Below are 57,671 nucleotides of genomic sequence, written 5' to 3'. Positions count from 1 at the left end.
CGTCAGGTTTAAAGGCTCCAACTCGCGATCTGCAACCATTTTCCACAAACGGGCAACACGAGATAACTTTTCAGCCAGAGAAAGGTCGCGCAAACTGTTGATGTCTTGAATCATAAGATCTACTCAATTACTTAGCTTGCTAAGTAATATAAAATAGTTAGCACGCTAAGTAAATAAGTTTTTGTGATTTAAATCACATAGAATATGCCATTGGGGAACAAGTTTGCGTAACGCAACGTAGTACTTGGGTTGAATAGTAGTGATATACGACACTGAAGGTGATATCAGCACTCCTGGCTTATCAACAAGTGAAGCATTGAGATACAAAAAAAGCACAACCCTAAGTTATGGCGTTGTGCTTTTCGGTTTAGTGAGCGATTGAATTATCAATTAAGGCTCATAGCGAATGAGTTCATCACGTTCGTTCAATTAAGAATCGCTGCTTGAAGTCAACAAAGGCTTCATGCAGCGCATTTTCTTTAATCGGTTTGAGCAATACGTAATTCGCGCCCGCCTCCATAAAAGCATCACTGGTTTCTTTCGCCGTATCGGCAGTACAAGCATAAATTGGCGTGCCTAACTTCAGCTTCTGTCGGATCTCTTTGGTTGTTTCAATTCCTCCAAGATGCGGCAGTTGGTTGTCCATCAAAATCAAATCGTAAGTATGATCTTTTAAGAACTCCATCGCTTCCAATCCATCTTTTGCCCAATCAACCTGCATTTTGTACTTGTTACAAAATGCTTTGAGAATGAAAGCATTGGTATGGTTATCTTCTACCAACAGTACTTTTAGACTCTCTGCGAATAACTCACCAGGTTTAACTCTCAAGCTTGAATCAAGAGGGGTGAGCACTCGCTCACGATCTTTCACTGGCATTGTAATAACAAAGGTCGTACCCAAACCTTTTTGACTACGTACTTGAACGTCACCTTCCAGCATATCGACGAGGCTTTTCACAATGGTCAGTCCCAAGCCACTGCCACCGTATTCTCGAGTGGTCGTTGCTTCCTCTTGAACGAAAGGTTCGAACATTTGGTCAAGCTTATCGGGCTCTATGCCGATGCCCGTATCCGTAATTTCCACTACCAACACACTATTTTCGGCGCCGTAGAACTGCTCCAGTTCAGCATGCAAGCGTACGCTGCCCGAGGGGGTAAACTTGACTGAGTTACTGACTAAGTTAAATAAAATTTGGTTCAGACGAACTTGGTCAGTAAAGATTTCAACATTGGGATCAATCTTGTTTTCAATGACAAGGTTAACGCCTTTATTTTCGCAAATTGGACGATAAATGTTTTCTAACGTTCGAATCGTGTCAGTGAACGAAAACGGGTGCTTTTGAATATTAAACTTACCCTGCTCAATCTTCGAAAAATCCAAAATATCATTCAAAACAGCAAGTAAGTGCTCACCACTATGTCGGAGTACATCAATTTGGTTATTCTGCTCTTCCGTTTCGACCGAGTCTTTTAATAATTGAGCAACTCCTAGAATGCCATTGATTGGCGTTCGGATTTCATGGCTCATTTTAGCCAGAAAATCGGCACGTGCTTGGGCGGATTTTTCTGCCTCTTTACGTGCCAAGTTACTTTGTTTTTCCGCTTCAATAAGCGTCGTAATATCCTGACCTTGAACAATGATACCGCTGATATCACCATCCACTCGAATCGGCGATAAGTTCCAGCGATATACCTTGTCTCCAATTGGTACATTGACGCCAGTTAACGTGGCTCCTTGAGCTGCCATTCGCAGGTGCGGCATCAACTTTTCTTTGAAGCCTTTAAACACTGGGTGCATGGTTTCAATGTCGTTTTCCATGACCAATTCTTTGCGGGCTGCCGGATTGATTTGGATGAGTACGCCAGACTCTGACCAAACCATAATCGGCGATAACGCAAAGTTAAACAGATCGCGGAATGAACGCTTTTGCGCTTCCAGCTCTTCAAAGGTGTTTTCTAGTGTCGAACCAATATGATCGAACTCCTCGATATCCGATCCGCCAAATCGTTCGAACCCTTTTTCTTCACGAGCCGAACGAGTGTATGCCATCAACGAGCCAAGCTCTTCGACAACTCGATTCTCAATCCACTCTTTGGTCATCAACGCAATCATCACCATCCCGATAACCGAAGCCAGCATCGCTAAAAGGTGCTGGATTTGCAGCGTCACAACACTCTGATTGTCCTGCACGGTTAGTAAACACAAATCCGTCGTGGCAGCATTGACTTCGATAGGGGTTTTAATGATCAACAACTGGTCAAGCTTTTGCTGAGACTCTCGCCGCTTCAGAACATCAAATATCTTGTACGCTTCATCTCCGACTAGTGAGCTAGCTAGTGGCGTATCGTTGGCCACCAAAACAACATTATCAACGTTCCCTTCGTTTTTTAGTCTTTCCATCAACCCGAAGTTGTTATCTAGAACAACAACATTGTAAGAATACCCCATCACTTCACCGGTTTTAGGTTGTAAAACCGGTACACGACGCAGTAACAGATGGCGAGTTCCCATTGGGGTATGTGAAGGAAGGTAATACCAATTGTTGCTAAAAGTCACTTGGCTCGCGAGATCATTGAGAATCAAGTTATTGATGCCATAGAAATGCGCATTCCCATCGTCCCAAATAATGCCTTGATGATCGGTGAGAAAGCGAAACTCTGGCGTATGAGAAGGATCACTCTGGTCAATACTCATGAAAAAGTAATTGAGAGCTTCTTCATCCCGTTCTGTATAAAAATCTAAAACAACATCACTCTTCGAGTTACTGTTGTGATGAATCTGAATCGCAGCAAAATGGCTATCAAAAATATTAAGAATCAGCGCTGACGTCTGTTGCTTAGTTCTATCCACTTCTTGCCAAATAATTTGCTTCGAGAAGTAATAACTCTGAACGAAGATGCCTAAAATGATCGGAGCAAGTACGAGAATGATTATTTTCGTAATAAGCGTCGACAATGAGCGACGCTTTCTTGTTTTTGATGTAGTTGTCATCAATTGTCTGAGTATCTAAATGCGCGTTTTCTTAATGCTTCAATTCTTTCTGGAGAATCAGATTTCGTGACGACTTCAAAATCACCAGAATAAACGGTTGGAACGGGTTTCCCTTCAAGATCCCACTTAATCGCTTCTGCCATTGCAATGCCAGTATCATCGTTCATACGCATAACAGTAACGTCTAACTCCCCTTTCGAAAGCGCTTCTAATTCTGCAGAGCCGCCACCCCAGCCGTTGATCATGACATCTTCACGCCCTAATTCTTTCAGCGCATCAACAGCCCCTAGCGCCACATCTGTAGAACACGCATAAATAAAATCGACGTCAGGGTATTTTTCCAAACTCGCTTTTGCTGCTTCATACCCAGACTGCTTTGTCGCTTTGGTATAGTAAGCAGATTGTAGTTCAAAGTTGTTATCACGGTTGACTTGATTGATAAAGGTATTACCTCTGATATCGCTGATATATCCTTCTGAAAAGTAGAGCACACTATAATGGCTCTGTTTTGGAAAACGCTTACCAAACTCCACGGCAAGCTCACGGCTGCCTTCAGCATGATCAAAACCAACATAAAGGAACGGTTGGTGCTCCTCCCAATCTCTTACCGGTGTAGTGATATTTTGTAAGATCAACTTGGTTTTCTTTGAGTCTAAGACGTGTTCAACAAACTTACGATGCCTAGTGGTATCGAGAGTGAAAATCAGATAATCGGAGTTGCTCTTCAGCGCTTCCATTAAAGACAAACTTTGTTGCTTAATATCTGCGTTGGGACGGGTAAATACTTGATTAAGTTGATAGTCGATATCGAGTTTATCTAAACGCTGTTCAAATGCGTCGATATTTCGAATCCAATAATCCGAAATCTGTTGACCTGGATAAACCACAGAAATTTTTAACGGACGCTTTTTGTCTCTTTCAACCGGAACAGGAGTCTCTCGCACGGCGTCAGCCAACGCATTCGTTAACTGCTTCTGTTCTGGAAACTGGTCTAAAAATTCTTGATATGCCCAATACCCGTTGAGGACTTGAGTGGCTTGCGCTATCGGCGCGACAGTGGCCATTGACATCAGGGAGAATACTAACGCTTTTTTCATCTACTGCTCTTTTAGCTTTTTATGAGCCTAATTCAGCTCTATTCGTTACCTAGCCGAGTCATCCTTTACTCTTGTAATCTACCTTCCTCTGAGTGCCTGTTTCAATAATAAATTGGTTCTTAGTCTGAGTTGGAACGAATAAACGTTTATTGTGTACCTAATTGTAAGGTCACAAAATATCATTTCTCCTTTTCATACTCTGAGTGTTTAAACAGAACACCAACCCATTATGCGTCAGTTTGTTCTTACATGGTACTCCAAAACTAAAAAGAAACCGCCTCAGTGGACGGTTTCTTTGTTATTCGGCATGTCGCGAACGCTTATTTCGATAAAGCCATTTCTAACATCATCTGCTGATTTTCATCAACGACAATACTTGCTTTTGACATAACGAGCAGCTCTTTCTTAGCTTTTGTTAGTTGCTTAATATAATACTCAGCCCGCATGGCAAGCGTCTTTGAATCAAAATCCGAAGACCACTCCAATACCAAGGGACCTTTTCCTTTTAAAGCTTTCGCTCCTTTGCCCGTTTGGTGCTGATTGAATCTTCGCTCAACATTGTTTGTGACACCGCAATACAGCGCATTGCGGTTATTTCGTATCAAATAGACACTCCAACGCTGCGCTGTATTTTCAATCATGAAAGTAGTGACTCGACCTTAGCTTTGAGTTCATCGAGCTCTTCTTTAAGCTGAGCAACTTCGAGCTCTAGCTGGCTGACTCGATCAGAATTAGAGCCAGCCGCTGACACTGGCGCTGGCGCTGCAAGCTCAGAGACGTCAACGTCGCCACAGAACAAATGCATATAGCGTGACTCTCGCTTTCCGGCTTCACGCGGTAACTTGACCACTAATGGCCCTTTGTCTTCGCTTGCTAAGTGCTCCAGAACCGTTTCAACTTCTTTTACATCATGAAATGTCGCGAGACGATTGGTACGAGTGCGAATTTCCCCAGGCGTTTGAGCACCACGCAAAAGCATACAGCACACGATTCCCTTCTCTTGTTCTGTCAGTTTTAAATCACCAAACTCCGTATTACAGAAACGGTGCTGATACTTGCTAACACGGCTGTTAAACGCACTTTCGTCACTGACGAGCCTACGCTCAATTAGAGCGTCAACGGCATCGAGAACGTCTGACTCAGAGAGCGACATTACGGGATCACGGTTGCTTTTTTGATTACACGCGTTAGTTAATGCGTTTAGGCTGAGGGGGTAAAGATCTGGGGTGGTGACTTCTTTTTCGATCAAGCAACCAATGACTCGTGCTTCAATTGCCGTTAGCTCAACTTTCATAATGCATTTCCTTATTATTTTTGCATTTGACTTGGTACCTAAATCGCTTCGAAATCATGCATCATACATTGGCAAAGAGATGCAAGAAGCGTTAACGATTCAGGTGTCGGTGTCAGGCTAAAGCATAGCGCAAGACCTGGCACCCTTTGCGAATCGGGTCAGGTATCAATGCTCCGAGAGAATTGGCACTTTCGTCAAATTGCCATCTTGATCAACCATCATTATTTTTGAACGATTCAGCTCAACTTCGATGATTTCGAGTTGCTCGCGAGCGTTGATATACGCTGTTTTTAACTTTTCAGCCACAGAGCGAGTGGCTTGCTCATTATCTTGACTACTTACTTGCTCCGCAGTGTTCCCAGAGTCCATATCAAGTTCATCATTTTGCATTCAATGGTGTTGATAATATAGTGAAGGCCACGTTATGACAATGAATCGATGGATTCTACGATGTTGCCCAAAACTCGATTAAAGAAGCGTGATTATGTGGACACATCGCAATTGGTTGAGAAATGTTCAACTCTGCATTGTGATTGATCTAAAGACTGTTATGCCACTGGATGTTGTGCTTTAATCGAGGGAGATATTCATAAAATTAGGAAAGAGAACTATGAGTAGCGTATTTGAAATCGTTAACCAAGCTCGTCGTAAAAACAAACTAAAACGTGAGCTGCTTGATAACGAAAAGAAAGTTCGTGATAACCGCAAACGTGTTGACCTTCTAGAAAACCTTCTAGATTACATCAAACCAGAAATGACTCACGATGAAATCGTCGCAATCATCAAAAATATGAAAGCAGACTACGAAGATCGTGTTGATGACCACATCATCAAAAGTGCAGAAATCTCTAAAGCACGTCGTGACATCAGCCGTCGTATTCGTGAACTGACTGAAGAAGATAAGCAAACTAGCGGCAAAAAGTAAACACGTAAGCTAGATTTTCCAACCCCGAGTAAGGCTACCTTCCTCGGGGTTTATTTTTGTCTCTAAACTAAGCGCCGTGTACAATCAATCCAACTCTTATTCCTAACGCATTCAGCTTTCTATGTCCTCAACTACGACAAGTACACAACCAACACTTGCAAAACAATTATTTACGATGACTTGGCCAATGCTATTTGGCGTTCTATCTTTAATGAGCTTTCAGCTTGTAGATAGTGCGTTTATCGGTCAGCTCGGCGTTTTACCTTTGGCCGCTCAAGGTTTTACTCTTCCGTTGCAAATGGTCATTATCGGCATTCAAGTCGGTTTAGGTATCGCCACGACCGCTGTCATTTCTAAAGCGCTTGGTGCGAATGAAAGTCGTTATGCCAAACAGCTCGGTGGCTTAGTTTTGATGATTGGCTCAATCGGCGTAGCCGTTTTTGGAGGGCTAATTTGGCTTTTGCGCTACCCCATTTTATCTCTATTAAGTGCTCCAGAGTCTGTGATGCCGATTATCGACAGCTACTGGCCTTGGTGGCTGCTAAGTTCATGGACTGGCGCGGTTTTATATTTTTACTACAGTATTTGCCGGGCTAACGGCAACACCATGTTGCCTGGCACAATGATGATGGTGACCAGCGGCGTGAACCTTGTGCTCGATCCACTATTTATTTTCACGTTTGACTTGGGTATTAACGGAGCCGCAATAGCAACCATCGTTGCTTTTGGGTTTGGTATTTTAGTCGTCGCGCCTCGCGTAAAGAAGAATCATTGGGCAACAACGCAGTGGCAAGACCTCAACGTAGCTAAAAGTGTTGCGTCTATCGGTAACATCATGGGACCTGCGATGATCAGCCAACTGCTGCCTCCGTTGTCGTCCATGTTAGCAACAAAGTTGTTGGCAAGCTTCGGGACCGCCGCAGTCGCCGCTTGGGCGCTCGGTTCACGCTACGAATTCTTTGCTATCGTTTCGGTGTTAGCGCTGACAATGTCTATGCCCCCAATGGTCGGGCGCTTACTTGGCGCAAAAAACTACCAAGATATCCAATCGCTAGTCAGTATTGCCGTAAAATTCATTCTGGGCTTTCAACTTTTGATCGCAGCCATTACGTTTGCCGTCGCAAACCCACTTGCACTACTGATGACCAGTGATGTTCAAGTAGAGCAAGTATTAGAAATGCATTTGCTGATTGTTCCTATCAGCTTAGGTTCACTAGGTGTATGTATGTTAATGGTTTCTCTTTGCAATGCATTAGGTAAGTCTTACACCGCGCTCACCATTTCAGCGCTACGCTTGTTTGTCTTTTTCCTTCCTTGCTTATGGGTTGGCGCTCAAATGGGAGGAATCCGAGGTCTACTTTTAGGCGCTTGTATCGGCAACATTCTGGCGGGCATTTCCGCTTACCTAACCTATCGACAAACCATACGTAAACTCGCTGGCGCTCAAGCAAACGCATGACAATGCATGGTTAAAATAAAGCCCCTTTGATTGGGGCTTTATCGTCTTGAAATGTTATCGATTTAGGCGAGTTTTAATTCATTGAAGAGCTCAAATAGCTGATTCGATTTATAAGGCTTAGGTAAATAAGCATCCATACCTGCAGCAAAACAGTTGTGAATGTCTTCTTCCAAAACACTCGCGGTGAGCGCAATAATGGTCGTTTTCTCACGCCCGGCTTTCTTTTCCCAACGACGAATTTCTTTCGTCGCGGTCAGTCCATCCATCACCGGCATCATACAATCCATTAAAATTGCATCGAATTCTTCTCCCTTTGTGATGGCTTCCAACGCTTCTTGTCCATTGCTTGTTATCAAATAGTCATATCCTGCTTTATCCAGAAAGAAACTCGCGATTTTCTGATTCATCAAGTTATCCTCCGCAATTAAGATCCTCCTGTGAGAGCGCGACGTTCGATATTCAGACTTTGGAATACTATTAGTGACAGCGTCACTTGAAATGGTTTTTTCTACCTTCGCTAAATCGTCAATGACATGCTTAAATCGATTGCCAAGAAAAGGCAATGTGAGTACAGCATGTACTCTTTCTGCATTGTCGTAGGGAGTGGATAGATGATGCTGACAAATAATCACACGACGAAGATCATATTTGAGTGACAATTCATCTAAGGCTTCATCCGTATTGGAGTCGTCACTATGGCACAGAAATATGACATCAAAGTCATCGTTTATTGCTTTTACTTCATTAACATTATTCGCACCAAAGAGATTGATTTTTGCTAATCGACACTCTTTCAAAAGTTGATCAGCGTAATCGTAATTTGTGCAGATCAAGAGCCCTTTATTTATCACGTCCGAGCGCCAGCCAAACACCGGAATAACATCAACCTCAATAGAGAATTCAAAGCATGTGCCCACTCCTTTTGTGGATGTCGCTATAAGCTGCCCTCCCATCATGGATACCAGTTGACGACAAATTGCCAATCCCAGTCCCGTTCCGCCGAACTGCCTCGACACCCCTTCATCTTCCTGAGTAAAGGGTTCAAAAATCGTCGTTAACTTATCTTGTTCAATGCCTATCCCGGTATCTTCGACTTTAAACATCAGCGTTCCGCGCTCGTTCTCAGGTAACTCGTCATAACTGACATCAACACGTATATGACCGCTTTCGGTAAACTTGACCGCATTCGATACCAGATTCGTGATGACCTGCTTGATTCGATGATCATCAACCATCACTCGAGTTGGAATGTTTTCAGCTAAGTTAATCCCCAGCTCTAGCTGTTTAGATGTGGCTTTGGATTGAAATAAAACCATCGACTGGTACACCACCTCTCGGATATCGGCCTCGACTAACGACAACTCCAGTCGACCAGATTCGATTTTAGAAAGATCCAAAATATCGTTAAGCAAGGTAAGTAATGTTTGAGATGAAGAGTCAATGTCATCAACGACTTCTTGTTGATGGGAAGATAACTCGCTTTGAGAGAGTATCTCCGTCATGCCCATAATACCGTTTAGGGGGGTACGTATTTCATGCGACATGTTGGCAAGAAATACTGATTTAGCGCGATTAGCAGACACTGCTGACTCTTTAGCATGGAGTATTTCGTCTGTTTGTCTCTGCTTTTCTTCAACCACTCGATTCACTTGCTGAGCGAAAATCGTCAGTTCATCACTGCCATCGACTTTGACTTTCGTCTGTTTCTCTTCATCGTTGATCAGCGCCGTTAAGGTATGAATAATCGCATCTAGTTTGCTATTAACCCGAAACCAAGTGCCAAAGCCAAGCCAGCAAAGCATTACGATAACCAAAATAACGCCAGAGGTAATCATCGCAATATTGGTCTTTTGTTCATGAACTTGTGTTAGGAGCGACTGCTCTGTTTGTTTCGTGAACCCATCAATGAGTACTTGCAAGCGTTGCACACGGAAATCGAGTTCTCTCAAATACGCTTCATAGTCACTACGTGACATGTCCCCTGACATTAATCGCCCACGAGATGCCAAATTTCTCTGATATCTCGGCGACGTAAACAAGCCTAGCAATTTATCAACTTGATCGTATGACCCTCCTAAATTTAAAAACGCATCCAAATTTTGCTGCTGTCGATCAATAGCCTGAAAAAACAGACTCTGACTCAACCGACTCTTAGGATCTTGAACTAGGCGATGTGTCAACCAGGCTTCTTTCTGTGTCCAAAAAGACAGCTGAGCAAGGTAAGCAATAAAATTCTGCATTCGAATGCCATCCTCACTACCATACCACTGATGATTTTGTAGCAAAGAGCGCGACATATTTTGAAGCAGTTGAAATGCCCAATCGCCAAGGTCATCCATCTCGTCCAACCTACCTGATAATACCCCTAGCATGGCCTCTTTCAGCTCATCAGCATATTCAGCGGTATTGGGGTTACTGACGAATTTTTGATGCATGGAAGCAATAACACCGTTTTGTTCTTCTATATTAAGTGCGGCTGATGCTTTAAGCGTAGGCTGGCGGCGTGCTTTCTCTATGGAGTAAATAAAATGAGAGGCTTGGGATATCAACTGAAAACCTTGGATATTGATTACCGTTTGATTGAGACGGCTTACGCGCAACGCATTGTCAGAAAACTGCTGAACTGCAAAAACCACTATCACCACCGTGGGTAATAGTGCGAGGAGTGCTAAGCGTGTTTTTATTGATAATCTCAACATCCATCAGCCCAATGGTTGATCTCATCCGATTATTTAATACTAGACTAGTTTCTAGCATTGAAAGGCATATACGACATGGTTACTTTAAAACAACATTCACCTACCAAAACCATGGTCATTCCGCTTATTTCGCCATCGGTCAATGAAATGGTAATTGTGACTCGAATCATACTTTTTGATCTTCAAGCTGAGTACAAACAGTGAAGTTTCACTCATACCTAAGATGCACATCACTTTTCATAAAATTCCAAACCATATGTTCACCTATTTCGTTGCCTTATCGAGACAAATCACACAAAAATGCAAACGAATTAACAGTGACAACAAAACTAATTTGAAAACACACATTATCATCGCGAAAAAAGTGGATGATTTTTTAAATGTCAATACGTGAAAACCACCGCTTTAGTCACATTAATTCACCACTAACACGACCTTAACTAGTGTTTTACACTGGATTTAATTTTCCTAGCAGAATAAGGGCTCCGACCTTAGAATCCGCACACATAACTATTACAACCCGATTACATAACCCACCACACTCTTGCACGCTGCCGAAGAGGCAACAGCAGAGAGTATGGTTAGCCCCCAAAACGTGAAAGGTCTAATACAACAATGAGTCCAGAGAAATATCTCCAAGACTGGCAAACTAGCCAAACGATTGCTGAATCTATTTCCCCTCTAATTGGTAAGCTATATCGTCAAAAAGGAATCGAAGTGGTTCTGTTTGGTAAAACGCTTATCAATGCTACTACTATAGACATTCTCAAAACTCATCGCGTTGCAAGACGTTATACAGGAAGCCCACTCTCACTTGAGCACACGATGCCTATCATTCAAGCGCTATGTGAAATGAGCATTTCTTCGTGTCGTGTCGATGTTGGCCAATTGGCAACTAAGTACTGGAATGAACATGACGATACTGCCCCTCTAAATGATTTCCTTATCACTGCACTTGATGGCGCACGCGATGCAGACTCTTCATTGAAAGCGCGTGATGTAGTTCTTTACGGTTTTGGTCGCATTGGTCGACTGCTAACTCGCCTTCTGATCGAGAAAAGTGGCCCAGGTTACCCACTACGACTACGAGCGATTGTGGTTCGTGGCGGTAAAAAAGGCGATTTAGAGAAGCGTGCTAGCTTACTGCGTCGTGACTCAGTCCACGGTCAGTTCAACGGTAGCATCGTGATCGATGAGGAACGTAAAGCTCTGATCGTTAACGGTAACTACATCCAAATCATCTACGCAAACAATCCAAGCGAAGTGGACTACTCTGCTTACGGTATTAACAACGCGCTTGTTGTTGATAACACAGGTGTTTGGCGTGATTCTGAAGGTCTAAGCCAACACTTAGCGTGTCAAGGTGCAGAGAAAGTGCTGCTAACGGCACCAGGTAAAGGTGACATCAAAAACGTCGTATTCGGTGTAAATGAATCAGTTATTCGAGAAGATGACACCATCATCTCTGCAGCGAGCTGTACCACAAACGCAATCACGCCGGTTCTTAAAGCGCTGAATGATAAATATGGTGTCCTTTCTGGTCACATCGAAACCGTGCACTCATACACAAACGACCAAAACTTGATCGACAATTTCCACTCTGGTGACCGCCGTGGACGTAGTGCTTCTCTGAACATGGTTCTAACTTCAACTGGCGCAGCTAAAGCAGTAGCAAAAGCACTGCCAGAGCTAGCTGGTAAGCTAACAGGTAACGCAATTCGCGTACCGACACCAAACGTTTCGATGGCAGTCGCTAACCTAAACTTAGGTGAAGACGTAGACCGTGATTCACTGAACGATTACTTGCGTGAAATGGCGTTGAACTCTGAGCTTTCGGCACAGATTGACTACACCGATTCAACAGAAATTGTATCAACTGACTTAGTTGGTTCTCGCCATGCAGGCGTCGTGGATGGTCAAGCGACTATCGCACAAGACAAACGTTGCGTACTTTACATCTGGTACGACAACGAATTCGGTTACAGCTGCCAAGTTGTGCACTGTATGGAACAAATGATGGGTGTTCGTTACCAAACATTCCCTCGATAGGTGAACTTTGCTCCACAACGTTAACCACATAGCGTAACGGACAATATCTCATATTTGTTCTAAATAATAAGCGCGAAGCGCATTACTAATATTTTCCCCGTTTATACGCCTGATCACCCTCAGGCGTTTTTTCATTTCGCTCATTTGACACTCTCCGGACAAAGTGAAGACTATCATTCATGTTTTGTTCATGTTCACAGCATTAATCTGAACACATGAATTACAGAGAGGTCATGATTATGAATCGGATTATTGTTACCGCACTAGCACTGATTACGGGCTTTTTTACATTAGTATTTAGCTTGATCATTGCGATTCCGTTGACCATCGCAGCGTTAATTACAGGCAAGCGTATTGAGAAGCGCGTGAAGAAAATGCAGAAAGAAATGCATGAAGAGTATGAATTCAATACTGGTAAAGCCGATGCTATCGAAGGTGAGTTCGAAGAGGTTCGCCGATAAGTAAATAGAATTTATATAAGTTTCTCTCCCCCGACTGCTCCTGAGAAACTTCTTGCTTTCACCCTGTCTTTACAATGGCAGGGTGCTTTTTTTGAAAAGCACAACGTCAAATAAGCAACTAGCGGCTTATTGTTTTATCTTTGTGTTGTGAGAGGCGGTGTAGCCAACCTCCCACAAATCACCATCAACACCAGAGTATGGGTTAGATTCTTTCGGGGTCCCATTTTGGCAAGCTTCTCTGCCTTCTCTCTTTATTTCTTCTATGCGATTTAAAACGAAGTCAAAGTGCTGAGGATCAACCTTTTGTAGTAGCGCGTACAAAAGCCCAAAACCAAGCATCGTGAATACAAACAGTTCAAAAAACACCCATATGCTCTTTGTTGAAAGGAATATCCAAGCAACGCTGCAAACACTGGTCAAAATTACTACTAGAGCTAGATTTACTATTCTTTGCATATTGCTCTCTCACCTTCTAAACGGTCATGAAGTCTCTACCCCTTTCATAGGATAAGTAAGAGGAAAGTCCGTTTTACCCAATAAAGCATTCTCGACTTAATATGCGACACTGTTAGTATTAACGTTAAGTGGCTCTCGTTCTAATTATAACAGTGCGTTGGAAAGCTGTGCTTACTACAAATGATAATGTGAACCAAAGTAACACTATTGATAGTATTAACTTTAGCAGCACTTAGCGTCAAGATTACGTAAATTATATGAGGGTTTACTGAGAGCAGAAAAAGGCAGCCATCCGGGCTGCCTTTAATATTTTGTTGTCTTTGCAAATTTATACGGTTACGACCACTCGAAGTGCCAATAGCATGAGAACAATCCCTGACAAACGATCAATTAACACCGCTTTAGAACGAATTCTGTCCACTACTTTAGAGCTCGATAAAACTAGGGTGATAAAAGTATACCAAAGCCCGTCCACAACAAATGGTGTAGCCACAATGATCATTTGATTGCTCAAATCATTACCTAGCGCTACAAACTGACTAAATAGTGCGATAAAAAACAAGGCAATTTTGGGGCTTAAAATCGAGATAAAAAAACCTTCTCGAGCAGACTGGCTTACCGTTGTTTCCTCGCCTGACTCCAACTTCGCCGCTACACCGCCTTTCGAACGCAGCGCATTGAACCCTAAATATGCAAGATATGCCGCGCCTGCAAGGCTGATCGTCTTGAACAACATCGGGCTTTGCTGCAAAACAACAGCGAGGCCAATCAGCGTAATAAAGGCATAAATGCCAATTCCAAAGGCGTGTGCCCAAGCCGTTGCCAAACCATTGATGCGTCCACCAGCCAAGGCATGTTTTGCCACAATCGCTAGGCTAGGCCCAGGAGACATAGCACCGAGTAAACACACGGTAAAAAGTGATAACCAAACTGTTAGTGTCATAAATAACCTCTCTCCATTTGAACTCAATCTATCAATTGAAGAGCTATAATTTGAAATCAAAGTTTCGCATAAAAGTCATGATTTAAAATCATAACCTAATGAATGGAGTATTCCGATATTTTCATCACCGCGTGGATTTGCTCTCGCACCCACTGATGAGCTGGATCATTGTCGTATTTAGGATGCCACATCAGCCAATATTCATGGGTAGGTGTCTCAAAAGGAAGCGCTTTATGAACCAAAGGCCAGTGCTTGGCCAAATTATTTGCAATGTGCTCCGGAACTACCATCAAGTGCTCACTTGAGACCAAACGATTTACCGCCGCAGAGAAAAAAGGCACTTTAAAGGTAACATGACGCATCAGCCCCCTGTCTTTTAGTGCCATATCGGTACTTGAGTCTTTGTCTCCCCCACCCGTCACTTGAATATGCGAATGACTAATGAGGTCCTCTACAGAAATCGAAGCCTTACCAGCTAAAGGGTGAGACGCCTTCATCAAACAAACTGACTTATCAGAACCAATATTGATGCTAGATACACCTTCAGGCTGAGTGGGATACATAGAAGAAGCAAGGTGGATTCCTAACTCGTGAAGCTTATCGATAAAATCTAGCTGCCACAGTCGATACGCCAAATCCAATTGTGGTGCTTGTTCACCCAAGTGAGATGCAATATCGGGCAAAACGTATTGTGCCACGTAATCGCTTGAGGCAATAACCAGCTCGCCTTGCCACAGTTGCGGCTCAAAAGGTTTGTCATCGAGTAAATGGTCAAACTCAGCCAGTAACGCATCAAGCTTTGATTTTAATGCTATTGCTCGCGGGGTTGGTATCAGCTGATTACCTTGACGAATAAGCAGTGGGTCACCACACAGATCGCGCAATTGTGCAAGCTGTCGGCTAACCGCAGACTGAGTAATGTGCAAACGTTCTGCAGTTCGGCTGACATGACACTCTTCTAAAAGTACATGCAAGGACCTAAGTAGATTCAAATTGATGTTGTTTAACATACCGGCTCAAGAAGGTTTAATAAATAATGGCACCCATGATGCTTATTTCACAAACTGGTTGCCAGTCGTATTAAAGAACTCAGCTAAAACGGTATGAGTCATGAGGTGCCTTAGCTCTGGGTAACGTTGAATTTGATCTCTGATTTCGTTCAAACGAGTCATCGTAGGTACTTCGACAAAAACCATCATATCCGTTTCACCACTGATTGCATGGCACCATTTTACGCCATCGATTTTGTATAGTTCGTCGGCATATGATTCGCAATAATACGTGGATGTAGATTTATCGAACTTTAGAGCAAAATAAGCACAAATCGAGTCCCCGCCTGAAGAGGCAATTTCAGCGTGATACCCGAGAATCACTTTGTCATGTTCTAGCTTACGAATACGAGCAGTCACCGCAGAGCGAGAAAGGTTCACTTTATCCGCAATTTCAGTCACCGACAGCCGAGCGTTGTGTCGGAGAAGATCCACAATCTTGTGATCAAACTTGTCCATATACTTACCAAGCTTTCCTTATTTTTTTCATTCTATACCGATTCTAACTGCATAAGAAACCAACATTTTGTTGGAAATATTTAAAACAACCGTCATATTGACGGCTCAGTAAATCATTTTGTTATTAAGATTTTGGATATGCTATTTGGTAAGCATGAGATGAGCACCGTTATCCATTCAAATAAAAGAGCGATAACGCATTGAAATCAAATACGCTTCTTATGCACTCAGCGCACTAGCGGGCTCATTAAACTCCAATAAATGAGATAATTAGAAGCCACAAGCGTTTTCGTCATAAGCCCTACAACATTGGATGAATCAATTAGCATGGAACAGCTCAAAAAAGACATTTCACTCACATCCGGTATCGCCCAACTATCCACAACATTAATGGGAACGGGGCTTTTTATGATACCAGCTATTGCAGCAGGCATAGCGGGTCATTTTTCACTATGGGCCTGGATTTTATTATTCATCGCCATTTGTCCTATTGCGCTGACTTTTGCCCAGCTAGGCAAGCGATATCCCAACGCGGGCGGAACCGCATTTTTTGTGCGTAAAGCATTTAACGCCAAGCTGGAAAGTAGTGTAGCTTGGCTATTTGTTAGTGTCATTCCGGTAGGGGTTCCGGCCGCGATTGCACTCGCCGCAGGCTTTCTACAGCAAATATTGCCAGAGCCTATTAGCAATAATCTGTTTGCACAAATTCTAACGGTATTACTTCTTGTGTTCGTCAACTTGATGGGCACTAAGTCATCAGGTCATTTACAAACTCTTATTGCTTTGAGTGTCTTTGCGCTCGTTGGCACATTTTTATGGAAAGGCGACGTTAACAGCGCCGATCTCGTGATGCCAGCTATCACACAAGAGTCAATTTGGCCTATTACCGCAGCGCTTGGCGTGATGTTCTGGTGTTTTGTTGGCATAGAGGCTTTTGCTCATATGGGGGAAGAATTCAAAAACCCTCAAAGAGATTTCCCTATTGCCATTATTGTCGGTTGTTTTGTAGCGGGAGCTACGTACTGGGCTTGCTCTGTTGTTATTTTAAAGTTTGGTGCATATGGTAATGCTCAATTCGATAATGCATCGATTCCATGGTTGAGTGCTCAACTACTTGGCGATGGGGCCAAATGGATAATCAGTTTGATCGGATTCTCCGCTTGTTTCGCGAGCGTTAACTTATACACACAGAGCCTAGCGCGAATGGTCTGGGCTCAAGCTCGGGAACATCGTCCTTACAGCCCACTAGCCAAGATTTCGCGTCGTGGTGTCCCTTTCTCAGCCACCTTATTAGTTGGCGGCGTACTGCTAATATCTTGCGTGATAGGAACGCTATCGCAGCTCGATCTGGAGTTTTTCCTAAAACTAGCAAATAGTGTATTCGTTTTGGTTTACATGTTGGCGATGTTAGCCGCTTATAAATTACTCCGTGGGTTTGGTAAAGCGCTTGCGGGACTTTCTCTACTGCTTTGTACCGGTGTTTTTATATGTTTAGGCTGGTCAATGTTTTATGCACTTGGCATTTTCACTCTACTTTTACTGCCTTGGAAACAGTGGCGACATAAACGACAAACACGCGCAGTTGAATAGTCACTGCTTCCCATGTCGAAAAATTTGGGCTAAACGTTGGATGCCAGCGTCTATATTCTCTAACGCGATATTACCGTAACCAAGCACGGCACCATGCCAGTGACGTGCTTGGAAACCTGGATGCTCATAATAGCTCAAAGGTCGCAAGATGCTCCCTTCATGCTCTGCCAGTTTTGTAAAACGCAGCTCATCTATACCGTTTTGCCATTTCAACGTAATATGAAGCCCCGCCGCTTGGCTAACGACGCAAACACGGTCGCCAAAATGCTGTTGAATGGATAAATGCATCTGTTCATGCTTGGTTTTATATAGTCGGCGCATTTTTCGGATATGGCGTAACAACCCACCCTCGGTAATAAAATCCGCCAACGCTTCTTGAGTGTGCGTCGGTGAATCACCACTTAACGCATCTTTAACCACCAAACATTGCTCTACTAAACGTTCAGGAACCACAAGGTAGCCAAGCCGCAATCCGTTAAACATTACTTTACTGAAGGAACCCACATACAACACACGATCATCTCGACCCATTTGAGCTGCTAGCCCCTGTAAGCTGGTGTAGGGACGATGAGCAAACTGAAATTCGCTGTCATAATCGTCCTCGATGATCCAACTTGATTGCTCGACCGCCCAGTTGATGATCTTCCCTCTTTGCTCGGTATTGAGTGTGGTACCCATCGGATATTGATTACTTGGTGTGATATACAGCGCATCGGCATCGCTTGAGGTCACAGCTTCCACATCTAAACCTAATTTCTCTCTTACGAACAAAGGCTCAAATTGATAGTTTTGGAACTGAATCAACTTCCGCATTTGCGCGTAACCTGGTTGCTCCATCAGAACCTTATCACCTTGTTTGAGCACTACCATCGTCGCAATTGACAACGCTTGCTGCGCCCCAGAGGTAATAATAATGCGCTCTGGGGAACAATTCACTGAACGACTTGATGCGAGGTAGTCAGCTAAAGCACAGCGCAATGCCCAACTACCCTGAATATCTTGATTCCCCAACAAGCAGGGGCGGGACATGTGGCGAGCAACTAGCTTTTGCCACTGTGCCATCGGGAAAGCGTCCAGATCCGGCACACCTGGTGCAAATGCAAGGTTGATATCAAAGTGAGTTTTCGGTGATGAGTCTCTCTGAACTGAATTAGGTTCAGGCAAGTACTGCTCCGGCAGTTCTACGGCAACATAAAAGCCAGAACCTTTTTGGCTGTTCAAGTACCCTTCCGCCACTAACTGTTCGTAGGCAGAAATCACGGTATTCCTACTTAGATTAAGCGCCTGTGAAAGCTTCCGCGTAGAAGGCAACTTCCCATTCTTCACCCACAATCCTTGAACAATTTTCTTGCGAATAGCAAAAAACAACGCTTGCTGACGCGTTCCATCACTTTCTTTTAAATGTAGGTCACCGATATCAATCAAAGACAAACTGGATCCATTCATTAGTTAAAACTGGCTCTCTTTAAGCTACCAGTTAAGCGCTACATTGCAATCAAAGAATGAGGATCAAGCGCTCGTAATCGTGAGTAAACAAGGAGAGAAAATGCTATCCAATACCAATAGAACGGAAATTAAGAAAGGCGCACATAAAGCAGTCTATGATGTTAGCAAACTGCACGCCATCATAGATGAAAGCCTAATCGCTCATGTTGCGATAACCAACGAGTCAGGCCCTGTGGTCATCCCCATGCTGGCATGGCGTGTCGATGATTACGTGTATATCCATGGTGCCAACAACAGTCGACTGTTACGCTCACTCAAACAAGGAGTGCAAACGTGCTTAACCTTTACTTTGTTTGATGGTTGGGTATTGGCTCGAAGTGCATTTCACCACAGTGCGCATTATCGTAGCGCCGTGGTCTTTGGCCAGTTTGAGATGGTGGAGAATAACCAAGAGAAAGACAGGTTGCTGAATCACTTTATCGAACAGATCGCTCCAGGGAGAACAAAACAAGTCCGTTTGAGCAATGAAAAAGAGCTCAAAGCCACCATGCTGCTGCGTATCCCACTCACAGAGGCATCTGTGAAAATCAGTAATTTTGGCGTCAACGACGATGCGGAAGACATGGACATTGCTGTTTGGGCAGGTGTCCTACCCTACCGAACCGTCGTAGGTCCACTGCAAGCTTGTGACGATTTGTATGAAGGTATCGCTGAGCCAGACTACCGCAGTGCCTACTCTAATCGTTGGCAGGAATAAGCACCGTAAAACGTGCGCCGCCTAAGTGACTCTCGCCGACGGAAAGCTCCCACCCCAGTTGCCTCGCGGCACTGGTAGCGATGGCAAGCCCTAAACCAAAGCCTTTCACGTCGGCGTTGCGGCTTTTGTCTAAACGCGAAAATGGCATAAACACTTCTTCTCGCATCGATTCAGGGATGCCCGGACCATCGTCCTCAATATCGATGCTCCAGCAATCCGCTACCATTCGAATCGTCACCTCAACGCAGGATTCACCGTAACGCTTGGCGTTTTGCAATAAATTATCGATGACGAGGTTACCCAAAGTAGGCTGAAAGTGAATCAATTGGTTCGCGAGTTCATTTTCCGCTCTCAACATGGCGGACTCTAAGCCTAAGTAATTCATACGGCTTTTGCACCAAAGTGGCAGTTCCATGGTTTCAACAGAATCGACCCAGGAGTGGTTTTTCACACTCAAGCGAGACAGCATGACGATGTCGGACGTTAAATCCGTCACTACATCAACGTATCGTTCAATATCGTCATGTAACTCTGCCTGCATTTCACCACTCGTGCGCCGAGCTAAATCCGTCGCTAGCTGAATACGACTCAGCGGAGTACGCACTTCATGAGGAATAGCTTGAGTAAAGATATGGGTTTGGCGTACTCGTCTCTCAATCTCTTCAGACATGCAGTTGAAGCCTTGGGCGAGCTCTTTCACGGGTTGCGAAAATTGCTTTAGATCGACTCGCGTATTCAACTCACCAGAACCAAATTGTTGTTGTGCAGCCGTTAGTTGCCGAATTTGGCGGTCAAGACGTCGTACAGGTATGTAAACCATAATGCCTAAACTGCACACAACAACCAAAAGTAGAGTCAGTATAAATACAATCTCAGAATCTTCATTCCAATCAACATCTGGGCTAAAGAAATCCGTTTTCTCTTTGAAAACTAAACTCTTCGAGGTGTTAGGTAAAGGGAATACCGCAGCATAGGTACTGCCATCAATAAGATAAACAGGTATCTCTTGTATTCGGTACAGCAGCTTACAATCTCGACAAGGCGGTGATCCGTCCCAGTTTTCAACCAATGTTAAATCAAAGATAAAGAAATCTTGCTTGCCGTTTTCGGTTAACTTCTTGTAGAGAGAATCTGGAGTGCCTCGTTGCTCAATGTATTGATCGACAAAATAAGCACCATCACTCAAAAAAACGCCGACTTCTGTTTTGCGCATGTACTCTTCCCCCATAAAGAGAAACAAAGCAACAGTCAGCGCAAGGCCAGTAACTAACCCCACATATAGACGAGTAAACAGGGAAAACATGCGTCATTTACCTGTCAGCATATAGCCGTGGTGACGTATGGTCTTAATGGTAGCGGTATGGATATGAGCCTTAGAGAATTTCTTCCTTAGTGAGGATATACGCATATCGATCGAACGATCAGTAATGCAGTATTCAATACCTCTGGCAAGACGGCAACATGATTCACGAGATACTGGCTTATCGACATTCAGCATCAGGAGCTCTAAAATCTCAAACTCAGAACTCGTCAAACCAATATCTTTTTGCAAATAAAATGCTTGGGAACGACGAAGACAAAGGCTAATGCCATATCGGCTCAGCTTTTCTTCTTCAACGGTATCAACTTGACGACGATAGCGACGCAACGCCGCTTCAATACGGGCGAGAAGGATGTGGCCTTTTATCGGTTTGGTAAGGTAATCATCAGCACCGAACTTAAATAAGCTCACCTCGCTCATTTCATCATCGGTTGCAGTCAAAACAATGATAATCCCATGATAAAATTTACGTGCCTCTTGGCATATTTCTGCGCCATTTTTTCCTGGTAACATCAAATCTAACAGCACTAGGTCCGGCTTGAGTTCCTTAATCGTTTCTAATGCATTTTGACCGTTATCGATAACAGTTACCGTATATCCTTCGGCTTCGAGGTACATTTTGGTTAATCGAGCAATCTCAGAGTCGTCTTCTACCAGTAAGATTGTATTGCCCACCATGAATCATTTACTCCACCAATATGATGGAGGGAGTATATCGCTCGTCCTATACTGCGCAACCCACTTAAATGATAATTTTAATAAAAAGCAGGCTTACATACGCTTACAAACCATACATATACGATAATCCTAATCATTCTACGCCCCTAAAACCATGCAATAACCTGATGTTTTATTCATTAGCAGAATATAGCTTCACATAAAAAATAAAATTCGGAATAAAAATCTACTATATTTTTAAATATATCGAATGATAGTCCTTACCAAAAAACAATATCGATATATATGACTTGGTTTGCTTATATAGACAGGACTTTATGTTGCTTCTAAGTTTCTTGCTCTAATAAAGTCTACGAGTAACATGAAATGAGATATTCCCAATTAACACCTTTAGCCATATTTTGCGCGATAAGTCTAACTGCTTGCGGCGGCAGTGAATCTAATTCGAAACCATCGACAACGACACCTCCAACACCACCAGCGCCAACATTGAGCACTGTCACAATCCCAACTGTCGTTTCTACAGAGCTTCCAGCCAAGTTAAAAGTGGCTGCTGATGCGGGCTTCACCCACTATGTGAAAATCTCCCTTTCTGAAGCAAATAACAATGATGCATTTCACATTGTGGCTGTTGATGACGGTGCGAATAATGAAAAAATCTTTCGTGCAGCCAAAATCATCCAACACCTTCTCACAAACCAACCAGACTCTAAGTACGGCGCTGACAAGTCTCGTATCGCTAAGACATTAGCCGAGCGTGATGCCACACTAATGCTGACCGAAAACGACGAACAGAATGATGAGATGTTAACCAGAATCTTCATCAACGAACTGATTCGCCAAGACAAGTTGAACGATGCAGTGACAAACTCGGGCTTAGCACACTCTTTTGATACGAGTTCTCTAGAAAAGTTTGTTGTAAGCATGATGGTACTTAACGAAGAAGATATGGATACACTTGTCACATCTATCGTGGCAACATTAGTAAATAGTAAAGAAACACCAAACTGGCTAAGGAACAGCCAATCTCTGATGTATCGAGAACTGACAGTTGAAGGCGATTGCCATTACATGAGTAATTTTGCCGATTACTGTGCCAATCTTGGTAAAAAAGCCGAACGAGACGCCGCTTTTGAAGAAATTTTACACTTGGTCCAAGCGCAAGGTATTGCACGTAACACGGGGACTGCGGCACTGCAAAATGACATTCAAGCTCATGCGTTAAAAATCTATAACGATATTCAAGCGGGCAAACCGACTGTGTGGCGCCCAACTCAGTATGACTGGGACGATTGGAAATCGGACGACTTCGATCCTGAAAGTGTTAAACAAACGGGCCCTTCATATTCTCACGAATACTTTGCTGCCGCTTTTGAAGCTTACATGGGTGTAGCAAAAGCAAACGGACAAGGTTTAGATGGCTACCAAGCGTTAACACGTGAAGAAATGAAAACTCAAGATCCACAAGCCGTTGATTGGATCAGCGGCTTATTCCACGGATACTTGCAATACACCGCGAACATCGACTCTGCGGGCGTCAAACTTTACACAGAAAAGACAAATCCAGGCACAGTGCCTACCTTTCGTATGGCTCCCAACAAAGACGGCTTGATAGAAGCATACACCTACAAATCTCAGTGGCTGACAAAAGTGAAGATCATTGGCGACGACGCGATGAATGTGATCGGTAATGACCAAGACAATACCTTTGAAGGCAACAGCAAAGACAACAGCATTTATGGTGAAGGCGGCGTCAACACCTATATCGTGCCACACAAACTGGCAGAATGTACCGTTATCAAAGCAAAGAGCGTTTCTGTTGAGTGCCCGAGTACAGGCACTGACGAGTTGTACGACATTCAAAAGATCCAATTCACCGACCAAATCTTAGATGTAACCGAGTTATAAACGATGAAAAACATGAAGAAACTTACTCTATTCGCTCCCCTACTCCTTGTAGGTTGTGGTGGCCTAGCCGTCATGGATCGTACTGATGCCGTAAAAGCACAACCAGAAATGTTGATCAAAACCGACGGAGATTTTTGGGGATTCGGTGCAGATGGTCATTTTGATTTTGCTGGTAAGTACAAAGGCAACTATTCACGCAGTGCTTCTAACTCAAGTTGGTTTAACCATATCTCTTTCAAAGAAGGTGCGATGGGCGCAGAAGTGACTCGTATCGACAACGGGGAAACTTGGCTTTTGAACTGCACTGGGGGCGGTATGTCGGTTAACTACATGGGCGTCGATTTTGGTGGGAATGATCCTTACACCTGTTATATCACCCAAGATGGTGTCAAAGTGGGAGAATTTGCGATGGAGCCAAAATCCGCTCTCATCGACATCAGCTTTGAGAAAAAAGAGACTGGCGTAGTGCGTATTGGCAGCACCCACTTTAATGTAGAAACCGTACATACTAGTCCCGACGCCATGATGGCGGTAGACATTCCATTGGGTTATAGCTTTAAGGAAGGCACACAAGAAATTGCCGCCGTACAGACGAACGGTACCATTGCGGTACAAATGCTCCCAGAACTTAGTGAACAAAAAAAGGATGTGATTGCCATCGGCGCTGTTGCAAGTGCACTAAGCTGGCGCCCTAAGAAATAGCCATTACATTAAACAACACCAAGAAATAGCAAAGCCCTCTACCTTGAGGGCTTTTATTGCTTGTTTTCATAAAGACAAGTGAAGCATTACTTTTCTAATCTTCCCGCATACTGCTTGGGCGTTAATCCACGATGCTTCTTAAACATACGATTGAAGCTCGCCACATTGGTGTAACCAAGGCGCATGGCAATATCATCAATGCTCACGCGCTTACTCAATAACTCAGCCGCAACATTACTCAATACATAGCCGGATACCATCGAGAAGTTGAGGCCTAATTTGTGCAAACGACGTTGAAACTGCTGTTCAGATAAATCAAGCAGAGAAGAAACGCGGTCTAACGTTGGCAATCCATAATGACTGCTGTAGTTCACCACTTCATAAATCACTTTCAACTCATCTTCTGGGTCGGGCATATTAAGCAAATCATCCAAATCGGAAAAACTCATCGCTAGACGGCTATCTTCTCGGAGGCTCACTTGTCGAGAAGCTAATCGGTCATCTCCCGGGATCCATATTTCTGTTTTTGGCTGACTCCATTCCACCTCGCAGCCGAAATATTCTCGGTATGGTTCAGTATTTTTTCTCGACCCTGAAACCTTCACGCGCAAAGGCTGATAGTCTTTACCAAGAAATTCGCGTAGCACTTTAATCATAAATACCGCACAGCGGATACTATCGTGCACCTTTACTGACGTTTCTATAAACGGATTGTGGTAAGTCCATTTGATGATTTTGCCCGACTGTTCGCCAGCAAAAAACGCCCCAGATTGTAAGTTACTCGCACCATAATTAACGCGTCGAATCGCGCTGGCTAAATCATTCCCAGAAAATAGCCAGCGTCCCACAGGTCCAAGCTTTTGCAGTTCAATACCTCGGCTGAGACTCAAAACCACATCCGGGTCACCACTGGCTTGTTCAACACAACGATACCATTCTGCGACGGCTTTTAGCGGGATCAGTGTCATTGGGTTGTGAAATACCGACGACGGAATCCCCAGTTCATCCGAGCCCACATTATATTTAGATAACGCGAGGTTATGCATGTTTAGAATGCCCATCGCGCGAATAAATCGAACCGTCTTCATTACCAATCACATCAAATTTAATCCTCTATTGATTGAATCTGTCACAAAGAAAGACCTAAATCAAATCCAGATCACAATACGCCAACCGTTTGATAGAGGAGTGTTTAATGAGTTTACTGAGTGTCCCATTTGTCGGAACTGGTGCAGATACAGCGTTACATATTGTCGCTGCCGTCGTTTTAATCGCGAGTGTCGCGGGCGCGTGTTACGGCTTTTGGAAAATCCATGAGTTGCCAATTAATAAGGCGCACAGCAAAGACCATCATCAGATAGGGCTCATCACTGCGCTCACCTGGATAGGGTTTGTCTGGCACTGGGTTTGGGTGCTAGCCGTGATCTTTGCATTCGTTGATATGGAAAAAGCCATCATCAATCTGCGTGATACATGGAGAAGTAAACCGCAAACACAAACACAACCAAAAGAGGAAGCGGAATGTTAGAAGGTTTAGCGGTATGGGCTCTCTTCATCTATCTGCTGCGTTGGGTTGGCATGCCTTGGAACAAAGCAACCAAATCGTTCGCTTATCTTGGCGGCTTGGGTTGGTTAATGTTCGTCTGGGTAGGCCTCATCAACTTCACGCCGATGGATCTATCCGGCGGCTCAGTGGTGCAGTCACCACACATCCAATTGCGTCCAGATTCAACCAATGTGAAGGGTAAAGTTGACCACATTTACATTAAGCCAAATCAACAAGTTAAAGAAGGTCAGCTTATTTATGAACTTGACCCAACACAATACGAAATCGCATTAAATCAGGCGAGCGTATCCGCCGATTCTGCACGAGTCGCATTAGCTACGGCAAAAGGCGACATCGAGATTGAAGAAGCGAATCATCAAGCATTGGTGCAAGATCTAGAAACATCAAAGAGCCAATTGGAAGCGGCGAAAGTTGACTACAAATTGCAGAAAAAGATGCTAGATCGTTATGTTGAGCAAAACCGAGTGGTGCAAAACACCATCACGGAAAGCGACATCGACAAACAATCGAGTGCGGTTGATATGGCACGTCACAACGTGTTGACCCTTGAGTCTCAAATTAAGAAGAAACAAGTCGATATTTCCCGCGCAAAACTGGCGATTCATAAAGCAGAGCTCGCAGTTGAAACCAAACAAGCCGAACTGCGCCAAGCTGAAGAGCAAATTGCAAAAGCGCAATGGGATTTGAACAGCACCAAAGTTTATGCCCCAACAGATGGCTTTGTGACCAACTTTATCCTGCGTGAAGGTCAGCGTGTATCGATGATGCCACGTATTAATATGTACACTAACGAGAAGTATGTGCTGATGCGAGTCAACCACCAGGCGATTCGTAACATCAAACCGGGTCAACCTGCTGAATTCTCCTCGTCCGTTTACCCAGGCAAGATCTTCTCAGCGACCGTCGAAGGCATTGTTGAAGCAACAGGTGAGTCACAAGGTAATCTGCTGGGTTTCGATGATTCTGTGCGTGTCACCACTGGAAAGAATTTACAGAACAAACACCACTTTGTTCGTCTTAAGATTGATGAGCCAGAAGGCTACGACATTCCTGTTGGCTCTGTTGGCCTCGCATGGGTCAGCGGTGAAAAACCGATAGGCTTCATGGCCTTCTTGGATGTGATTCGCGGGATCATCATTCGAATGAAGTCTCAGCTGTACTTCTTCTACTCCATCTAAACTCACAAACCGCCAGTTTCGCTGGCGGTTTTTTCATTTGTATCCAAACACATCCTTTTCCCGTATAACAATTAGTTAGTAAATAGCGGAGAAGATTCATGTCGGCAAAGGAAAGAAGCCTACCTACCCATCGTATCTCAAGGTTCAGCAAGTTCGCTTCACTTGCTACCCGTGTCGCAGGCAATGTGATTGCAGAAGGCACGAAACAAATCGCCAAAGGCAATAAACCAAAAGCGAAAGACCTCTTGCTGACGCCACAAAACATCGCACGGTTGACAGACCAACTTGCTCACCTACGTGGCGCTGCAATGAAGCTTGGTCAAATGCTCTCAATGGATGCTGGTGATGTTTTAGAACCTGAACTTGCCGATATTCTCTCCCGCCTTCGCTCCAACGCAGACCCAATGCCTGCAAAGCAACTGAACGGAGTCATGGAAAGTTCGCTAGGAACGAGTTGGAAAGCTGAGTTTCTATCATTTAACTTCAAACCAATCGCCAGTGCATCAATAGGACAAGTGCACCAAGCCTACAGCGATGCGGGCGATAACCTAGCCGTCAAAGTGCAATATCCGGGCATACGAAAAAGTATTGATAGCGACGTCGATAATGTCGGTACACTGCTCAAGGTCGTTGGGTTGATTCCCGAGTCTGTCGACTACAAAGGATTGCTCGAAGAAGCGAAAAAGCAACTGCATGATGAAGCCGATTACACCCGAGAAGCGCAATTTGCGATTCGTTACCATGATGCTTTGAAGGAGCATCCTCATTTTGTCGTACCAAAGATTCACACTGAAAGTTGCTCAGACTCCGTTCTCGCCATGGAGTTTATTGACGGCGTAACCATTGAACACATCGAACATTATGATCAAAGTACGCGAGATTTTGTCATGCACAGTTTGCTCGAATTGCTGTTCAGAGAGCTGTTCGAATTCAAGATGGTGCAAACCGACCCTAACTTCGCCAATTACTTGTACATTGAAAGTACTCGCCAAATCGGCTTGTTAGATTTCGGTGCAACTCGCGAATACAGCGAACGATTCAGTGCCGGCTATCGCCAAGCCTTTGCGTCCGTCATGAATAATGACGAACAAGGCTTGAATGACGCGCTTGAACAAATTGGCTTCTTCAGCCAAACCATCTTACCTGATCAGCGCCAAGCGATTCTCGATTTAGTAAAAATGGCATGTGAACCCATGTTAGTTGATGAGCCATATGATTTTAAAGCCAGTGGCTTAGCGCAAAAACTTCGCGAAGCTGGCACTATTTTGAGCATGGAACAAGAGTACTGGCATACCCCACCTGCCGATGCCCTATTTTTACATCGTAAAATTGGTGGCATGTATTTGCTCGCAGCGAGAATTGGCGCAAAAGTGAACATTCGCCAATTGGTACAGCCATATCTCACTATCAACAGCGAATAGCCTATTGTTTTTCTGTTACTTTCAAGTACCTTGAGCAAGGTTAAGATGCATAGTTGTGCATCTCAATAACATGCCATACTTCCATAAAACGAATTAACTATCGGGGTACTCGGTGAGCAAGTTTCAAGATCTCTCCACTCTAATCCAGCAAATTGGCCAAGCCGAAGAAGCGGATCAAGTCGCAACGCTCAATGAATCTATTGAAGCGGGTCTCGAACCTGGCGCAGTCGCCCTAATTCTGGAAGCCTTTCCAATCGATGATCGTGTTCGCTTATGGCGAGCTTTGCCACTAGAACTGCATATCGACGTGTTAACAGAAATGCGTGCCGACGTACGTTTTTCTATCATCAATGCATTATCTGAAGTCGAGCTAAAACTCACCCTCGCTAAACTTGATAACTTATCGCTGATCGAATGGGCGGATTCGTTGCCTGAGTCGATCATCAACGAAGCGCTCGCGTTGATCGAAAAAGATGAGTTAGAGCTTTACGATCAGGCAAACGAATATGAAGATGAAGAACTCGGCCACTGGGCTGAGCGTAAAATCATCACCCTGCCCTTTAATATTACGATTGGAACGGCTAAGCAGTTAATGGAGCGCTATAGCTACGACACGCCTCAACAGGTCTACCTGATCAACCGTAATAAACAGTATCGAGGGACTGTCAATTACTACGAAATTTTACGTAGTGATCCTGATACTCGCTTGAAAACACTCGTTATTGAAGCGGTGACAGTGCTAGACAGTAAGATGATGCTTCCCGAAGCGGTAGAAGCATTAGAGCACAGCACACTGCCCGCTCTGCCTGTGACCGATGCAGACCAAACTCTGATTGGTGAAGTCGATTGGCAATTTGCATTAAGTACGCAACGTGAAATCTACGAAGCGCGCTTAATGGCCGGTACTGGTATGGATGAAGGCGATGACTTGTTTGCGCCAGTATTAAAAAGCTCGCAAAAACGCGGCGTGTGGCTGGGCATCAATTTGCTGACTGCAATTTTAGCGTCTGTCACTATCGGGCTATTTGAAGACGTGATTGCTCAAGTGGTGGCTTTGGCCGTACTAATGCCAATTGTTGCATCGATGGGTGGCATTGCAGGCAGCCAAACGCTGACTCTAATGGTTCGTGCGATGGCGCTTAATCAGATTACCCCAGGTAACCGATTCAAATTCTTAAAAAATGAGCTGGGTATTGGCTCACTGAACGGCATTGCTTGGGCGCTAATCATCGGCGGGTTAGCCGGATTGTGGTTCCAATCGCCAGTTTTAGGTGGAACCATCGCGCTGGCCATTATCGTCAACATTATTACCGCTGCTTTATTTGGCGTGTTGATACCCATTATTTTGGATAAGTTTAAATTGGATCCAGCCTTAGCAGGTTCGGTTATTCTAACGACGGTGACAGATGTGGTTGGTTTTTTCGCCTTTTTGGGAACGGCGAGTTTAGTCATGCTCTAAAAAGTCCACTGTTTATTAATCAATCATTAGCATAATAGAGTCAAATTGCATAACGCAGTTGCAAATTGCAAACAAACTCAAACTTTAAGCAACGCATGTCACAGAAACTACGTATTTTAGGGCATATTAAAGTTGGCACAGTAACTGCATTATATAAATCGACCCTTCTTAAGCCGAGGGTCACCTAGCCAACTGACGTTGTTAGTGAACTTGATTTTGTTCACATGTATATAAGCCAATCGCACTCTTTGCGGTTGGCTATTTTTTTATGTGGCTATTGCTCTTGCTCTCTTATCCTCTGACCGAGCTCGGTTGTACTTTTCTTGCCCACAACAGATTGTTTACTGTTTATAAAATTCAAATATTCGCCCACTAAACCATTAGAAATGCCAGTTTCAACAAAAAAAATCACCTAAATAAAATAAAACCAAGAAAACACACCCCAAAAAAGAACAAATAACGTCCAAACCAAAAATCTCACCATGAAATCGTTTTCTTTTCATAGAAATCGACTGAACAATCCAGAGTTATAGATAAATTTAATCCATAAAAAAAAATAGCAATTCAAAACATTCATTTCACATAGAAAACCTGTCTATAAATCATAGAAAATACGTAAAAATAAACTTTTCACTTTTAGAAATTAAAAACCAAACCATTGTTATTAAAATAAAAAACAGACATCAAAAATCAAGCAAACGTTTAAATTGCAATTTTATCATTGACTATTAAATTTACATCACGATAATACGCGCCGTTTACCTGAAAACCAGGTGCTATAATTAATATTTCAATGTGCGGAGGTAATAATGGCTGGAGACAATAACTACAGTCTTGGACCAGTTCCCAACACGGCCAGAAAAGGCGTGGCATCACTAACCATGGTGATGTTAGGACTCACTTTTTTCTCCGCAAGTATGTGGACAGGGGGTTCTCTCGGTACTGGGCTCTCCTTTAAAGATTTTTTCCTCGCTGTTCTCATCGGTAACCTAATCCTCGGTATTTACACTTCTTTCCTCGGTTACATCGGCGCTTCTACTGGTCTCTCTACTCACCTTCTTGCTCGTTTCTCTTTTGGTTCTAAAGGCTCTTGGCTTCCTTCCGCTCTTCTTGGCGGTACTCAAGTTGGGTGGTTTGGAGTTGGTGTCGCGATGTTTGCGATTCCGGTGCATAAAGCAACGGGCATCGATACCAACACGTTGATCCTTGTATCCGGTTTGCTCATGACCGCGACCGTTTACTTTGGCATCTCAGCACTGATGGTATTGTCAGCAATCGCCGTTCCCGCGATTGCGCTACTTGGCGGCTACTCTGTCATCGAGGCAGTAAAGAGCGTTGGCGGTATAAGCGAACTACAACAGGTTCAACCAACCGAGCCACTCGATTTTTCAATAGCTCTCGCGATGGTTGTCGGCTCTTTTGTCAGTGCTGGTACATTAACGGCGGATTTCGTACGCTTTGGTAAAAAGCCGCGCAGCGCCGTGATGATCACCATGGTGGCATTTTTCATCGGTAACTCGTTAATGTTTATCTTTGGCGCGGCAGGTGCGTCGGTGACGGGTCAATCAGACATCTCTGAAGTGATGATCGCGCAAGGTCTTCTTATTCCAGCTATCATCGTTCTTGGCTTGAACATCTGGACGACCAACGACAACGCGCTCTACGCATCGGGTCTTGGATTTTCCAACATCACAGGCTTACCAAGTAAATACATCTCAATGGCGAACGGTCTTGTTGGCACACTTTGCGCTCTCTGGCTCTACAATAACTTTGTTGGCTGGCTGACCTTCTTATCTTTGGCAATTCCACCGATTGGCGGCGTGATCATCGCTGACTTCTTCACAAACCGTAAACGCTACGCAAACTTTGAAGCCGCCCAGTTCCAAAGCGTAAACTGGGCTGGCATTATCGCTGTAGCGATTGGCGTTGGTGCGGGACACTTCCTTCCTGGCGTAGTACCGATTAACGCTGTACTTGGCGGCGCAATTAGCTTCCTAATTCTTAATCCTATTCTCAACAAAAAAGCACTGGCTACACAGCCAGCGTAAGGAACCATCATGACAACACTACTGATCAAAAACGTAACGCTAAAAGGACAAGAAGGTCTGCAGCAAATTTTGATTGAAGATGGTCAATTCAAGCGCATTGAAAGCAACGATGTGGAGCTTAATCACAGCGGTGACACCATCGATGCTGAAGGCGGCATGGCGGTTGCACCTTTCTGCGAGCCACACATTCACCTAGATACAACGCAAACCGCTGGCGAGCCAAGCTGGAACATCTCTGGCACATTGTTTGAGGGTATTGAACGTTGGGCTGAGCGCAAAGAAATGCTGTCGATTGAAGACGTGAAAGCGCGCGCAAAAAAAACCTTAAAATGGCAGATCGCAAACGGCGTACAACACGTTCGTACTCACGTCGATGTTTCTGATCCAACGCTTATCGCTCTCAAAGCGATGCTAGAAGTACGTGAAGAGATGAAAGAATGGGTAGACATCCAAATCGTCGCCTTCCCGCAGGAAGGCATTCTCTCTTACCCAAATGGCAAAGAGCTGCTAGAAGAAGCCGTCAAATTGGGGGCGGACGTGATTGGCGCGATTCCCCACTTTGAATTCACACGCGAATATGGCATTGAATCGCTGCACTACGTGTTCGAATTGGCGCAAAAATACGACCGTCTGATCGACGTACATTGTGATGAAATCGATGACGAGCAATCTCGCTTCGTTGAAACACTGGCAGCATTAGCGCACAAGTTTGATATGGGGAATAAAGTCACGGCAAGCCACACAACGGCAATGGGTTCCTACAACGGTGCGTATGCATCTCGCCTGTTCCGTTTATTACGCATGTCCGGTATCAACTTCGTGGCAAACCCATTGGTGAACATTCACTTACAAGGCCGCTTTGATGATTACCCAAAACGTCGCGGCGTAACACGAGTGAAAGAGATGCTAAATGCAAACATTAACGTTTGCTTTGGACACGATGACGTATTCGACCCATGGTATCCACTTGGTACAGCAAACATGCTACAAGTGCTGCACATGGGCCTGCATGTATGTCAGGTCATGGGTTACGAGCAAATTAATCACTCACTCGATCTCATCAGCACCAACTCAGCGCGTACATTGAACATTCAAGACAAGTACGGAATTGAAGAAGGCAAACCAGGTAGCCTACTGATTCTTCCTGCTGAAAATGGCTTTGATGCAGTACGTCGCCAAGTACCTGTTCGTTACTCGGTTCGTCACGGTAAAGTCATTGCAGAAACACAACCTGCGACAACTCGTATTCATCTTGAACAACCAGAACAAGTGACGTTCAAGCGCTAAAGTTCTTAAAAAGACTAACCGAAACGAAAAGGGTCTGACTATTTAGTCAGACCCTTTTACTATTTTTTAGTACGTTGCGTTAATTGTCTTCGACAACTAATGATGTTTCTGATCATGGATGGACTATTACCCAGATAAACAACATGCCCTTCTTCATCAACGACCGCGGGTACCACTTTTAAGCCTTTCATATCTGCGCCATTTTCGACCAGTTTACGCTCTAGCTCATATAAATCCTGCATATCATCGACTCAGTTAACTCACCATTTGCGCGGAATCCTATCGCTCTGAAAGCAAAAATATCATGATCAAGATCACAAAAACCACACTAAACAACCATAAAAATGGAATTGAGATCACTCAAAAATGCAATCTATAAACCCAAGTTTTCTGTGCTACTGAGTCACATTTATAAAATTAATAACTCATAGATACACTGATAAAAATGTTTGTTGGAAATAGTCTTGGCTGGAGAGAAACCTTCGAAAAGTTCAGTCATTTCACTACGTATTAACCTTTCAAATGGAATCAGTGACAGCGCTCTTAATCCCACTTCTTGACATCACTCAGGTATTCAACAATCTGGTGGCTAATTCTCAATTACACCATCGCATTTGGAAATTCTTCTTAGCGTTGGGCATACTTCTGGCTTCATTTTAGTTGTAGATATTAACCATGACGTCATTAAGCCAGTTTGAGCCGCTGTTTTTGGAATTTATGCAGCAAGAGATGCAAGTTGATGCGGCCCATGATATTGAACACGTAAAACGCGTGGTCAAAACAGCGAAACAGCTCTGCGACGAAGAAAATGCAGACATAGCCATTGTGTTACCTGCAGCCTATTTGCATGACTGTTTCACCTACCCGAAAGATCATCCAAATCGCAAGCAAAGCTCTGCAATTGCAGCCAAAAAAGCCATCGCGTATTTAGAGAGTATTCAATACCCTCAGCACTACCATGATGCCATCGCTCATGCGATAGAGGCGCACAGCTTTAGCGCCAACATCAGGCCAAACACGTTGGAAGCACAAATCGTCCAAGATGCTGATCGTCTGGACGCTTTAGGCGCCATTGGTGTTACGCGATGCATTCAAGTCAGCACTCATTTCAACGCTCAGCTTTACAACGATAACGACATGTTTGCTAAAGAGCGCGAACTCAACGACAAACAATTCACCGTAGATCATTTCCAAACCAAGTTGTTTAAAATTGCCGACACCATGAACACGGAGTCTGCAAAACTTGAAGCCAATAAACGGAAAGCCTTTATGCAAACGTACCTAAAACAGTTACACGATGAGGTGACCGCGTAAATGTCTGAAAGCTATACGTTAATTAAAGAGCTTAAACGCCAGCTAAAGTCAGCTGGGATGCATTATGTCGATGTTGCACAACACCTTAATTTAAGTGAAGGAAGCGTCAAACGTTTACTTGCTGAAGGTCAGCACATTAGCCTTGAGCGCTTAGAACGAATTTGCCAATTGATTGGTTTAGAAATGGCGGAGCTGTTTAAGCTCGCAGCTGCGCACAATAAAGGTTTAGAGTCGCTAACGTTAGAGCAAGAAAAGCAGCTAGTTGACGATAAAGCCCTGCTGCTCGTGGCGATCTGTGTTGTAAATGGCTATCAGTTTGAACAAATCGTTCAGCAATATACCTTCAATGAGTTGGAACTGGTGCAAAAGCTTGTTCATTTGGATCGGCTGAACATCATCGACTTGCAGCCAAATAACAAAATTCGTTTGCGTATATCTCCGACATTTAAGTGGCAGATGGGCGGCCCTATTCAACGGTTCTTCCAACAGCAAGTTCAAGACGCCTTTTTCCAAAGCTACTTTTCTGGTGAAGATGAAAAGTTGTCCATGGCAACAGGATTGATGAGCGTACCAACCAACAAGAAGCTGCAACAGAAACTGCAAAAGGTCATCGATGAGTTTTATAAGGCTTGCCAAAGTGATAGCTCTCTCGATATGGACGAAAAGCACGGCACCTCTCTGATTATTGCGATGCGTCGTTGGACGTTCCCTCTGTTTGAACCATGGGAAAGAAAACCTACACAGAAGTCTCGAAATTAGTAACTCAATAAATAAATGGAGATAAAAGTAACGCATTTGGTTACTTTTGGTGGCATACAACGTCACTTGAAAGAGAAAGCTGGTTTAATCGTTCATTGAGCATAAAGTGCTCCCATCTCATTCGACTTTGTTTAATCGGAGCCAGCATGTTTTTCTCAAAACGCTTTTTTCCTTACTTTGTGACGCAGTGTCTTGGCGCACTCAATGACAACATCTACAAAAACGTTCTGTTATTGATGGTGACATACAGCCAAATTGATAACTTACCAATATCCGTTAATCTATTTGTTAATTTGGCGGCAGGCTTATTCATCCTACCTTTCTTTCTATTCTCTGCGCATGCTGGTGCCGTCGCTGACAGCATGGACAAAGCCAAATTAATACGACGTCTAAAGCTCATCGAGCTGGCTATCATGTCTTGCGCAGCAACCGCTATTGCCACCCAAAGTGCCATGCTGATGCTGGTTCTGCTGTTTATGACAGGCACTCAATCGGCCTATTTTGGTCCCGTGAAATACGCCTTGCTACCACAAGCGCTCAAACCAAATGAGCTTGTTAAAGGAAATGCTTGGGTTGAAATGGGCACGTTCCTTTCGATTCTTATAGGTACGCTTAGCGCAGGCCTGCTGCTAGCTATTCCTAATGGCACCTTGATTGCTTCTTGCGTCGTGATTGCCTTGTCTTTGCTCGGGTTTATGAGCAGTGTGAACATTCCAACGATGCCTAGCCAATCGACTGACAAAGCGAAGTTTGAACCGATTTCTGGTTTAAAGAACACGTTAAAAGTGGCAAAAAAACAGAGAGGCATTTGGATGTCTATTCTAGCCATCAGTTGGTTTTGGTTCATGGGTGCGACTTACCTGACTCAATTCCCTAACTTTGCGCGTGAACATTTGTTTGCAGACAGTACTGTCGTTTCTTTACTGTTGGCATTATTTTCCATTGGTATCGCGATAGGCTCTTGGTTGTGTGAAAAACTTTCTTTCAACCACGTTGAGCTTGGTATTTTGCCATTCGGTATCCTTGGTCTGACAGTCTTTGGCGTCGACTTGCTATGGGCAGTCCCAAGTTATCCATCACTTCCGGTGCACTTTTATGATGTGCAAAGCTTCGTTGCTGAATCCAAACATCTGCGCGTCATGATTGACCTGTTCCTTGTTGGTGTAAGCGGCGGTGTCTTTATTGTTCCTCTTTATGCGTTCAACCAATCGCGTTCAAACAAAGGTGAATGTGCACGTGCCATTGCTGCTAACAACATCATGAATGCGTTGTTTATGGTGGTGTCTGCTTTGGTTTCGATCGTTGTACTCAGCGTACTAGAGCTTTCTACTGTGGAACTGTTTGCCATGATGGCAATAGGTAACTTCTTCGTGGCAATCTATGTCTATCGTCAAGTTCCAGAATTTACACAACGCTTTATCAGTTATTTACTCAGCCATTGTATGTATCGTGTGTCTGTAAAGGGGCGCCAACATATTCCTGAACAAGGTGCTGCGTTAATTGTGGCTAACCATGTTAGCTATGTCGATGCGTTGATTTTGATGGGAACCTCTACTCGCCCGGTTCGTTTTGTGATGGACAAGTCCATCAGCGATCTGCCTGTTCTTAAATATGTTTTCCGTCATGCCGGTGTTATCCCTATCTGTTCCCCACGTAAGTGTGCCGATACTTACCGACGAGCATTTGAGCAGATTGAACAAGCGCTAAACGACGGTGAAGTTGTCTGTATCTTCCCTGAGGGTCGTTTAACGTCTAACGGTGAATTGGGTGAGTTTCGCCCTGGTGTAGAGAAAATCCTTGAACGTAACCCTGTTCCTGTCATCCCTATGGCGTTAAAAGGGCTTTGGGGTTCTTTTTTCAGCCACAAAGGCGGACATGCTCTCACAAAACGACCGACTCGTTTTTGGTCAAAAGTGGATGTTGTTATCGGTGAAGTGTTAAGTCCTGCGTCTTTAAATCGTAATCAATTGCAACAACAAGTACAGGATTTACTGGGCTGAGTCGCTTGCTACAGCAGTCAAACTTTGCAGCAAAACGTAAATATGCACCACAAAGCACAAGTAGTTCTTTGTTAATTAGAGTAGGATATCTACGACGTCATAAATCTAGGAGGTATTATGAAAATCATCATCTTACATGGTCTTTATATGCATGGACTGGTCATGCAACCTCTTAGCCAAAAGCTGCGAAAACTCGGATACGAAACGCAAGTACTCAGCTATAACACTGTTGCTATCGATGAGTCTTCACTGTTTGATTCTATTGATCATTCGCTTAATCCACTGACCACAAACGTGCTCGTGGGGCACAGCCTGGGAGGCTTGATGATTAAGCGCTATCTCGCCAACAGAAAACCGAGCACTAGCTTAATCTCTCATGTTGTCGCTATCGGTTCGCCTCTTAAAGGCGCGTCCATAGTAGGTAGGATTCAAGATCTCGGATTGGGTGCAATTTTAGGCAATTCGCCACACCACGGATTAAACAGACATGATGACGCTTGGGCTTTCCCTCAAAAACTCGGCAGTATCGCAGGAACGATGCCGATTGGCGCTCGCCCATTGTTGATCCGTAATGACAACACCATGTCGGACGGTACCGTTACCGTAGAAGAGACAAGACTGGACGGTATGCAAGATCATATCGAAGTGAAGCAAACGCATACGAGCCTGATTTACAACACCTTCGTGCCGCAGCAGATTGATCACTTTATTCGCACAGATTATTTCCGTCGATAGCACACTTTTCCATCATACAGATGGAATCGACTTTCCAAGCTATTCAGTTCGCAGTACTATCCTAGCTCCACTTCCTCACAACTTGGATGAAGTGGCACATTTTTAATTGTTCTCAGGGCGGGGCGAAATTCCCCACCGGCGGTATACTTTTTCAAGTGAGCCCGCGAGCGCTCGATTCGTCGAGGTCAGCAGATCTGGTGAGATGCCAGAGCCGACGGTTATAGTCCGGATGAAAGAGAATAAGAATACACCAGCATAGCGAGTCAGATCGCTAAAAGTGCTGGTGCACTTCTTTTTGATCGTATTTTACGACGATCTCTCATACCGCCCTGATTCTGGTGAAATTTAGGAGTTAACCATGAATCAGTCATCACTACTTGCCGAATTCGGCGACCCAATTACTCGCGTTGAAAACGCACTTATCGCTCTAAAAGAAGGCCGTGGCGTACTTCTTCTTGATGATGAAGATCGCGAAAACGAAGGCGATATCATTTATTCAGTCGAGCACCTCACCAACGAGCAAATGGCGTTGATGATCCGCGAATGTAGCGGCATCGTTTGTTTGTGCTTAACAGATGCTCAAGCGGACAAACTGGAACTGCCTCCAATGGTAGTAAACAACAACAGCGCAAACCAAACCGCATTTACGGTTTCTATTGAAGCGAAAGTTGGTGTAACAACGGGGGTTTCAGCAGCAGACCGAGTGACGACCATTAAAACGGCGGCAAACCCGCATGCGAAACCTGAGGATCTTGCTCGCCCGGGCCACGTATTCCCTCTGCGCGCACGTCCAGGTGGTGTAATGACTCGCCGTGGTCACACAGAAGGTACGATTGACCTGATGCAAATGGCAGGGCTTCAACCCGCTGGCGTACTATGTGAAGTGACCAACCCAGATGGCACGATGGCAAAAGCACCAGAGATCGTTGCGTTTGGTCGCCTGCACAACATGCCAGTGCTGACTATTGAAGACATGGTGATGTACCGCAATCAGTTCGAGTTAAAACTGGCATAATTAAATCCCAGCTCTGAAAGAAGCCGCGCATTTGTGCGGCTTTTTTGATCGATCCTCTTTGCTCTTGAGTAGTTATACTTATTGAAAACAAGGGGAACAACACCATGAAAGGATTACTGAAACTCGCCGCTCTCGTTAGCTTTCTCTCCATGAATTCGCTTGCTCTTGCATCTGAGTGCCCTGATATTCTTCAAGGTAAGCAAAGGTTGTTAAACTCAACAGAAGAAGTCGATCTATGCGAAAGCTTTAAGGGAAAGACACTACTAGTCGTCAATACAGCAAGCCAGTGCGGCTTCACTCCTCAGTTCGAACAGTTAGAAACCCTCTATCAAACTTACAAAGACCAAAACTTCACCGTCATTGGTTTCCCGAGCAATGACTTCCGACAGGACAGAGGAAGCGAAACAAACACTGCGAAAGTCTGTTATCTCGATTACGGGGTCACCTTTCCAATGATGGCTCGCTCCTCAGTATTAGGCGTAGATGCAAACCCCGTATTCAGCGAGATTACTAACCAAGCTGGCATCAAACCAAAATGGAACTTCTATAAGTTTCTAATTAGCTCTGAAGGCAAAGTTATTGCCACTTTTCCAAGCTCCACATCACCGACAAGTACTACGCTTACCAATATGATAGAGCAACAATTGTAAGGTGACGACCATGACAACACGCTCAACCATGCTACAACTCGGTTACTTAGGCCTGGTTCCATTTGTGTTTAGTTTAGGGCTGATTTTCACTGACATTTCACTCTTCAATTTAAGTGGCCAGCAATTTTTCATCGCTTACAGTGCCGTAATATTAAGTTTTTTATCCGGCATACTCTGGGGGAATGGCATTGAGCATTACTACCACTGCCTTAGCAGAAATATATTAATTCTCAGCAACCTTTTTGTCTTACTCGCTTGGGGCGCATTATTGCAGGGTCACAAACACTACGCGGTCGCTACCCTACTCTTAGCAATTGGGTATCTTGCTGTTTGGTATGCAGAAAAACTCGTGAGGAAAGTCGAACAAGACGCCGAGCCCAAGGGATATCAAGGAATGAGGAGCAAACTGACCTTCGGCGTAATCGTAATGCACGGATTGGCTTTAGTTTCATAACCTGGTCTGTCCAGTGCTAAGATCACAAAAAAACGTCTTTTTATAAAACAATGTTCATTTCGTGAATGCACACATATTTTGAACACTGTTTTGTTTTATTTATGAATCAATCCACATATAAGTATTTCAAAGCATTCACAAAGGATATGAATATGTTTTTTCGCAAACTTTTGTTTAGCACTGCGATGATCAATGCAACGACAGGTTGCGTGTCTTACCAGGCACAACAAGCCGCCGCTCAAACAGTAAATAATACAGGCGCCGTGCTTACCAATGTGATTAAAACTACGATTGCTCAGCCATGTAATGTTGCAATCACTGCTGCTAGCTTGTTTTATCCGCATGCCATATTTATGACTAGTGTTCCGACTCAAGCATGTACAAGCGTTCTTAGATAATGCGAAAGTGATAAGCATAAAAAATGGCGACTCTATCGTCGCCATTTTTAAGCATCAATGCTATTTATAGTTACAGCGTCAATAAGTAATTAACTAATTGATTGTACTCGTCGTAAGTACGAATTTCGTTGGCCAAAACAATGTATTTATTGTTCACAACCACACCTGGAACCCCTCTTAACGTGCTGGCTGCAAATTGTTTGTCAAAGCCTTTCTGCATTGAGTTTACGGCAAAGCTATTGTAAGCGGCATCAAACTTCTTACCTTCTACGCCATTATCAACGAAGAGCTGTTTCAGCTCAGCGTCATCTTTTGGCGCTTGTCGCTTTTGATGAATTTGGGCAAACATGGCAGGAATCATTGTATCTTCAACCCCGAGCGATACCATCGTCGCGTAGGACTTGGCCATCGGAATCGCCATATCTCCGCCCATGAACCCCACATGTACCTTTTCAAACTTTGCCTCTTTTGGCAGAGCAGGTTTTAAACGCTCAATAAGCGACTCAAACTTGTAGCAATGTGGGCAATAAAAAGAAAAGAATTCCGTCACAACAGGTTTCGATGCTTTCTTAACATCCAGAACTTTGTAGTGCTTCCCTTCTTCAAATTGCGCTGCGTGAGCGGTAAAAGTCAGTAAAAGTGCACTACATAAGGCAAGTAGTTTTTTCATTGTTTATTTCCTTGTGGCATTCAAATGCCAAATCATTTCATTTGGTAAAAAGGGGGGACCCCAAGTAATTTGAGATGAGGAATTAAACAATCGGAGGACGATAAAGCTTGGTGATCACTGTCACTACTTTTTCGACTAAAGGCCTATCAATCAATGCAAGGCTGCAAGGAAGAAGCAGTAAGTCGTTTTGAGATAAGTTGGCGGGAATTTTGACCATGCAGGAAGAGCTACAACTCGTGTGAGACTGTTGCACCTTATTGATAGTTGACTCATCGTGATGTGACTCTACGCAGTCGTCATTGACGCCAAGTTGTTTGTGCAGAGCAGCCTGTTGAACAATAATATCGCGTACTTCAATTGTTTTCACCGGGGCTGAAGCCTTCGCCATAGGAGCGACACTGCTCAAAAGCATAGCGGCTAAACAAACTATCGCGGTCAACAATGTACGGTTAAACTTCAACATAGCTACATCAACAAAAATGGTGATTTAAGATAATACATGATAACGATTTGACTTCAAGATACGGACTCTGAGTTCCGCCTCGCCTAAAAACTTGGTACGTTAACGGTTCTATATCCTTGAGGCTTCTCAATACCGCTCCCCTCTCACATGAACTCATAGCGATTAAGCTATTCATCATTCAGATAGTTCTTCACCTGATACCAGCGACAATTCGATAAAACTTGAAATCGTTATGAAACACGAGTAATAGTTAGAGCAGTTTTTGTACGAACAAGGAAAGATCAATGCTTAAAAAGAGATTCTTTAAGACAAAAGATGAAGTTGAAGTCACGTTCGAGCTAGATAAAGACCAGTGGGACTCCATCCATATTGCTGGGGATTTTAACAACTGGCAGCCAGAACCGATGAAATTAGTGAAGAAAAGCCGTCAATTTAAATTTAAAACGCGCTTACCTAAAGAGCAGAATGTTCAGTTCCGCTACTTGCTCAATGATGCAAAGTGGGAAAACGATCCTCAAGCCGACGCTTATGTTCCCAATGCTTTTGGCAGCGACAACAGCGTCGTGTGCACCACCGAATAAAACGTAAGTTCACTCTAATATTCCATATTAAGGCGCAGCAGTTGCGCCTTTTTTAGCCTCTTCATAATGTGATTAATGATTAAGTTTGAATCATTACTTGGGGTATTTATCGAATCAACTCATCCGATAACCTTATTCTGAGAAAGCTTTATTTGAAATAATTCGTAAATTTGTTTAAGTTCCAGTGATATTAAATATTGTATACATCACTCAAATGAACGCACAACAAGTCAAACCATCTTTAATCATCGTGGAAGACGATCCCAAATTACAAGCTATGCTGGGAGAGTATTTTGTTGAACAAGGTTTCCAGGTCAAATGTATCGACAACGGGACAGACGCACCCGAAGCGATTATTGACACACAGCCAGACGTGGTTTTGTTAGATTTGATGCTACCTGGACAAGACGGCCTGAGCGTATGTCGTCAAATCCGTGAATGCTACAAAGGCAAAGTGTTGATGCTGACAGCGAGTGATGACGACTTCGATCACGTCGCCGCATTAGAAATTGGCGCCGATGACTTTGTTACCAAGCCAATCAAACCTCGTGTGCTGCTGGCACGCATTCGCATGCTATTGAGAAGAAAAGAGGCAGCCTCTACCGAGTCCGAAAACGGTCTACAAATTGGAGTACTGTGTTTAAACCGATTACGTAAATCATGCGTCATGAACCAGGAAGAAATTGCGCTGACTGACGGTGAGTTCGATTTATTATGGATTCTCGCAACACACGCAGAAAAAACACTCTCACGTGAGTGGTTAACGAAAACACTACGTGGTATTGAGTACGACGGTACAGATCGCACCATTGACAACCGTATTGTGACATTGAGAAAAAAATTAGGCGATGTCTCTTGCTCTCCACAAAAAATCATCACGGTTCGCGGCAAAGGCTACCTATTTATGCCTGATGCATGGAATGAATAATGAGACGGATTTATCTGGAAAGCTTTGTCGGTCTTATCATTCTATTTATGGTGAGTTTGTGGGGTTACGAATTCTTGGTCTATGAGATCAACACAGATTACGATTACCTGCTACAAGAGCAAGAAGGTCAAGCTTTCCACGATCTTATCTACCCTATCTACGAAGAGCACGGACTAGAATACACTCAACAACAGCTTGAGCAATTTGCCACGTCCAGCCATCGCTTGTTGATTCCTCACACGCTCGAAGAACTTCCAGAGGACATCAGAAAAGCATTTGAAAGTGACACCTCTGTTAACGTGGCTTACGACGAAGAAAGGGATATATGGTTCCGCCTAGATGCGGACACCCCTATTTTCAAAATGATCGATGATCCGGATAGCTCAGTTATTCAGGCGATTAACTTTGATGACAACATTGTATGGTTATTCTTTTTAGCCGGATTTGCTCTGTATTGCATACTGCTGATCTGGTTTTTGAGCCGTCGAATTCGTGAGTTAGAAAGAGTCACGGTAGAGTTTGCTTCAGGCAACTTCAAAGCACGAGCAAGCACCTCAAGCGCCAAGTCCGTTGGAACGCTGAACAAAAGCTTTAATACGATGGCTGACAAAGTTTCTCGCCTGATCACTAGCAATAAAATGCTGACCAATGCAGTTGCGCATGAATTACGCACTCCTATTTTTCGTTTACAGTGGCAAGCTGACTTGTTATCGGACTCTACATTAACCGAACAACAGAAAAAGCATATACGTAGTATCGTCGAGGACATTGACGAGATGGAAGACATGGTTGAAGAGCTGCTTTATTACGCCAAAATGGAACGCCCAGATACGGCGTTGCAAACAGAAAACGTAGCGCTCGCCAAGTTAGTTAATGAGTTAAAACAGAGATGGCAAAAAGAGACCAAATTATCTATCTCACTCAATGAAACAAACTCTGAAAACGCGCGCGCATTCGCCGATCCAAAACTGCTAAAACGTGCCTTGGATAATCTGCTACGCAATGCAATGCGATACGCAAATACTCAAATTATGGTTGAGATAAAAAGTGATCAGCAAAGCTGCTTAATCCATGTACATGATGATGGTATAGGTATAGAAGAGCAGCATTGGCCTCACCTTTTTGAAGCATTTTATAGCGCCGATGAGTCCCGAAACAAAAACACGAGTGGATTTGGGCTTGGTTTGGCGATCGTCAGGCAGATAATGGAACTTCAACATGGCGAGGTTTCGATTTCTCATAGCCCACTTGGTGGTGCTTGCTTCACACTTCGTCTTCCAAAATCAGACAGTTAAGTTAACGTCTTTCCTCCTTTACAGAAGACGACACTTCAATACACTCCAGCGACAGAGCTCAACAATAAAACAGTGTACATTTAATCCATAAATTCACAGAACAAATGGATAATACTCATGTACAAACCTTTTATTCTGGTTATGACGTTTGCCTCTACTCTTAGCGCTTGTACTTATAATCAAAAGCCTGTTGTCGACATGACCAATGTTGATCCTGCTAAATATGAACAAGATTTTCTTTATTGCCAAGGGTATGCGGACAACGTAGACAAAACGGAAGCTGCAAAATCTGAAGCCGCTAATGGCGCAGTTACAGGTGCACTAATTGGGGCAGCAGCTGGAGCGCTAGAAAGCGGGATAGGTGGGGCTGCTGTGGGTGCCGCTGCAGGCGGTGCTGTAGGAGCAGGGGCCGGAGCGTTGAGTGGAAGCAATGACTCCACCAAAACACAATCTCTTGTACTGCGAAAATGCCTTCAGAATAAAGGCTATACCGTCTACGACCTTGATTAATTCAACTCTTTTTTCTTATTCAAACCCTATATCGTTGTGTGATGAATGCCATTCACAAATGTTTCACGCAAGAACGATTAGTCTCTTTTCATCGTTTGGATAGATGCACAATTTAAATTATTAAGCTGTAGTAAGGTCATATTTTGAAGCCAGGAAAAACAGGTCTACGCCGTGTCATGGATGCGACCGGCTATTCATTTCAGGGATTGAAAGCCGCATGGAAATACGAAGCCGCCTTCAGACAAGAATTGACTCTAGCCTTAGTGCTTTCCGTCTGTGCTTTTTTCCTTCCAGTCACCACATTTGAAAGAGTACTGATGATCAGTAGCGTGTTATTGGTCCTGATCGTCGAACTTATTAATTCCGCCGTAGAAGCGGTTGTCGACCGTGTTAGCGATGACTGGCACGAGCTCAGTGGTAGAGCCAAAGATATCGGCTCGGCTGCAGTATTTGTTGCGCTCACTCTTGCCCTTTTTGTTTGGGCTTCGTTCTTGCTCTGATTTTGATTCAAGACATTTACTTATGAAGACACATAATTTGCAACAAAAAGGTATCTCGTACGTTACCTTTACTTTCTTGTTGGCACTCTATTTCGCGCTGGTTGTAAACATTCCTATTTACAAAGAGCTGAATGGTATTTTTTCAAGCCTAGATAATGTCAAAATTGGTTTTATTATTACGATACCCATTTTCTTTCTTGCCGCGCTCAATTTCCTTTTTAACTTATTTAGTTGGCCTTGGGTTGGAAAGCCATTCTTTATTATTTTGCTCATAATTTCGAGTATGGTGAGCTACGCAAGTTACAACTATGGCACGCTTTTCGATTCTGGAATGATTGCTAATATTGCTGAAACCGATTCGAGCGAGGCAAGCTCTTACCTGAGTACTTATTCTGTAATCTGGACGCTACTTATGGGGGGCGTCCCTGCGATGATTGTCTATAAGGTCAAGTTGCAATCTCAGCGCCACCAATTGCTGTATTTTTCTCTCACGAAGTTGGTGTCGATGTTGTCATCTCTTGCAGTAATTGCTGTTATTGCCAGTGTTTACTACCAAGACTATGCATCTGTCGGTCGCAATAACAGCTATCTGAAAAAAATCATTATTCCCACTCAATTCGTTTACAGCGCGACTGGGTATGTAAAGGAGAAATACTTCACCACGCCAGAGCCGTATCGCGAGATTGGAATCGATGCAAAGCAGTCAGATAGCGCAGTAAAGCAAGCACAGAACAAGCCGACACTACTGGTGTTTGTTGTCGGAGAAACCGCTCGAACGCAGAACTACCAACTCAATGGCTATAAGCGAGAGACAAACCCTTACACCAGTAAGCTGGATGTGATTTCATTTCAAGAGGTTGCGTCTTGTGGCACTGCAACTGCAGTATCTGTGCCTTGCATGTTTTCTCAGCTCACGCGAAGCGAGTTTGAACGGACCAAGGCAGATAACCAAGATAATGCTCTCGACATCATGCAGCGCGCTGGAGTTGACCTCATCTGGAAAGAAAACGACGGCGGAGACAAAGAAGTCGCCCACAAGATCAAGAAAATTGAAGTTAACCGAAAGCAAGCAAGTCCTCTGTGTAACGGTCAAACCTGTTACGATATGGCGCTGTTAGATCACTTTGATCAAGAAGTTGCGGATATGCACGGCAATCGCGTTGTCGCCATGCATCTTATAGGAAGCCATGGTCCTACCTACTTCCAGCGTTATCCTAGAGACAAAGCTTTTTTTCAAACCAGACTGCCCACGTGCAGATATAGAAAACTGTAGCGTCGAACAAATCGTGAATACGTACGACAATACGATACGCTACACTGATCTTGTATTGGCAGAAACTATCAACAAACTCAAAGCATTAGAGTCTCAATATAATACCGCTCTCATCTACGTATCGGATCATGGTGAATCATTAGGCGAAAACGGATTGTTCTTACATGGCATGCCTTACGGCCTTGCACCAGACTTCCAAAAACGTGTTCCTTTGCTCATGTGGCTATCTTCCGGCTTTAAGCAAGTGAAACAAATCAACACCGACTGTTTGTCGAATGAAGCGCAAAAGGCAGGCCAGTACTCACATGATAACGTATTCCACTCTTTATTAGGCATTATGGATGTACAAACCCAAACCTACGACGACAAGTTAGATATATTCAAAGATTGCCGCACGACTTCCTAAGTGGACCAACAAAGCCTGACTCAAAATGTGAGTCAGGCTCTTTTCTAACAAGGCATTTAAACTCATCAGCTTGCCAAGCGTTATACTACAACCTGCCATCCATACATCGAAATAAGGACTAGGATGAAAATTGGTATTATTGGTTTAGGAGATATTGCTCAGAAAGCATACCTTCCCGTTATCACTCAGCTTCCAAATATCGAACTTGTATTTTGTACCCGCAACGCAAATGCACTTGAGAGTCTGGCTAAGCAATATCGAATCTCAGAGACCTGTCAAGACTACCAGCAGCTTCTGCACTTTGGCGTAGATGCTGTAATGATTCATGCGGCAACAAGCGTACATCCTCAAATCGCAGCATTCTTTTTGCAACATGGAATCCCAACCTTTGTCGACAAACCATTAGCGGACAATGCTGATGACGTGGAAAAACTGTACGATATTGCCGAAAAAGAAAAACAACCACTTTATGTGGGCTTCAACCGACGTCATATTCCGCTTTACAACCAACACATGCCAGAGGTACAGCAAGGCAACATTTCTGACCTAAAATCGCTACGCTGGGAAAAGAACCGTCACCAACTACCAGGCGATATTCGTACCTTTATATTTGATGATTTTATTCACCCATTAGACAGTATTAACGTGACAGCCAAAACCGATTTAAAAGAGGCTTACATAACGCATCAGCTTGAGGGTGACCAATTGGCGCGTTTAGATATTCAGTGGCAACACGGAGATACTTTACTCCACGCTTCGATGAATCGTCACTTCGGTGTGACTGTGGAGCGCGTTCAAGCTTGTTATGCTAACAAAGCAGTGGAATTCGACTCTTTCGTTGAAGGGAAACGATGGCAAGCGAACCAAGAGCAAAAAATCAATTTGAAAGATTGGACGCCAATGCTGACGAGCAAAGGTTTTCATGCGATGTTGCTCGACTGGTTTAGCGTCGTTGAATCTGGAAAAATCGCTAGTGAAGTAGTGAAACGCAACATTGCTAGCCATCAGTTAGCAGAGCAAATTTGTCAATATATCGAGAAAGTTACCTCTAGGTAGCTTAATTCTTGGCTATGTGCTTAATCGAGTATTACGCTCTATACTAAAACAAACGTAGCTTCAGAGAGTCATTCATTCTCTGTTAATACGTATTCGGCTATTCTATCAAGCAAGTGAATGAGGGAACGGCTCACGTTCATTAACGGATCGGTTGGTGGTTTTAGTTTTACATTACGATCCCCTCAGGAACCAGCATCATCACATTCAAGAGTAAAGGAAATAGAATGAGAACACTCGGTAACATCATTTGGTTTGTATTTGGTGGCGTATTTATGGGGTTGCTATGGTGGTTTTTCGGTATCTTAGCCTTTATTAGCATCATCGGAATACCTTGGGGGCGTGCGTGTATCGTTATGGGTAATTTTTCCTTTTTCCCATTCGGAAAAGAAGCCATTTCACGCGATGAATTGACCAATGAAATGGACATTGGTACGAGCCCTCTAGGCGTTATCGGTAACGTCCTTTGGTTTGTCTTTGCAGGCCTTTGGTTAGCAATCGGTCACGTACTTTCCGCCGCAGCGTGTTTTGTAACCATCATTGGTATTCCGTTTGCACTCCAACACCTGAAGCTTGCGGTTATTTCACTCGCACCAATTGGTAAAACGGTTGTGTCGTCAGAAGAAGCTGCAATGGCTCGGTACAATATCAACCGCTAACAAACAGCCAATATACTTTCTATCCTCTGGGCCGTCGTGCTCAGAGGGCAACTCCCGTCAAAAGTAAGCCTATTATCGCTATCGCATATTCAATAATGGTTGATTGTATATCCATACCGTCACCTTTAAGTTGAAGTTCATCCTAGCTCTGCACTACTTTATTTTTTATTAATCAATGGATTAGCTTAACTCTCCAAGCTCACCCACGCTCAAAAATAAGTATTATTTCTGCTCCTCCAAATTGAGTTCATTTACGAAAAGTCGAACTATAAGCATAGTTGATATTAATGATTTTTGACGATAAATAACTCACACCAATCCAGCGATAGTTCCAGCGTTTACTTTTTCTCAGTAAACGCAAGCCGTTACGAAAGCAGGTTTCTTCCCGATCAAAGCCACCACTTCGCATCACTATCGCTTTTCTTTAAAAGGCAACAAATATTCGTTGTTATCTTGAGTAAATTATTTTGTTTGTCGCATTTAAGTTCAATCAATATTATTCGCGACATCAGAGAAATAGATCATTGAGCTCCTTAGCATTTATCACAGACATAGAACGTAAAGCCCCTTTTTTTGCTCGTTTTTCTTTTTACAAATGTTCTAACTCAACGTCTATTCAGACAGGAATACACCGTGGATAAATATCAAGCTGCTTATGCCAAACGTCTAGAGAAGTTAAAGGGTAATCAATCTCCAAAAACGATAGCCCGTTTTTCGGCTTGGGAGGCATTTCTTAACAAAGAGTACGAACTCCAAGACTTAGAATACCAACTATCAGACGCAGCACACCTACACTATGAGCAATCTCATGTGAAAAATGATATTTCTTTTAAGGCGTTCAAGCGGGCGTTCTATAACGAATCCATCAAAATCTACAACCTAACCGATGGCGCCTCTATACAGAAAGTATTCACTCCGCTGCTCGCATTAACGACAGTTTGGGTGCTATTTATCTGCTTTTTTGACAAGTGATCATCACTTTTATTAGAACAACAAACTTAGGGCGCTTGCATTATGATTCCAAACGATAACCAGACGCACAACGCCCCACTTAAATATAAAAAAGGAGTTTGATCTTGTATGTCTAAGATGACACTTCTTTTAATTACAACAACGATCAGTATCGGAATTACAGGCGCCGCTTTCTGTGTGGGAGTGACATATTTATTCAGTGCGCTTTCACTAAATGAGCTGCTCAATAACCTGTAACTCCCTAGGCTTAATATAAAAAGGGCATCCATCGATGCCCTTTTCTTTTACTTAAGGAGATGCACTAGCACTTAGGACCACTTGGGTATAAAGCCGTTATGCGTTAAGCTGCATTCTATTCATCCAATAGGTAAAGAATGGAACACAGTGATGGAACAAGTAGGAGAGCGTGCATTGATTGTCGAAGGTGGTGCGATGCGAGGTGTATTTTCTTGCGGCATACTCGATCATTTTCTCGCTAACGAGTTCTCTCCATTTGATAGCTTTTGGGGCGTATCGGCGGGCGCAAGTAACTTGGCGGCGTATTTAGCTAAAATGCCCGGGCGCAACTTAAAAATCTATCTCGATTACAGTTTAAGGAAAGAATTCATCTCACCATCTCAGATTCTACGTGGCGGCGATATGATGAACTTAGATTGGATGTGGAACGTCACTCTCGAAGAGCTTGGTATCGACAAATCCGCACTAAAAGCGGATTCGAGACCTTTCTTTTTAGGCGTAACACGTCAAGACAATGGCCAAGCCGAGTACCATACTCCTAATATCGACGAGCTCGCAGAAACAATGAAAGCCAGCAGCGCGCTTCCCGTACTTTACCGAAATGGTGTCTTACTGAACGGCACCCGATACGTTGATGGTGGGGTTTCTGATGCCCTTCCTGTCGCAGAAGCAATAAAGCGAGGAGCCAAAAAGATTATGGTTTTACGCAGCCAACCCTCCAGCTATCAAAAGCCGAAAGGAAAGTTCAGCGCGCTAACCAAACGGATGTTGAAAAAAACGCCAGGATTAATTGAGCCGATGTTGACGCGTGAAGTTCGCTACAATCAAACTTTAGCACTGATCGACAATCCACCATCGGGAGTCGAAATCATCCAAGTGTGTCCTCCCGAATCATTTAAATTAAAACGATTGAGTCGCTCGCCAGCACCATTGCGTCAAGCTTATGAGTTAGGTATTGAAGCAGGAAAAGAAGCCATCATGCGATGGAATCAGAAGTAGAAAAAAGCCACGTGGATTAGACGTGGCTAACGCAAATTCGATGGCAGTGGATTATCGTATTTGCTTCTGGTCGAGCCCAATGGTCAGGCTCAAAACTGTTGATAACTGCGCTACTCACAGAAAAGGGAGTTAGGATGTTGATGCTAGTAGCTTTCAAACAATCCTGAATTGTAGTCTTGGATTGCTTGTTCTATTTCTTCCATGCTATTCATTACAAAAGGGCCATAGTGAACCACTGGTTCATTGATTGGTTCGCCAATAAAAATCAGAGCACCACTCTCCTTTTCGGCTTGTAATTCAACCCATTCACCTTTCGATAGAATCGCCATTTCGCCTTGATTGATCTCACGATCTTTTACCTGAATACGTCCTTTATAAACGTAAATCATCATGTTGTGGTCTTGCTCCGTGGTCAAATTCAAAGCGTGACCAACCATCGCTCTCCAATCGGCTACCGTGGCAGCAACACCTGTTTCTGTTAGAGGCCCCTGAATACGTTCGTTGTTTATAGTCAGATGACCAGCAATCAAGCGCACAACGCCCGAGCTTTGAGTTTTGAATTCCGTTATCGTTTCAGGTTGAAAGTCATGATATTGAGCCGGTGCCATCTTATTTTTCGCAGGCTGGTTTATCCAAATTTGGAAACCATGCAATTCACCTTCCTGCATAATAGGCATCTCACTATGAATGACACCTCTTCCTGCCGCCATCCATTGAGCGCCACCAGAACGAAGCTCACCAACATTATCCATGTGGTCACGATGCTGGAAATGACCTTTCAACATGTAAGTAAGCGTCTCGATGCCGCGATGCGGATGAGGAGGAAAGCCACCAACATAATCAGCACGGTCGTCAGACTTAAGTTCATCCATCATCAAAAATGGAGAAAAGCTCGCATTATTAAACCCTGCTACTCGACGAATTTTCACTCCGTCACCATCAGCAGTGGGTTGTGAGTGAATAAGCTGACGAATTTCTCTGAATGTGCTCATACTATTTCTCCTCGTTTACCTTTGTGGCCGCTTGCAAACCGCATGTTCAGCCATGGCTATCGATATGGTTCTATTTTAGATTGAAGAAAAATAATCATGAGCCTTGCTATTTGAGCTACTTATTCAAATTTTTCGAACAGCCCACTTATCCAAGCTGTCGACATATATTTAAAAATAAGTGTAGCTATTTCCTAAACAAGGTGTATAGTAGGCCTTGGCTCTTAGAAGAGAGCTGTTAATGCAACATTTAGTTTAAGTTTCCTCTCAGTAAAATCTTGAATCCCCCAATTCAGACACCTGCGTACAACTTCCTCTTGATTGAACATTCAATAGCTTAGAAAAGATCCACAAAACAAATTCAAATTTTAATGTTTAATTCAAAGGTATTTTTATGTCTAAAGTAAACGGCTCAGTAAAATGGTTTAACGAAACTAAAGGCTTTGGCTTCCTATCTCAAGACAACGGTGGTCAAGATGTATTCGTACACTTCAACGCTATCGTTTCTGACGGTTTCAAAACACTGACTGAAGGTCAGAAAGTAAGCTTCAACGTAGAGCAAGGTAAAAAAGGTCCTCAAGCGACTGAAGTAACTCCTCTATAAGACTGCTTTTCTTGGTGTAGCATGCCCATGCTGCACCAAATCTCTCTCCTTCAAAAATATTCTCACTTTAATCACTCAGCCTAATATCAGGCATTGCTTTGTGCTACCTAAAATAAATAGGATAGTACTGCTTAATTTATTATTTATAGGAAAAATCATGTCCTCAAAAAGAACAGGCCGTCAAAGGCATTGGTATCAATTACTTAACAAAGACAAAATCACTAAGAAACAGGAGAATAAATGTTAGAAATTGAATTTAATCTCGAACAACCTCACACCTCTTGGAACGCTAAAATACATCAATTAAATGGTGATATTTTACGAAGGCACGTATTACCTAAGCTTCATTCTCATAGCTATATGATCGATTTTGAATATTGTGAGAAAACGCAATCTGGAACTATTCTCTGTGATTCAGGTTCAAAGTTAGGAAGTTTTACTGTTAACTAATTCAGTTTTCATGCATTAATGAATGATGCAACTAATTTGGAAGGTATCCAATGGCTAGAAAAAGTAAGAAGCAAGCAGAAAAAGACAAGAAAGAGTCGGAGCAAAACGCGGCGGCGGTAAAACAAAAAACGCGACGCCGTATAGAAGACATTATGGAACAAAGAGAATTTGACAAGTTATTTGATCTATAAGCTATCCTTGACTCTTTCAATTCTCTCTCTGCTCCATCGTTGTGCAAGGTACCGCCACCTACCTTTGCTCAAACGAAGCCTCACTCTTTTCCTCGCTTATAACAACACGATGAGCCTCGTTCACGCTCAAAAACCAATTTGCTCCTCTATACCCAAGTGACTTATACGGTTGCCAGTTACTTTTCTTAGAAAAATCCTTCGACTACTGACAACTAGGTTATTTGCGTATAGCCAAATTGAGAATTTTGCGTATAATCGCCTCGTTTGCTTCGTATAACCCCAATGATATGGTTTGGGGGTCTCTACCAGTTCCCGCAAAGTGCTGATTACGAAGAGTTGAGATCATCGTGGGTCTTACTCTTTGTGATAGCGTTCGATTTATTCTTATCTATACCTATTCTTAGAGTAACTGCATCCACAATACACATAAGGTGGAATATGAACGCATTTATTCAAGGTCTTCCAAAAGTAGAGCTGCACTTACATATCGAAGGTTCACTTGAGCCAGAACTTCTCTTCAAGTTAGCACAACGAAACGGCATCGACATTCCTTACTCTTCTCCGAGTGAACTACGCAGCGCGTATCAGTTCGAAGACTTACAGTCATTCCTTGACCTTTATTACCAAGGGGCGGATGTTTTGCGTACAGAGCAAGACTTTTACGATCTCACTTGGGAATACTTACTGCACTGTAAAGCGGATAACGTTATTCATACCGAAATCTTTTTTGACCCACAAACGCATACAGAGCGCGGTATTGACTTTGACACCGTTATCCACGGGATCGCCCGCGCACTACAAGATGGGCACGAGAAGCTCGGCATTACTTCACAAATCATTGCGTGTTTCCTCCGTCACCTTTCAGAAGAAAGCGCTATGGATACTCTGCAAGCCGTTCTGAAACACCGTGATAAGATCATCGGTGTCGGTCTAGATTCTTCAGAACAAGGCCATCCACCAGCTAAGTTCAAACGAGTATTTAAACAAGCGGTAGAAGCAGGCTTACTGACTGTTGCTCACGCAGGTGAAGAAGGCCCCGCACAAAACATTACCGATGCAATTGAAATGCTTCACGTCAGCCGCGTGGATCATGGTGTTCGCTGTGTTGACGATGAAGCATTAGTCGAGTCGTTAATTGAAAGCAAAATGCCACTGACGGTATGTCCATTATCGAACCTTAAATTGTGTGTATTTGACGATATGAAAGATCACAATATTGTCAAGCTACTGCGCAAAGGTGTCGCTGTGACGATTAATTCGGACGATCCGGTATACTTTGGTGGTTACATGACAGATAACTTTTTAGCCGTCAACAACGCACACCCAATGAGTAAGAATGAACTAGCTCAATTCACAATGAATGCGATTGATGCTAGCTTCATCGATAATGAGTTGAAAGCGAAGTATCGCCATCTCGTTAGTCAATACGTAAGTCAGCATGAAGCGTTGTAATAAAGCCATCAGTGCTACATCTTAGGTCAAACACTTAGGTGGTAAAACCTTACAAAAGCTCTGTGGTTAACCGCATTTATAAGCGCTAGACTGAGAAAGCTAAACTAGCACACAAAAAGGAATAAAATCATGATTCAACAAGGCCAAGCTCTACCAGTTGCGACTCTAAGCGAATTGACTGCCGATGGTATGGTTAACCACGACGTTACTGAGCTGTTTGCAAACAAGAAAGTCGTACTCTTCGCTGTACCTGGCGCATTCACCCCAACGTGCTCGGAAGCTCACCTACCAGGCTATGTGGTATTAGCCGACGAGTTGAAGGCAAAAGGTGTTGATTTAATTGCGTGTGTTTCTGTAAACGATGCATTTGTGATGCAAGCTTGGGGCGAAGCTCAAAACGCTTCAGAAATCCTGATGTTGGGTGATGGCGACGCAAGCTTTACTAAAGCATTGGGACTTGAAATGGATACTGGCGGCTTTGGTGGTATTCGCTCACAACGCTACGCCATGATCATTGAAAACGGCATTGTGACCAAACTTAACGTTGAAGAACCAAAAGAGTTTGAAGCAAGCAAAGCAGAAACGATTTTAGCGGCGCTTTAAGCTTACCCTTAGATACAAAAACGGAAGCCATCGCTTCCGTTTTTTGTTGGCTAACGCATTCTCACAACACTCGTTTGTTGCTTACGCTGCATTTCCGCAAAAGTCAGCACAAATGGGGATGACTGCTTTACGCGGCTCGGCAGTGAAGAAAGCGCATTGTAGGCATCCTGTTTCGTTTTAAAATCGCCAACAGTTACCGTATACCAACGCGTGCCTCGGCTGTTTTTCCAGTTAACCCAAACCGGATGCTTAGGATCGATATAACGAATGTAATCTTTCACATCTTTTTCTTGCTTTAGCGCGAGTACCTGCATCGTGTAATGGTTTGGGTTTAAATAACCATACGCATCCTGAGAGGTCATTACTCCAACACATTGGCCACTATCGACCTGCTGCTGGTAAGGCATAGCGCAGCCCATGAGCGATAAAATCAATGTCAAAGATAAAATCTTGTGCACGTGTCACTCCATTTTTGTTCTAGTTTCTTTTTTCTCGCACTCAAAAACACAAAAATGCTTCTAATTAGGCGAAAATAGCCTATACAAGAAGGTTCGATGTTTTAGCGCAACGAGTATTCCAAAAAAGTAAGGCGACCACGTTGGCCGCCTTAGTAAATTGATTTAATAGAACAATAACAAGATAGAGTGATAATGGCAGAAGTTAGCTGTTTTTTAGAGCCAACTCGCGACCAATTGCTTAAACCAGTCTAAAATTCGCTTGAATAAGCTGCCTTCTTCCACTGATTCCAACGCAACAAGTTCGGCTTCATTCACAACTTTACCTTCGACTTTGTAAAGCACTTTACCAACCACTTGTTGCTCAGAAATTGGCGCTACCAAATCGCCATTATATTCAACTTCAGCTTGTAGCTTTTTCACATGCCCTTTTGGTAAAGTGAGATAAACGTCATTGGCCACGCCTACTTTAAGCTCATCTTGTTCGCCCATCCAAACTCGAGCGTTCGCAACTTCCGTTCCTGCCTCGGTTGGCATTACCGTATCGTAAAAGCGGAAGCCATAACTTAGCAGTTGTTTGCTTTCGGATTCACGGATATTCTCACTTTTTGCTCCCATCACAACAGCAATTAAACGCATGTCACCTTGAGTCGCTGAAGTCGCTAGACTGTAACCAGCACCGCTTGTATAACCAGTTTTCATACCATCGACATTCATACTGCGATCACGAAGCAAGCCATTGCGGTTATATTGCGTAATGCCGTTGTAGGTAAACGAGGTTTCGCTATACAGTGGGTAGATATCAGGTAAGTCACGAATAATAGCTTGACCCAACTTGGCAATGTCATAAGGTGTCGAATATAAACCGTCACTGTCTAGACCATGAGGGTTGGTGAAAGCCGTGTTATTTAATTCAAGCTTAGCAGCCCAACTATTCATCAAGCTTACAAACCCTGACTCACTACCTGCGACATGTTCAGCAATGGCCACACTAGCATCATTACCTGATTGAACAACCAAGCCACGGTATAAGTCAGATAAAGAAACGGAAGTATTGACTTCAATAAACATCTTTGAGGAATCTGGGAAGTTTTTTGCCCAAGCATTTCGGCTAATGACGACCTCATCATCCAAAGTAATATTACCTGCGTTAATTTCTTGACCAGCCACATAAGCCGTCATTAACTTCGTTAAGCTCGCAGGATTTAGCCGTTTATGTGCATCACGTTCAACCAGCACTTTCCCAGTGTGAAAGTCCATCAAAACATAGCCACGAGAACTGAGTTCCGGTGCATTTGGCACAACCGTTGGTGCTGCATAAGCCAACGAAGATACAGCAGCGAACCCTGTAATTAACACTGTGTTTAATATAGTACTTTTTCTCATCATGACATCTTATCTTAGTAGCATTTAAGGCTTACAAACGGTACCCGAATGAATTCAAAGCGCAGGGTTACCTAGGTAAAGAGCGAGTATATTGAAACGGCGCTCAGTTACAGCCACCTTGTTACGATTAGTTACTTTTACTCAATGTTTGTCGAGAATAATGAGAAGTAGGTAGAGCTTTCGTCTAGAAAGATGAGACAAGAGGCGAGAAATCATGCCGTTGTGCTATGTAATTAGTGTTCAGAGAAAAAACCGTACAAGCCAGATCTAAAACTAAGCTTGTACGGGAAAAGATCTGTCTCTTATACACATCTCAAAAAAAAAAGGAAATGAGGATACAAGGTAAAGCAGAACCGGATAACTACGTGGCAGCAGCTGCGGTATTAAGTAGGGTGCAAGCATTAAACTGAGATACTGGGCGTAAA

57 protein-coding genes, 1 pseudogene and 2 riboswitches (1 of these 60 running past the window's edge) are annotated in these 57,671 nt (G+C 43.6%); of the genes and pseudogenes, 37 read left to right on the top strand and 21 right to left on the bottom strand.

From position 1 onward, the window contains the following. The 6 genes from EX191_RS18905 to EX191_RS18880 form a co-directional block, all read right to left on the bottom strand. Positions 1-114 carry the start of a MarR family transcriptional regulator gene (locus tag EX191_RS18905; protein ID WP_005397727.1) on the bottom strand. 342 nt of this gene lie to the left of the window's left edge, so the window shows 114 of its 456 coding nt (coding positions 1-114); it begins with the start codon at positions 112-114; its stop codon lies off the left edge, out of view. A gap of 301 nt (positions 115-415) precedes the next feature. Further along, a complete protein-coding gene (luxQ, locus tag EX191_RS18900; protein ID WP_005397731.1) occupies positions 416-2,992 on the bottom strand; it encodes a quorum-sensing autoinducer 2 sensor kinase/phosphatase LuxQ in 2,577 nt (858 codons plus the stop codon). Continuing rightward, positions 2,992-4,089 carry an autoinducer 2-binding periplasmic protein LuxP gene (locus EX191_RS18895; protein ID WP_193448274.1) on the bottom strand — a complete coding sequence of 366 codons (1,098 nt, stop codon included), beginning with the start codon at positions 4,087-4,089 and terminating at the stop codon, positions 2,992-2,994. The genes luxQ and EX191_RS18895 overlap by 1 nt, the downstream gene beginning before the upstream one ends. Positions 4,090-4,409: 320 nt before the next feature. Continuing rightward, the gene (locus EX191_RS18890) at positions 4,410-4,730 is read right to left on the bottom strand and encodes a GIY-YIG nuclease family protein (protein WP_193448273.1); all 321 of its coding nucleotides are present in this window, start codon (positions 4,728-4,730) and stop codon (positions 4,410-4,412) included. Beyond that, positions 4,727-5,383, bottom strand: a complete 657-nt coding sequence (locus EX191_RS18885) for a YceH family protein (protein ID WP_085343896.1) — start codon at positions 5,381-5,383, stop codon at positions 4,727-4,729. The genes EX191_RS18890 and EX191_RS18885 overlap by 4 nt, the downstream gene beginning before the upstream one ends. Positions 5,384-5,548: 165 nt before the next feature. Continuing rightward, positions 5,549-5,752 carry a hypothetical protein gene (locus EX191_RS18880; RefSeq protein WP_031780656.1) on the bottom strand — a complete coding sequence of 68 codons (204 nt, stop codon included), beginning with the start codon at positions 5,750-5,752 and terminating at the stop codon, positions 5,549-5,551. Between the two features lie 241 nt (positions 5,753-5,993). On the opposite strand from EX191_RS18880, the gene EX191_RS18875 reads away from it, so the two are divergent. Both EX191_RS18875 and EX191_RS18870 read left to right on the top strand, forming a co-directional pair. Next, entirely contained in the window at positions 5,994-6,308 is a 315-nt protein-coding gene (locus EX191_RS18875; protein ID WP_005373603.1) for a DUF496 family protein, read from the top strand. Positions 6,309-6,429: 121 nt separating this feature from the next. Then, positions 6,430-7,767: an MATE family efflux transporter gene (locus EX191_RS18870; protein WP_065646232.1), complete on the top strand. Its 1,338-nt coding sequence runs from the start codon at positions 6,430-6,432 to the stop codon at positions 7,765-7,767. A 62-nt stretch (positions 7,768-7,829) separates the two neighbouring features. On the opposite strand, the gene EX191_RS18865 is transcribed toward EX191_RS18870, so the two are convergent. After that, on the bottom strand, positions 7,830-10,466 hold the full coding sequence (locus tag EX191_RS18865) for a hybrid sensor histidine kinase/response regulator (RefSeq protein WP_193448272.1): 2,637 nt from the start codon (positions 10,464-10,466) through the stop codon (positions 7,830-7,832). A gap of 615 nt (positions 10,467-11,081) precedes the next feature. On the opposite strand from EX191_RS18865, the gene EX191_RS18860 reads away from it, so the two are divergent. After that, the gene (locus EX191_RS18860; protein WP_193448271.1) at positions 11,082-12,515 is read left to right on the top strand and encodes a glyceraldehyde-3-phosphate dehydrogenase; all 1,434 of its coding nucleotides are present in this window, start codon (positions 11,082-11,084) and stop codon (positions 12,513-12,515) included. A gap of 239 nt (positions 12,516-12,754) precedes the next feature. Continuing rightward, positions 12,755-12,976: a hypothetical protein gene (locus EX191_RS18855; RefSeq protein WP_005397748.1), complete on the top strand. Its 222-nt coding sequence runs from the start codon at positions 12,755-12,757 to the stop codon at positions 12,974-12,976. A 126-nt stretch (positions 12,977-13,102) separates the two neighbouring features. Here the strand turns inward: EX191_RS18855 and EX191_RS18850 are convergent, their stop codons facing one another. The 4 genes from EX191_RS18850 to EX191_RS18835 all read right to left on the bottom strand — a co-directional run bounded on the left by EX191_RS18850 (position 13,103) and on the right by EX191_RS18835 (position 15,883). Further along, positions 13,103-13,342, bottom strand: a complete 240-nt coding sequence (locus EX191_RS18850; RefSeq protein ID WP_240312170.1) for a hypothetical protein — start codon at positions 13,340-13,342, stop codon at positions 13,103-13,105. A 418-nt stretch (positions 13,343-13,760) separates the two neighbouring features. After that, entirely contained in the window at positions 13,761-14,375 is a 615-nt protein-coding gene (locus EX191_RS18845) for a LysE family translocator (protein WP_046875874.1), read from the bottom strand. A 95-nt stretch (positions 14,376-14,470) separates the two neighbouring features. Next, positions 14,471-15,385, bottom strand: coding sequence for a LysR family transcriptional regulator (locus EX191_RS18840; protein WP_005396380.1), 915 nt, complete (start codon positions 15,383-15,385; stop codon positions 14,471-14,473). Between the two features lie 42 nt (positions 15,386-15,427). Then, on the bottom strand, positions 15,428-15,883 hold the full coding sequence (locus tag EX191_RS18835; RefSeq protein ID WP_005396378.1) for an Lrp/AsnC family transcriptional regulator: 456 nt from the start codon (positions 15,881-15,883) through the stop codon (positions 15,428-15,430). 327 nt (positions 15,884-16,210) lie between these two features. Between EX191_RS18835 and yjeH the strand changes: the two genes are divergently transcribed. Beyond that, positions 16,211-17,473, top strand: coding sequence for an L-methionine/branched-chain amino acid transporter (gene yjeH, locus EX191_RS18830; protein ID WP_006741172.1), 1,263 nt, complete (start codon positions 16,211-16,213; stop codon positions 17,471-17,473). Here the strand turns inward: yjeH and pdxR are convergent, their stop codons facing one another. Further along, positions 17,474-18,919, bottom strand: a complete 1,446-nt coding sequence (pdxR, locus tag EX191_RS18825) for a MocR-like pyridoxine biosynthesis transcription factor PdxR (RefSeq protein WP_193448270.1) — start codon at positions 18,917-18,919, stop codon at positions 17,474-17,476. 100 nt (positions 18,920-19,019) lie between these two features. Between pdxR and EX191_RS18820 the strand changes: the two genes are divergently transcribed. Then, positions 19,020-19,676, top strand: coding sequence for a pyridoxamine 5'-phosphate oxidase family protein (locus tag EX191_RS18820; RefSeq protein WP_193448269.1), 657 nt, complete (start codon positions 19,020-19,022; stop codon positions 19,674-19,676). Here the strand turns inward: EX191_RS18820 and EX191_RS18815 are convergent. After that, positions 19,657-20,979 carry an ATP-binding protein gene (locus EX191_RS18815; RefSeq protein ID WP_193448268.1) on the bottom strand — a complete coding sequence of 441 codons (1,323 nt, stop codon included), beginning with the start codon at positions 20,977-20,979 and terminating at the stop codon, positions 19,657-19,659. The genes EX191_RS18820 and EX191_RS18815 overlap by 20 nt on opposite strands. A 3-nt stretch (positions 20,980-20,982) precedes the next feature. Then, positions 20,983-21,675 (bottom strand): response regulator transcription factor, encoded by a 693-nt coding sequence (locus EX191_RS18810; RefSeq protein WP_193448267.1) that lies wholly within the window; start codon positions 21,673-21,675, stop codon positions 20,983-20,985. Positions 21,676-22,041: 366 nt separating this feature from the next. On the opposite strand from EX191_RS18810, the gene EX191_RS18805 reads away from it, so the two are divergent. Continuing rightward, entirely contained in the window at positions 22,042-23,583 is a 1,542-nt protein-coding gene (locus EX191_RS18805) for a hypothetical protein (RefSeq protein ID WP_193448266.1), read from the top strand. Positions 23,584-23,595: 12 nt separating this feature from the next. Then, positions 23,596-24,285, top strand: coding sequence for a VV20781 family protein (locus EX191_RS18800; RefSeq protein ID WP_193448265.1), 690 nt, complete (start codon positions 23,596-23,598; stop codon positions 24,283-24,285). An 86-nt stretch (positions 24,286-24,371) separates the two neighbouring features. On the opposite strand, the gene EX191_RS18795 is transcribed toward EX191_RS18800, so the two are convergent. Then, a complete protein-coding gene (locus tag EX191_RS18795; protein ID WP_193448264.1) occupies positions 24,372-25,373 on the bottom strand; it encodes an AraC family transcriptional regulator in 1,002 nt (333 codons plus the stop codon). A 107-nt stretch (positions 25,374-25,480) separates the two neighbouring features. On the opposite strand from EX191_RS18795, the gene EX191_RS18790 reads away from it, so the two are divergent. The 6 genes from EX191_RS18790 to EX191_RS18765 all read left to right on the top strand — a co-directional run bounded on the left by EX191_RS18790 (position 25,481) and on the right by EX191_RS18765 (position 33,245). Next, a complete protein-coding gene (locus EX191_RS18790; RefSeq protein WP_193448263.1) occupies positions 25,481-25,813 on the top strand; it encodes an MFS transporter in 333 nt (110 codons plus the stop codon). After that, on the top strand, positions 25,807-27,030 hold the full coding sequence (locus EX191_RS18785) for an HlyD family secretion protein (protein WP_193448262.1): 1,224 nt from the start codon (positions 25,807-25,809) through the stop codon (positions 27,028-27,030). Before EX191_RS18790 ends, EX191_RS18785 begins: the two co-directional genes overlap by 7 nt. A 98-nt stretch (positions 27,031-27,128) precedes the next feature. Continuing rightward, complete coding sequence (locus EX191_RS18780; RefSeq protein WP_193448261.1) at positions 27,129-28,451, top strand: ABC1 kinase family protein; 1,323 nt, start codon at positions 27,129-27,131, stop codon at positions 28,449-28,451. 112 nt (positions 28,452-28,563) lie between these two features. After that, entirely contained in the window at positions 28,564-29,910 is a 1,347-nt protein-coding gene (locus EX191_RS18775) for a magnesium transporter (protein ID WP_005396363.1), read from the top strand. A gap of 809 nt (positions 29,911-30,719) precedes the next feature. Continuing rightward, positions 30,720-31,958: a cytosine permease gene (codB, locus tag EX191_RS18770; protein WP_193448260.1), complete on the top strand. Its 1,239-nt coding sequence runs from the start codon at positions 30,720-30,722 to the stop codon at positions 31,956-31,958. A 9-nt stretch (positions 31,959-31,967) separates the two neighbouring features. Beyond that, positions 31,968-33,245 carry a cytosine deaminase gene (locus EX191_RS18765; RefSeq protein WP_193448259.1) on the top strand — a complete coding sequence of 426 codons (1,278 nt, stop codon included), beginning with the start codon at positions 31,968-31,970 and terminating at the stop codon, positions 33,243-33,245. 59 nt (positions 33,246-33,304) lie between these two features. Here the strand turns inward: EX191_RS18765 and EX191_RS18760 are convergent, their stop codons facing one another. After that, the gene (locus EX191_RS18760; RefSeq protein WP_005463425.1) at positions 33,305-33,487 is read right to left on the bottom strand and encodes a ferredoxin reductase domain-containing protein; all 183 of its coding nucleotides are present in this window, start codon (positions 33,485-33,487) and stop codon (positions 33,305-33,307) included. A 433-nt stretch (positions 33,488-33,920) separates the two neighbouring features. Between EX191_RS18760 and EX191_RS18755 the strand changes: the two genes are divergently transcribed. From EX191_RS18755 to EX191_RS18720, 8 genes are all read left to right on the top strand, one after another. Next, positions 33,921-34,559, top strand: coding sequence for an HD domain-containing protein (locus EX191_RS18755; protein ID WP_005477263.1), 639 nt, complete (start codon positions 33,921-33,923; stop codon positions 34,557-34,559). Next, positions 34,560-35,318, top strand: a complete 759-nt coding sequence (locus EX191_RS18750) for a helix-turn-helix domain-containing protein (protein ID WP_193448258.1) — start codon at positions 34,560-34,562, stop codon at positions 35,316-35,318. 146 nt (positions 35,319-35,464) lie between these two features. Then, the gene (locus tag EX191_RS18745) at positions 35,465-37,318 is read left to right on the top strand and encodes an MFS transporter (protein ID WP_193448257.1); all 1,854 of its coding nucleotides are present in this window, start codon (positions 35,465-35,467) and stop codon (positions 37,316-37,318) included. A gap of 117 nt (positions 37,319-37,435) precedes the next feature. Continuing rightward, the gene (locus EX191_RS18740) at positions 37,436-38,053 is read left to right on the top strand and encodes a lipase family protein (RefSeq protein WP_104970531.1); all 618 of its coding nucleotides are present in this window, start codon (positions 37,436-37,438) and stop codon (positions 38,051-38,053) included. A 104-nt stretch (positions 38,054-38,157) separates the two neighbouring features. Continuing rightward, positions 38,158-38,298: riboswitch (FMN riboswitch) on the top strand. A 113-nt stretch (positions 38,299-38,411) separates the two neighbouring features. After that, entirely contained in the window at positions 38,412-39,068 is a 657-nt protein-coding gene (gene ribB / locus EX191_RS18735; RefSeq protein WP_006741191.1) for a 3,4-dihydroxy-2-butanone-4-phosphate synthase, read from the top strand. A gap of 104 nt (positions 39,069-39,172) precedes the next feature. Further along, positions 39,173-39,718 (top strand): glutathione peroxidase, encoded by a 546-nt coding sequence (locus EX191_RS18730; protein WP_161442656.1) that lies wholly within the window; start codon positions 39,173-39,175, stop codon positions 39,716-39,718. Between the two features lie 10 nt (positions 39,719-39,728). Further along, positions 39,729-40,172, top strand: coding sequence for a DUF3429 domain-containing protein (locus EX191_RS18725; protein WP_193448256.1), 444 nt, complete (start codon positions 39,729-39,731; stop codon positions 40,170-40,172). 152 nt (positions 40,173-40,324) lie between these two features. Continuing rightward, positions 40,325-40,570 (top strand): hypothetical protein, encoded by a 246-nt coding sequence (locus EX191_RS18720; RefSeq protein ID WP_005373664.1) that lies wholly within the window; start codon positions 40,325-40,327, stop codon positions 40,568-40,570. A gap of 70 nt (positions 40,571-40,640) precedes the next feature. Here EX191_RS18720 and EX191_RS18715 read toward each other — a convergent pair whose 3' ends face one another. Together EX191_RS18715 and EX191_RS18710 are read right to left on the bottom strand one after the other, a co-directional pair. Then, positions 40,641-41,240 carry a thiol:disulfide interchange protein DsbA/DsbL gene (locus tag EX191_RS18715; RefSeq protein WP_104972344.1) on the bottom strand — a complete coding sequence of 200 codons (600 nt, stop codon included), beginning with the start codon at positions 41,238-41,240 and terminating at the stop codon, positions 40,641-40,643. 82 nt (positions 41,241-41,322) lie between these two features. Next, positions 41,323-41,703: a hypothetical protein gene (locus tag EX191_RS18710; protein ID WP_193448255.1), complete on the bottom strand. Its 381-nt coding sequence runs from the start codon at positions 41,701-41,703 to the stop codon at positions 41,323-41,325. Between the two features lie 284 nt (positions 41,704-41,987). Here EX191_RS18710 and EX191_RS18705 point away from each other — a divergent pair, with 284 nt between their 5' ends. The 10 genes and pseudogenes from EX191_RS18705 to EX191_RS18660 all read left to right on the top strand — a co-directional run bounded on the left by EX191_RS18705 (position 41,988) and on the right by EX191_RS18660 (position 51,116). Further along, on the top strand, positions 41,988-42,284 hold the full coding sequence (locus EX191_RS18705; protein ID WP_005396349.1) for an isoamylase early set domain-containing protein: 297 nt from the start codon (positions 41,988-41,990) through the stop codon (positions 42,282-42,284). Between the two features lie 214 nt (positions 42,285-42,498). After that, positions 42,499-43,212, top strand: coding sequence for a response regulator (locus tag EX191_RS18700; protein ID WP_193448254.1), 714 nt, complete (start codon positions 42,499-42,501; stop codon positions 43,210-43,212). Then, positions 43,212-44,507, top strand: coding sequence for an ATP-binding protein (locus EX191_RS18695; protein WP_193448253.1), 1,296 nt, complete (start codon positions 43,212-43,214; stop codon positions 44,505-44,507). The genes EX191_RS18700 and EX191_RS18695 overlap by 1 nt, the downstream gene beginning before the upstream one ends. 117 nt (positions 44,508-44,624) lie before the next feature. Further along, positions 44,625-45,017 carry a glycine zipper family protein gene (locus EX191_RS18690; RefSeq protein ID WP_085343230.1) on the top strand — a complete coding sequence of 131 codons (393 nt, stop codon included), beginning with the start codon at positions 44,625-44,627 and terminating at the stop codon, positions 45,015-45,017. 143 nt (positions 45,018-45,160) lie between these two features. Further along, positions 45,161-45,517, top strand: a complete 357-nt coding sequence (locus EX191_RS18685) for a diacylglycerol kinase (protein WP_279287031.1) — start codon at positions 45,161-45,163, stop codon at positions 45,515-45,517. A 22-nt stretch (positions 45,518-45,539) separates the two neighbouring features. Beyond that, positions 45,540-47,196: pseudogene (locus EX191_RS18680) on the top strand (phosphoethanolamine transferase). Positions 47,197-47,319: 123 nt separating this feature from the next. Beyond that, a complete protein-coding gene (locus tag EX191_RS18675) occupies positions 47,320-48,252 on the top strand; it encodes a Gfo/Idh/MocA family protein (RefSeq protein ID WP_193448252.1) in 933 nt (310 codons plus the stop codon). A 224-nt stretch (positions 48,253-48,476) separates the two neighbouring features. Further along, a complete protein-coding gene (locus EX191_RS18670) occupies positions 48,477-48,908 on the top strand; it encodes a YccF domain-containing protein (RefSeq protein ID WP_005373685.1) in 432 nt (143 codons plus the stop codon). Positions 48,909-49,541: 633 nt separating this feature from the next. Next, on the top strand, positions 49,542-49,880 hold the full coding sequence (locus EX191_RS18665; RefSeq protein ID WP_193448251.1) for a hypothetical protein: 339 nt from the start codon (positions 49,542-49,544) through the stop codon (positions 49,878-49,880). Between the two features lie 387 nt (positions 49,881-50,267). After that, on the top strand, positions 50,268-51,116 hold the full coding sequence (locus tag EX191_RS18660; protein ID WP_193448250.1) for a patatin-like phospholipase family protein: 849 nt from the start codon (positions 50,268-50,270) through the stop codon (positions 51,114-51,116). Positions 51,117-51,259: 143 nt separating this feature from the next. On the opposite strand, the gene EX191_RS18655 is transcribed toward EX191_RS18660, so the two are convergent. Continuing rightward, a complete protein-coding gene (locus tag EX191_RS18655) occupies positions 51,260-52,108 on the bottom strand; it encodes a pirin family protein (RefSeq protein ID WP_193448249.1) in 849 nt (282 codons plus the stop codon). A gap of 391 nt (positions 52,109-52,499) precedes the next feature. Between EX191_RS18655 and cspE the strand changes: the two genes are divergently transcribed. From cspE to EX191_RS18630, 5 genes are all read left to right on the top strand, one after another. Then, positions 52,500-52,709, top strand: a complete 210-nt coding sequence (cspE, locus tag EX191_RS18650) for a transcription antiterminator/RNA stability regulator CspE (RefSeq protein ID WP_005396336.1) — start codon at positions 52,500-52,502, stop codon at positions 52,707-52,709. A 240-nt stretch (positions 52,710-52,949) separates the two neighbouring features. Next, complete coding sequence (locus tag EX191_RS18645; RefSeq protein WP_053807947.1) at positions 52,950-53,159, top strand: hypothetical protein; 210 nt, start codon at positions 52,950-52,952, stop codon at positions 53,157-53,159. Positions 53,160-53,209: 50 nt separating this feature from the next. Beyond that, a complete protein-coding gene (locus EX191_RS18640; protein WP_005396335.1) occupies positions 53,210-53,350 on the top strand; it encodes a PA3496 family putative envelope integrity protein in 141 nt (46 codons plus the stop codon). Positions 53,351-53,599: 249 nt separating this feature from the next. Continuing rightward, positions 53,600-53,699: riboswitch (purine riboswitch) on the top strand. A gap of 89 nt (positions 53,700-53,788) precedes the next feature. Next, complete coding sequence (locus EX191_RS18635) at positions 53,789-54,802, top strand: adenosine deaminase (RefSeq protein ID WP_193448248.1); 1,014 nt, start codon at positions 53,789-53,791, stop codon at positions 54,800-54,802. Between the two features lie 129 nt (positions 54,803-54,931). Continuing rightward, positions 54,932-55,405, top strand: coding sequence for a peroxiredoxin (locus EX191_RS18630; RefSeq protein WP_005396331.1), 474 nt, complete (start codon positions 54,932-54,934; stop codon positions 55,403-55,405). 50 nt (positions 55,406-55,455) lie between these two features. Here EX191_RS18630 and EX191_RS18625 read toward each other — a convergent pair whose 3' ends face one another. Together EX191_RS18625 and EX191_RS18620 are read right to left on the bottom strand one after the other, a co-directional pair. Beyond that, on the bottom strand, positions 55,456-55,863 hold the full coding sequence (locus EX191_RS18625) for an SPOR domain-containing protein (protein WP_006741205.1): 408 nt from the start codon (positions 55,861-55,863) through the stop codon (positions 55,456-55,458). A 213-nt stretch (positions 55,864-56,076) separates the two neighbouring features. Beyond that, a complete protein-coding gene (locus EX191_RS18620) occupies positions 56,077-57,246 on the bottom strand; it encodes a D-alanyl-D-alanine carboxypeptidase family protein (protein ID WP_193448247.1) in 1,170 nt (389 codons plus the stop codon). Between the last annotated feature and the right edge of the window lie 425 nt (positions 57,247-57,671).

Origin of the sequence: Vibrio chemaguriensis (assembly GCF_012275705.1) — a bacterium.
Lineage (GTDB): Bacteria > Pseudomonadota > Gammaproteobacteria > Enterobacterales > Vibrionaceae > Vibrio > Vibrio diabolicus.
This window is presented reverse-complemented; position numbering and strand designations above follow the sequence as displayed.

Bases quoted from the DNA above. Each gene is read 5' to 3' on its own strand.
- EX191_RS18795 (WP_193448264.1), bottom strand. From the start codon at position 25,373: ATGAAGACGGTTCGATTTATTCGCGCGATGGGCATTCTAAACATGCAT.
- cspE (WP_005396336.1), top strand. From the start codon at position 52,500: ATGTCTAAAGTAAACGGCTCAGTAAAATGGTTTAACGAAACTAAAGGC.
- EX191_RS18715 (WP_104972344.1), bottom strand. From the start codon at position 41,240: ATGAAAAAACTACTTGCCTTATGTAGTGCACTTTTACTGACTTTTACC.
- EX191_RS18810 (WP_193448267.1), bottom strand. From the start codon at position 21,675: ATGGTGGGCAATACAATCTTACTGGTAGAAGACGACTCTGAGATTGCT.
- EX191_RS18740 (WP_104970531.1), top strand. From the start codon at position 37,436: ATGAAAATCATCATCTTACATGGTCTTTATATGCATGGACTGGTCATG.
- EX191_RS18785 (WP_193448262.1), top strand. From the start codon at position 25,807: ATGTTAGAAGGTTTAGCGGTATGGGCTCTCTTCATCTATCTGCTGCGT.
- EX191_RS18700 (WP_193448254.1), top strand. From the start codon at position 42,499: ATGAACGCACAACAAGTCAAACCATCTTTAATCATCGTGGAAGACGAT.
- EX191_RS18790 (WP_193448263.1), top strand. From the start codon at position 25,481: ATGAGTTTACTGAGTGTCCCATTTGTCGGAACTGGTGCAGATACAGCG.
- EX191_RS18780 (WP_193448261.1), top strand. From the start codon at position 27,129: ATGTCGGCAAAGGAAAGAAGCCTACCTACCCATCGTATCTCAAGGTTC.
- EX191_RS18635 (WP_193448248.1), top strand. From the start codon at position 53,789: ATGAACGCATTTATTCAAGGTCTTCCAAAAGTAGAGCTGCACTTACAT.
- EX191_RS18690 (WP_085343230.1), top strand. From the start codon at position 44,625: ATGTACAAACCTTTTATTCTGGTTATGACGTTTGCCTCTACTCTTAGC.
- EX191_RS18725 (WP_193448256.1), top strand. From the start codon at position 39,729: ATGACAACACGCTCAACCATGCTACAACTCGGTTACTTAGGCCTGGTT.
- luxQ (WP_005397731.1), bottom strand. From the start codon at position 2,992: ATGACAACTACATCAAAAACAAGAAAGCGTCGCTCATTGTCGACGCTT.
- EX191_RS18720 (WP_005373664.1), top strand. From the start codon at position 40,325: ATGTTTTTTCGCAAACTTTTGTTTAGCACTGCGATGATCAATGCAACG.
- EX191_RS18660 (WP_193448250.1), top strand. From the start codon at position 50,268: ATGGAACAAGTAGGAGAGCGTGCATTGATTGTCGAAGGTGGTGCGATG.
- EX191_RS18765 (WP_193448259.1), top strand. From the start codon at position 31,968: ATGACAACACTACTGATCAAAAACGTAACGCTAAAAGGACAAGAAGGT.
- EX191_RS18640 (WP_005396335.1), top strand. From the start codon at position 53,210: ATGGCTAGAAAAAGTAAGAAGCAAGCAGAAAAAGACAAGAAAGAGTCG.
- EX191_RS18695 (WP_193448253.1), top strand. From the start codon at position 43,212: ATGAGACGGATTTATCTGGAAAGCTTTGTCGGTCTTATCATTCTATTT.
- EX191_RS18870 (WP_065646232.1), top strand. From the start codon at position 6,430: ATGTCCTCAACTACGACAAGTACACAACCAACACTTGCAAAACAATTA.
- EX191_RS18835 (WP_005396378.1), bottom strand. From the start codon at position 15,883: ATGGACAAGTTTGATCACAAGATTGTGGATCTTCTCCGACACAACGCT.
- EX191_RS18755 (WP_005477263.1), top strand. From the start codon at position 33,921: ATGACGTCATTAAGCCAGTTTGAGCCGCTGTTTTTGGAATTTATGCAG.
- EX191_RS18655 (WP_193448249.1), bottom strand. From the start codon at position 52,108: ATGAGCACATTCAGAGAAATTCGTCAGCTTATTCACTCACAACCCACT.
- EX191_RS18710 (WP_193448255.1), bottom strand. From the start codon at position 41,703: ATGTTGAAGTTTAACCGTACATTGTTGACCGCGATAGTTTGTTTAGCC.
- EX191_RS18860 (WP_193448271.1), top strand. From the start codon at position 11,082: ATGAGTCCAGAGAAATATCTCCAAGACTGGCAAACTAGCCAAACGATT.
- EX191_RS18815 (WP_193448268.1), bottom strand. From the start codon at position 20,979: ATGTTTTCCCTGTTTACTCGTCTATATGTGGGGTTAGTTACTGGCCTT.
- EX191_RS18800 (WP_193448265.1), top strand. From the start codon at position 23,596: ATGAAGAAACTTACTCTATTCGCTCCCCTACTCCTTGTAGGTTGTGGT.
- EX191_RS18820 (WP_193448269.1), top strand. From the start codon at position 19,020: ATGCTATCCAATACCAATAGAACGGAAATTAAGAAAGGCGCACATAAA.
- EX191_RS18895 (WP_193448274.1), bottom strand. From the start codon at position 4,089: ATGAAAAAAGCGTTAGTATTCTCCCTGATGTCAATGGCCACTGTCGCG.
- EX191_RS18620 (WP_193448247.1), bottom strand. From the start codon at position 57,246: ATGAGAAAAAGTACTATATTAAACACAGTGTTAATTACAGGGTTCGCT.
- EX191_RS18840 (WP_005396380.1), bottom strand. From the start codon at position 15,385: ATGTTAAACAACATCAATTTGAATCTACTTAGGTCCTTGCATGTACTT.
- EX191_RS18630 (WP_005396331.1), top strand. From the start codon at position 54,932: ATGATTCAACAAGGCCAAGCTCTACCAGTTGCGACTCTAAGCGAATTG.
- EX191_RS18670 (WP_005373685.1), top strand. From the start codon at position 48,477: ATGAGAACACTCGGTAACATCATTTGGTTTGTATTTGGTGGCGTATTT.
- EX191_RS18880 (WP_031780656.1), bottom strand. From the start codon at position 5,752: ATGGACTCTGGGAACACTGCGGAGCAAGTAAGTAGTCAAGATAATGAG.
- EX191_RS18890 (WP_193448273.1), bottom strand. From the start codon at position 4,730: ATGATTGAAAATACAGCGCAGCGTTGGAGTGTCTATTTGATACGAAAT.
- EX191_RS18750 (WP_193448258.1), top strand. From the start codon at position 34,560: ATGTCTGAAAGCTATACGTTAATTAAAGAGCTTAAACGCCAGCTAAAG.
- EX191_RS18805 (WP_193448266.1), top strand. From the start codon at position 22,042: ATGAGATATTCCCAATTAACACCTTTAGCCATATTTTGCGCGATAAGT.
- EX191_RS18885 (WP_085343896.1), bottom strand. From the start codon at position 5,383: ATGAAAGTTGAGCTAACGGCAATTGAAGCACGAGTCATTGGTTGCTTG.
- EX191_RS18760 (WP_005463425.1), bottom strand. From the start codon at position 33,487: ATGCAGGATTTATATGAGCTAGAGCGTAAACTGGTCGAAAATGGCGCA.
- codB (WP_193448260.1), top strand. From the start codon at position 30,720: ATGGCTGGAGACAATAACTACAGTCTTGGACCAGTTCCCAACACGGCC.
- EX191_RS18855 (WP_005397748.1), top strand. From the start codon at position 12,755: ATGAATCGGATTATTGTTACCGCACTAGCACTGATTACGGGCTTTTTT.
- EX191_RS18730 (WP_161442656.1), top strand. From the start codon at position 39,173: ATGAAAGGATTACTGAAACTCGCCGCTCTCGTTAGCTTTCTCTCCATG.
- yjeH (WP_006741172.1), top strand. From the start codon at position 16,211: ATGGAACAGCTCAAAAAAGACATTTCACTCACATCCGGTATCGCCCAA.
- EX191_RS18875 (WP_005373603.1), top strand. From the start codon at position 5,994: ATGAGTAGCGTATTTGAAATCGTTAACCAAGCTCGTCGTAAAAACAAA.
- EX191_RS18645 (WP_053807947.1), top strand. From the start codon at position 52,950: ATGTTAGAAATTGAATTTAATCTCGAACAACCTCACACCTCTTGGAAC.
- EX191_RS18745 (WP_193448257.1), top strand. From the start codon at position 35,465: ATGTTTTTCTCAAAACGCTTTTTTCCTTACTTTGTGACGCAGTGTCTT.
- EX191_RS18705 (WP_005396349.1), top strand. From the start codon at position 41,988: ATGCTTAAAAAGAGATTCTTTAAGACAAAAGATGAAGTTGAAGTCACG.
- EX191_RS18675 (WP_193448252.1), top strand. From the start codon at position 47,320: ATGAAAATTGGTATTATTGGTTTAGGAGATATTGCTCAGAAAGCATAC.
- EX191_RS18845 (WP_046875874.1), bottom strand. From the start codon at position 14,375: ATGACACTAACAGTTTGGTTATCACTTTTTACCGTGTGTTTACTCGGT.
- ribB (WP_006741191.1), top strand. From the start codon at position 38,412: ATGAATCAGTCATCACTACTTGCCGAATTCGGCGACCCAATTACTCGC.
- EX191_RS18865 (WP_193448272.1), bottom strand. From the start codon at position 10,466: ATGTTGAGATTATCAATAAAAACACGCTTAGCACTCCTCGCACTATTA.
- pdxR (WP_193448270.1), bottom strand. From the start codon at position 18,919: ATGAATGGATCCAGTTTGTCTTTGATTGATATCGGTGACCTACATTTA.